Here is a 44,140-nt window from a genome sequence, read left to right on the forward strand (position 1 = left end):
CGTCGGATAGTGAGTGTGTGACGTTCGCTAGGCTAATGAAAGAAAATATCCATGTTAACCTTCAAAAGAAGCATTTAAAAATTGCTCAGGTTCCGCATCATGGCGCATTTGTTAATTACCATGCGCCCTTCTGGGATTTTGTGACACGTTCGGATAAGCCACAGGCTGCAATCTCGGCCGGATTGCATGAAACTTATAAACATCCCCACCTTCCTGTATTAAAAGCTTTTAATAACCAAGGTTATGATATTCATTGCACGAACATTGTGTACGGTATGATTGAATTTGCAGACTACCTGAATGAGCTGGCAGAATTGACAAACAAACTGGATACCTTCACGGAAGTCGTAGCAAGTAACACCGGCGGTGATAAATTTTTCGACCTTATTTGATACAATTAATTGATAGTATGAATTGTTATTCAATTGATATTGAAAAACATGCTATCAACAAGTTAATCGATTATATCAGTAGGATTTATGATTTAGAAGTTATTTGCTGGACAGTAAAGCCGGAAACTGCTGTGACAGAATTTGTACTTCTGAAAAATGTCGATATCGTTTTTACAGGTATTAATTTACCCGAAATCTCCGAATTAAATCTTATTAAACAATTGCCGAAACCAGGATAAGGTCATAGTAAGCAATAAAAATTGTTGCCGCGTGTATTACACGTTTTTGCGAATGCTGCGCGTGATTTCGCTGGTAGTGGATAATTCCCAAAATGCTTCTTGTTTTCCTAATATTAGCTGACAGGTGAAAATACGGGGCGTTATTTGGTAGAACCTGAAACTTGAAAAGACTATCGATCCTCCGCTAAAAATGCCATATGGACAACCTGATCGATCGCATTTAAAATATCCTGCCGACCGCGATCACTAGCCAGGTTAACGTCTGAAAACATACCGCCATTATACCGCATATGTAGCGTCATATAATAGATCCCGCCGACCAGTAACGCTGCGATAGCCCTGAAATTTACCCCTTTCTTTTCCAGATAGGGGTCACTCATTTCCAGGAATTGCTTACCCATGGTTTCCCGTGTGTTATGAATACTTTTCATAAGATCACTTTTGGCGGACAGCTCCCAAAGAATAAGCTGCTGCATTTCCTTGTCTTCCTGAAAATATAAAAATTGATTTTGCAGGACCTGGCTCAGCAATCGCTGCATGTCCGGTGCATTTTCCGGTATCTTCAGCTCCCGCATATGATCGGCAAACCGCATCCAATAATCCGTTTCCACGACATAAGCTTCGATCAACCGTTCGAAACTGCCGAAATAACGGTAGATCAGTTTTTTGTTGACCTCAGCCTGCCGCGCCACTTTGTTCACCCCAAGCCCGGCATAACCTTCATTTTTAAAAATAAAGGCGACCGCGTTGATCAGTTTACGCATCGTTTCCTCTTTATTTTTCATGTTTGTAATTCAGTTTCCCGGGGAATAGTCATACCATAAGTGTTATTCATATTATTTCCGCTATTTGCAGATTTTACTCAATTTTCCCCAAGACGCTGTAAGGAACCGGCAGCCATTTATAATGATTACCCTCAGCAATTATTCTCCCTATTCCCGGAAAAGATACATGAGCCGCGGCAATGATATATCCTTTCCTCGCAAATTCCGCATAGGTAGCGTTTCGCTGTGTAGCACCCTTTTGCTTATCAAAATCATATTCATCAGGGATTGATGAATCGTAAAACTGTACCTGCTCTATGTGAACTAAATCTCCAAAGAAGATCATTTTTTGTTTGCCGGATCCGATAGCATATACAGTATGACCTGGGGTATGTCCGGGTTTCTCAATTGCGGCTATTCCGGGAATGATTTCTGATGCGCTGCTGAACGCCTTTATCCTATTAGCCGTCAGATAAGGTTTAAGATTTAAGTAGGCTGGTCTGTTGAGCGTGATGCCTTTCGCTTCACCGGTTTGCAAAGTTTCGTGGACTTTCCAGAAATCGAGTTCTTTCTGACTTAAATGGATGGTGGCATTTGGAAAAACTAATTTTCCATCCTGACTTAAGCCACCACTATGATCAACATGGACATGAGTAATAAGTATATCGCTGATATCCTCCGGTCGGTATCCTGCTGTCATTATACTTGTTACGAGTCGCCCTCCAAAGGGTTTGAAAAGATCTCCCGAGCCTGCATCTACAAGTATAAGTCTGGACCCGCTTTTAATAAGATAGGCATTTATTGATATCTCAACAGTACTTGCCAAACCAGCTTTTTTTAGTTGTTGCGCTAAGACACCGGGGTCTTTAGGAAGTAAAATGGTCTTTGCTTCAACAGGAACTGTTCCGTCAGACAGTGCCACAATTTGGAAACTGCCGAAATTAGCACGATAATATCCCGCCTGTGATAACTGTTCCTGTGCACTTGCATGTTGCCATGTTAGAAAGGTCAGAATGGCTAGCACCCATGTTTTGATTGGTTTCATGGTTTTATAATTAATTAAGTTTCCGTATGGTTTCCTCTTTATTTTTTATGTTTAAGTTGGCATTGATTTAATGATTGACCTTTTCCTTCAGCATTCGGGATGCTTGTGTATATCCGCCGCCGGAGCCATCCACAAAATGGATATGACCATCCTTTTGATCCGGCACATAACAGGACATGACCGAAGCCTGGCTCACGTGGATACCGTAAAGGATCTCGCCACTGTTCTCCATATCCGCTAAAGCGGCGAGCAAGCGTTCCCGTTGTTTCCCGTTACCGGTTATGACCGTGTTTATTCTTCCGTCCAGTACGAGTGTATCCGACATTTCAACCAGCGTAGTCAGATAGGTTTTCCCACTGCGCGTCCGGAAATAGACATAACCGTAAACGACCGAAAGCCATTCCTTGAGCACTGTATACCATTTTTGCGTGCCGACCCTGACCAGCATAGCCTGACCTACGTCGCTAATGGTGGAATTAATCCGCAACTTCGTCTCAGAGATCGGCTGCCGTTTCTGAGGAATTCCATATATATTATCCAGTTCGGTCAATACCTTACTGAAGGCGCTTCCCTGGTCGTTCATTTGAACAGCGGAAACAAGCAGCGTGACGACCTCATTATCATCGCAGGGTGGGGAGATCTGATCCCAACGGCACTGCAAGCCGCTTAAATTCACCTCAAACCGGCCAGAGTTCTTTATAAACGGTAATGTATCTGTACCCTTTATCTGTTGTTCTGCGTAAGTCAGCCCGTTTCCAATAATCACAGGTATCGTAAATTTTGGTGAATTACTATACTTAGCGATCTTAAGTTTTTGGCCGGCGGCATAAACTTCTGCTACGGATGTGTGGCCTACTCTTAATGTCAATCCAAAATTATTCTCGATCTGTTCACGGTAAATCAGCAAAGTTTCCACAACTTCTTCGACCAGCACTCCTGGGATGAGGAAAGTCGCGCCATCACCACCAAAAAAGAATGGGATCATTATATGATGTTCATGCGCGATATTCAAAACACATACAATGCTTCCCGTGGCGATCAGGTTAACGGTCCTGTGCATTCCGTAGGCGACAGCAGCTGATGAGCTGCGTATATCCGTAAGGACGATCTCCCAGTTTTCCGGAACCGTACTAAAGAGATCGTCCTGGTTAATGATCGTACCAATAGCTCCCTGACGAACTGTTAAAGATTCGTAAAATTTAGGTTCCATGGTTTGAAGCAGCGTTTGTGAACCGATTACTTCTGCTTTTTGACGAAGTCAATAACGTCGGCCTTATATTTATAATCCGCTACCAGTCCCAGGCGGGTATTCTCATTTTCCGGGTTTCCATCTCCATAACCTTTCGCTGCCTGTATAACCGGATAGAATTGATAAAACACATCGCCGTCTACAGCGGTAGTATTATGACAGCTGGAACACTTAACCCCCAATGGCATGGAGGTCTCATTAAGCTTGTTCTTTTTAAAATCTGCATAGCCAAAATAGTTCCAGCCGTTATGCATTTTAGGGAAACGCTTGCTGTCCTTTACCTGCGCAGCTACCTCGAAATGTGCACCCTGGAAATGACCACGACCAACAGATGAATTAGTATCACCTGCACGAAGCAATTCCTTTACGATAATGGTTCCTTCTCGCCACTCACCGTGTTTTTTCCAATAAGCAAAACTTACGGGGTCTATGTATACATTTTGAAAGTCAGGAAAAATGACGTTAGGATCTTCTGACTTCGGTGTACTGGAGGTGCCCATAAAGATCCACGATCTATAGTCTTTGGGACGAATGAGGTTGTCGTTAGCGTCAAATACGGCATACTGCTTTTCCTGCGGAGTGTTTGCAGCAGCAGATTCACTTTTCTTGTTTTCTTCCGAGCAGGATACTATGCCTGCTGTAACCAGTGTGATCGCTAACAAAGTTTTAATTGCTTTCATCTTACTTTTTTTAATGTTTAAGGATTGATTTTTATGTTATGAGTTCTATCGTTGATAATAGGCGATGATTAGCGCCCCGACGACAATAAGGGATGCGCTCACTTTCTGGCGGTTCGTAAGCCGTTCCGACAGCACTAATGCTGCGAGGACTGTTGTTACCACCGGTGCCAGGGAACCAAGGACGCTGACGATCCCGAGTACACCGTCACGAAACGCATAAGCGACCAGGATGTCTCCGGCCATATTTAGTAACATGATCACCAACAATGCCTTAATAATAGATACATTCCGCAATGACTTCTTCCAGGGCACTTCGGCAGAAAGCATGGAAAGTATCGTAACAGGCAGTGTGCCGAGTTGAAATCCCCAGATCATCCAGTTTATACTTTTACCTGCAACATTAACACCGTGGTCGGCAATGGTAAATGCGGCACCAAAGCAGATCGCAGCACCTATCGCCAACAGCAGGCAGGTAGCAGGTCGGAAAACCATTCGCGGATGGTTCCAAAGTACCAGCATGACCACGCCACGGCACATCGGTATTGTTTCATCACTTTCGGCTCGTGGTGCGTAGGTCGTACCAATGATTCCCAATAATATAATGATCAGACCCGCTAATACAAATACATTCGGGATAGTTCCGCTCGCGATCGAGATTATTACAGGTATTGCTGAGGCCGATGCAACCAAAGGTGCAACTACGCCCGCCTTGCCCATTGTTAATGCCCGGTAATACAACATATAGGCAGTTCCGTTAGCAACACCTCCAACGATTCCCCAAACCAACGCGGCCAGCATGAACGGTTGTGCGCTTACCAGTGCTAGTGTTAAAATAAGGACCGCCTGTGTTCCCTGCGTAAGTAATACGATCAGCGCAGAGGGCAATGTGCGGGCGGTGCGGCCGGCGATAAAGTCTCCCGTTCCATAACTTAAACTGGCAGTAAATGAAAAAATAAATGATAACATAAACTATGATCAGGTTAGTTAAAAGGACGCAGTTAGTTTATTCGGCAGGTTTAATTGATATTAACAGCAGTAGGTTATTTTGCGGGCTGTGCCAGCGGTTGCCCCTTGACAACGATGTAGGTTACGACCACCTTGAACGGTACGCTCCCGCTCGGTTTGGCACGGTGGATCTTGCCGGCCGGGATCGCGAAACTGTCTCCAGCTTTGATCGTACGCGATGGCTCTCCCTCAACTTCGAGAAGTGACTCACCCGCGAGAACGTAACCAATCTCGTTTTCCGCGTGACTATGCCGCTCTGCCGGTGCGCTCGGCTGGATCACCGCGACGCCAATGCTTTCTTCCTTCGAGGGATCAGCTGCAAGGGGCAACTTCTGGAGCTCTTTCCAAACGATGCCTTTAATGTCCGTACTGCTGGTCTGTGCAGACGCGCCTTTGTTTTCAGCAGTAGTATCACCAGAAGTCGCTTCTGCTGAAGAGGGGGCGGATGTAGCCGCCGAATCGGCCATAGTCGCCGTAGTGTCTGAAGTGCCTGTTGAACTTCCTGAATTGTTTCCGCATGACTGCACGGCTATTGATGCAGAGATGGCTAATAGATAGATTAACTTTTTCATAATTGTTTGTTTAAGTAGTTTGTAATTCGATTTTTTTTCGCCCGATCCGGAAATACCCGTTTCTGACAGTTTACTTTTTTTCCAGCTTTTCATTAATTCGTTTTTGAAGCCCTTCTTTAAAACCCTCTTCTAATTTGACTTCATGTCGCTCTGGCAGGATCAGATTTTTGACAAATCTGTTGATCAGCGCACTTTGTTTCTGGAAGATGTTGCATACCTCGCAACCTTTCAGATGCAATTCCAGTTGGAATTTTTCCTTAAGTGTAATCGTTCCTGATTGCTATTTTTCAATTAGAAAAGTAGCTTTTTTACAGTTGTACGCTATCTTCTTTATCTCTTGCTCGTTTAGCTTTTTCATAATCTTTCATCACATCCAATTCTTTTGTAGACAAGACCTCAGGTGCACCTTTGACCGGTGAATAATGACCCAATAATTAGATGATGTCAAACAGAGTCCTGTACAGATCGTCTCGCTTGATTCATCATCCATGTGCTTCATCGTAAAAACCGATGCCCATAACGGCGGAAGCTTTTTCATACATGATTGCAACACGCCCTGGAACTCTTTATTTTGAAGCGCATCCGGCTGCTCTATCGCAAACGAGGCAGGACAATGCTCTTCTTTCCAATGCCCGTCCTCCTGGTCAAAGAACTCGTCGCTATCCGGCGCAGTTGCGGTTAAAAGGGGTTGCCTTTTCAGCCCTGATGCCTTTTTCCGGTAAACGTCGAAGATCTTGTTCTTCAGTATGGCAGTGAGCCAGGTTTTTTCAAGGCATTGCCTGTCAAATTTCTCCAAGCGTTCCAGCGCCCCTAAAAACGTATCCTGTACCAGGTCTCTTGCCAGCTCACTATCGTCTATTCTTAGGCAGGCATAAGCAAACAGGTAATCTGCATACTGATCGACCCAAAGGTGCGGTGCCACATCGTTAGGTGCCGATGTTTGAACTTTATCTTTTGTCCTCATAGTTCTTTTATTTATGGTAAGTGTTGATGTTTCGTATTCAGCATTTAATCATGTTGCCAAACAAGCCTTTATGTTTGCAGATCATCATTGCTTTTTAGTTTAACCCTCTCTTACCAGTCCATAAAACCTCCAAGTTCCTCAGTATAAAGCACCTCACCGATTTAGTTAGCTCCGCTGCAGGGTGATCAGTAATAATTTAAATACCTGATCCGTTTTATTACTTAATCGGCGACAATTGTTAAACCTTACAACTTTTTAATTTTTTATCTGGTAGCAATAGAATTTAGATTTTTGCAAGCACTGACAGCCCAAATGTCTTTATAATGGTAATTTGAAATGTGATCGAAACTGGTTTATTTGTAGCCAAATCAGGTTTGCTATCTTTTTTATAACCGGTTCAATTTTTCAGATGTTATTTCATTTTTTTACTTTCCCTGATGACCGCTTGATTTACCTCTTTGATCCTTTCGACTTCCATTTTCTCATAGGCACGGTCATAAGTCAATAAGCCGTTAACTTCATGTTCAACATCAGTGGTTTGCGTATAAACGGCTACGCTCAACCCCTTGTATTTCATGAGTTGCTCTACCTGATCCATTAAAAGTATATAACGATCAGTCAGCGCTGACTTCGTTGGCTCGTATCCATAAGCATTATTCTCTACAGGCCACATATGTCCCCTGACGAACAGGCCGATCCCACCATATTCTCCTAATGAAGCAGCCCGCTTTGCATCCGGCCGTGAAGCATTTTCAGGTCCAATGTAAATGTGCGTATCCAAGAAGTCCCCATTGCCGGGGTCTCCGGCTGCCTTTTGATACTCCGGATTATTATTAAAGCCTGAATTGCCATTGACCAAACGTGACGGGTCATATTTTTTAACCCAATCCGTAATTTGCTTGACGTCAAATGCACCCCAGTTTTCGTTAAAAGGTACCCAGGTGATGATAGAAGGGGAATTATAGTTGTCGTCGATAATTGCCTTAAGCTCTTTACGAAAGGCGGTTCTGGTTGCAACCGTATCTTCGTGCTGATACCAGATCGCAGGCATATCCTGCCAAACCAGTAAACCTAATTTGTCTGCCCAGTAGTAAAACCGCTTGGGTTCGGTTTTCATGTGTTTTCGGATGAGATTAAATCCGGCTCTTTTGGTGAATTCCAGATCGTATTTTAGCGCTTCATCGGTGGGTGCGGTTAATATTCCGTCCGGCCAGTAACCCTGATCCAGCAAACCGACCTGCATCACAAATTGATTGTTTATTAAAGGCCTGACAACACCGCCCACTTTCCCAAGTTTAACGTCGCGCATGCCAAAATAACTGATTACCTGATCGGTGACAATACCGTTTTTGTCCTGTAACGTAAGTTTCAGATCGTATAAAAATGGTGTGTCAGGCGACCATGTCTTAACATTTGGAATCGGAATATAAAATGAAGTGCCGGCCACTCCCTGAATTTCTGAAACAACCCTTTTACCATCGAGGGCAATAGCTGAAACCTGTCCGGATTCGGCTTTAATCAATACCTTTAATCGACTGTTGGCCAAGTCAGGCAACAACTTAACATCTTTAATGTAGTTTTTACTTACCGGTTCAAGCCATACCGTCTGCCATATGCCTGATGTAAATGTATAATCTCCGCGCGGTCCGTTCTTACCGGAAGGTGTACGCCCGTCATTCGGGTCGTGAGCGGCTACAATCAGACTGTTCGTTCCTTTCTTAAGGAAGGAAGTAATGTCTAAGCTGAATGCGTCATAACCACCTGCATGTGTCCCGGCTTTTTTTCCATTAATAAAAATGCTGGCATCGTGATCAACAGCATCAAAATGAATAATGACCTGCTTGTTTTTCCAGCCGGAAGGGATCTCAAAACTCCTTCGATACCACATGTTGATTTCTTGCTTTCGCTCAATTCCGGAAAGGACAGACTCGGGACAGTAGGGAACCAGTATATGATCAATTTTACCGTCAAAGTTTATGGGTTTAGGTGGATTAAGTGCGTTGGCGGCGGATGCCCCACCCACATAATCCCATTTTCCGTTCAGACACAGCCAGTCACTACGTTGCAATTGAGGCCTTGGATACTCTGGTAATGGCAGACTGGACGCCATCGAAGCCTTCGTCCATTTGGTGGGTAACTTGGCCACCTGTGCATAAGATCTTTCACGAGGGTTGACTGTCAGTAAGGTGACCAACAAAAACAGCGGACATAGTGTTCGTAGATTTGTTTTCATTAATAGGTTGATATTAATTGCGTTTACAACAGTGTACAACAGATCACTATGCTGTCATAACTGTCATCATTTACGAATTAAGGAAAATCTATTAATGAGAAATTAACAGGCCATTAATATTTGGGCGCTAAACACTTGCTTTGAAGTGGATGGAAGTAAAACACACTGTTAATCAGTGCTTTGACTTTAAATTATTTGATTAAAATTTTTATTAAAATCTTCATTGTAAATCGATCGATAATCTTTAATAAAGACGTCAAACGCTTTTTTAGCTAATGAATGTTTACCCAGACTTGATAAGGCTTTACATTTGATGATCATTGCTTCTTCACTGACCGGGTCAAAATAGAAAATATAGCTGGCTATCTGGATTAAAAACTCCGGATTGTATGGTTTGGCCGAATTGGCATAACTCAATAAAACATCAATTACTTCATTTGAAATTTCAGATTTGAATTTATCAAGCCATTCGTAATTGTGATTGGATAGAAAGTTACCGCGCCGGGTGAGTTCAAAAAGCAATTTAATCTTTTCCTCATCAAGTTTCTTTTTATCTTCGATTAGGTTTAAATAATTGTGATAATCAATATACCAAAAGTCATAATCCAACTCGATTTTCCAGTAATCAGCATCTTTTAAAAGCTGACAATGCTCAATCCTTTCAAGAATTGATTTTAATTTAACAATATTTACGGATCGGTTATTCCTGACACTTTTCTCAGTTCTTCCAAACCAAAGAATCTCATCAAGTTTTTCGGCGTGTAGACCTCTTCCGTTTTTAACTGAATTTACGAGCAATAGCAGAAACAATTCTTTCAGAAGTGGCGTGAAAAGCTTAGTTATATCTGTTCCATTTCGATCAAAAACTTGAAGGTCCCCAAAGAGAAAAATTGCATTTTTGGCAGAAACGTTCGGTTTTGCACTTGGTTCTAGGGGCTTGATCTGATCACCTGTGGAAGTGTGACGTTTCTTGTTGCGTAAATAAAGTATTAAACCACCGCCTAGTAACGCGAAAAATAATGTTAAGCCAATGAATAATCGGGAAGGATGATATTTTGGGGTTAAATTGCTTTTCACAAAATCCAAAGGCGGTCCCTGCAATGTATAAATACTCACCTTTGTCTGGTCATTTTTAGACCTTAATAAGGTAACAGCTATAAATTTCTTGCTTTCCGGACAATAAAAAAGATCAGCGAAGGAACGGATATCATGGAAGCTATAAGGAATAGCGCTTCCAACATGTTTATAACTACTGTTGTTTAACGACCCGACAATAAGACGCAGACTCGAATTGTATTTACGTTGAGGAAACGCAAGTCCGTAGTAGGTTTTTGAGCTATTATCTATAACCAGCGAACTCGCAAATGCAAAATCTTCAGAGTGATTTTTCAGGTCGTACAGCTTTTTAAACGTCTGGTCTTTCGTTGTAAAACGCATCATATTGTAAATATTGCTGGAATTGACCATTTGTGAACCGCTTGAACTGCCGTAACCTCCCAGCACATAAACTGTATCACCTTGCGGATTGGATCCCAAACCTGCTAAATACCTTGGCGTGAAAAAATCCCCCTTAGGTTTTATTTGTTCCCACTGCTCGGTTTTCAACGAAAAGCGCTGAACAGTATTTTTATATCTGAAGTGACCGTACCCGGCAAAGACATACATGGAACTATCTCTCGGGGATATTAATTTGTTCGCTTGCCAATAATCAGGTTCTTGCCAATACGGAAGTTTTTTATTCCATTTTTGATTGATCACACTATACCTTGCAACCATTTTTTGACCAGGAAGAAAGTTGTAAATATTGTTGTTAATGGGGCTGAAAACGGATTGACTCCCATGGCTCATTTTAAATTTGTCCAGATTAGACTTGGAACTAAGACTCGAATTAGGCAAAGAAAAAGTAAATAACGAATCTTCCCCAATAACAAATAAGGATTCTTCTTTACGGTCAAAAGCCGTGCTGGCGGCCCCGTTTACAACGAAATCACCGACTTTTTCCCATTTCTGGTGCATTGAGGCCATCCAAAATGGATATTTAATGCTACCGTTATTGCCATTTATCAATTCGTGCGCAACTTCTCCCTCATGTTCATCCAAAGGCCAGTAATATTTTGTTATGCCATTTTTTAGAATCCGGATGTTACGCAATTTCACCGAGAGCGCTTCAGTTGTTTTGAACTTCTTATCACCGTTTGCACCGAAAAATAGCTTGTAGCACCCCTTTTTCTTCAGATGCAAGTTTCCTTCGACGTATGTTTTGTGTCCATCAGAAACAATAAGCCTATCCTTATCTGCATCAAACTTGATACTTATTTTATTCCAATTTTTTAGAAAGTTCTCAGGTGCGATATTTAATCTGATTTTGGTGCGGTAGTCGCCCACTACTATACCAAAAAGATTTTCAGGATTCTCAGAATTGTATATTAAGTCAAAATTACGTTCATTATTCTCAATTATCCTGACAATATATCCATATAAAAGTCCTGAATACAGTGATGATGCCTCAAAAGAAATCTCAAAGTTTCCGTCTAAACATAAAGGGCTGCCGGGCGACAAATCGAGCGCTGTATTGTTTTCTTTGGATTCATCAGTTGTTGCAATTGCTAAGCCATAATTTTGGCCGAACGAATTGTGGGTTAGGACAAATAAAAATAGGATGATAAGAAGAATTTTGAAGCTGGCAGGAAGATTCATTCTATTAATTATATACTAAATAACACAAATTTATATGATTCGTAAGGTTGCGATTTTTTATGCCTTATCGCCTTGATTTTAGACATGCTGTACTGCATTTACAAAAATAACAGGATAGGTACAATCATCTTTTCTTATAGCCACTTTTTTCTCTTAAACCATATAAATATTAACCCATTAATTATGGCAATCAATAGCAATACCCCGGGATAACCCAGTTTCCATTTTAACTCGGGCATAAATTGAAAATTCATCCCATATAGGCCTACTATGAAGGTCATAGGCATAAAGAACACGGAAAATATGGTCAATACTCTTATAGTATCATTAGTTCTTTGGGAAGATACGGAAAAGTAAATGTCCAATAATTGATGAAGATTTTCAGACTGGGAAATTAGCATGCTTTGAAGTTTGATAAACTGATCTCTCGTATCTCGTGTCTCCACATTCCCTTCGTCTTTTGAATCTAATTTGTCGATAATATCGTAGGAAAGAAGAAGCATTTGTTTAAGGAGGTCGATCTTCCTTTTCAGGTAATATATCCCTTTCAATATTGGTTCATCTTTTGGTCTAAGAAAGACCATTTTCTCATAATAATCTACAGACTTCGAAAGCTCTTTTAATGGTTCTTCATAAGTATTGAGACAATATACGATCAAGATATTAAACAATTCCCTACTGCTTGAAGACATCTTCTCCTCCATAGATTCAATTACTTGTTTAAATAGCGACTGCTTTTTCAGATGAATGGTCAAAATAAATTCCTCGCAAAAAAATATGGCAATTGTACTGGTAAGGTCCTGTATGTTGTCAGCCTCAAGCAGGTCACTTTCTGTGTATATTCTGAATATTATAAAAGAATAGTGCTGCATTCTCTCAAACTTTGGCAAGTGGTCCGGCTGCAAGCAATCGTTGACTAATGCGGGGTGAAGATTATATTTATTCGCTACTTTTGCGAAATCCTCTTCGGTAGGCTCAGTCATGTCAAGCCACTCAAATCCATTTTCTTTACTGTCTGCAATTTTGTTGATCATGAGATTTTACTTGATTACTGAGATATGACCTGTTAAAAAAACGGATGCCTTATTGCAGAGCACCCGTTACCGATGATGTATTTCTTATTTAAATTCAATAATGAATTCTGATTTTGGCTGACGTATTTTTTTTAAGTTTACTAACCAGTCGCCTTTTTCATCACGATAGCCTAATGGCATAATTGCAACGCTTTTTAAACCTTTTCCATTCAATCCTAAAATTTTATCGTATTCGACATTGTCAAATCCTTCCATAGGTGTTGCGTCTACTTTTTGGATTGCTGCTTCCGCTAATGCCATTCCAAAACCAATGTAAGCCTGACGAGCAGCGTGATTAAAATTAACTTCTTCAGTTCTTGGTACATAACTACCAATTAACATTTTTTGATAATCTGTTGTACTTTCTGGTGGAGTTCCACGCTCTTTATGTATATGTGTAAAAACACCATTTATTCTATCTTCAGTGTAAGTATCCCAAGCGGCAAAAACCAAAAGATGAGAAGAATCTATAATCTGAGATTGGTTAAATGAATGTGCTAAAAGTGTTTGTTTTAAATCTTGATTCGTAATTACAATCACCCTATACGGCTGTAGACCTGAAGAAGTTGGCGCTAAGCGAGCGGCTTCTAAAATTAAATCAACCTTTTCTTGCGGAACAGCTTTGCCGTTCATTTTCTTAGTGGCATAGCGCCAGTTTAGGGCTTCAATTAAACTCATTATTTTTTATTAGTATTAAAATTTAGTTCTTTTGTTTATAGATCGAAATCGGACCTAACATAAAGCATTAGTTGATTTCAACAGCTGTCAACTGCAATATTTTATTTAACAACCGTAGCTTCTAACTCTACTTTTAAAGTTTCGAACAGGCTTTTCACTTCTAAAAGAGTTAATGCCTGTTTGACGTTGTTTTTGGCAGCCCAGTCCTGAAAAATCTTAAAGTTTGGCCAAAGTTCGGCTGTTGATGTCGTATAAATATTCAATCGTACAATTCCTTCAGGCTTGTATCCTGCTTTGCTAATTACAGTTTCTAAATTCTGCAGGGCCTTTACCAGTTGGGTTTTCATATCCTCGTTGCTTGATGTTCCATCATCGCTTATGGCAGTTTGTCCGGAAATATATAGTGTGCTCTCCACATGTTTTACCTCTACCGCCTGCACATAACTGCGCTTATCCTGCCACTGCCACGGATTAATAATTCTTTTTTCCATTTTTTGTTCTTTTTGAGTTTGGGCCCATAAGGGCATCGTAATTAATATTGATAGAGCTGTTAATTTTGCTGTCTTGTTCATAATTGTATTAAAAATTAATAATACAAAAGTGAGCATAGCAATTAAGAGAAGGCCGTGATATACCTCACGTTTATAAAGTGAGGTATATCACTTAAGAATTTAATCTGCTCAAAGTTTCCCGGGATACGCCCAGATATGCAGCAAGTTGGCTTTTAGGCACACGCTGAATCAGCGACGGATATTGTTTAAGAAGCTGTTCATACCGTTCTTTTGCACTAGAGGTTAACCAGGAAATGATACGCCGCTGCGCCCCAAGAAATCCGAAATTTGCCTTTTCAAGAAAGAACTTTTCCATCTTTTGTAATCCGTCACAAAGATTCCTGTAATTTTCAAGTGTCAGGCAGAGTACTTCAGTATCTTCCAGACATATCAAAGACATGGTAGCTTCCGTTTGGGTATAATACGCATGAAAGTCACTTTCCCACCAGTCTTCCATAGCAAATGATACAATGTGCTGTTTTGTGGTATCATCGGTATAAACCAGCTTTAAAAGTCCGGATAATATAAAGAAATGATGTTTTACGGCGTCTCCGTCCTGAATTAGAAACTGATGTTTTTTGAAGTTTTTTGTGGTAAAATGGCTTAACACAAATGCATACTCAGTATCACTAAGCGGTACAATCTTCTCTATATGTTTTCTAAGTTTATCCAGCATATACGTTTTTATTGACAATAGTAAGGGCTATTTATTTGAAATAGTTTCCTGTAAATCTAAGAACTGTTAGAACCTCGTTCCCAATGTGATATGACAACATCCTACAGGTAAACGGTATCGGGAGCGAATTTTAGCATTCTTTTCTTTTCCAATTCGACGGCTTTATGAGCATTGGTTAAACTTGATACACGCGGATCGCTTTTTTTCTAAAACAGGAGTTGCTTTTAACTTTTCTCCTGTTAATGCCTGGCATATAATGTTCTGATTTTCATTTTTCTCTTTTATATTTTGCTTCATGTTCAGAAGCGTTTTAATTTAATTATTACAGATAAGTATGGGTTGATCAAGGCTATCAGTATAAGCACAATCATAAACCAGTACGATCTATATAGTTCGGTTAGTGCCAATAGCTGCCTGACTAACTGGTAAAGATTTGTAAAATTGGTTTTCCATAGTTTGAAAGCAGCGTTTTTGACGGATTCGTTTACTTTGTTTTACCTTTTCATTCAACTTGCGATCGTGGTGCCGTTTTTTTAAAATGGTACGGAGGTCGGTTTAACGCGTTGTTAGCAGGATCGTTTTAAGTCTTAATCGGATCCGGGTCGGAAACCTTACAAGTTTTTTAACAATTTACAATATGTGCAGATGGTGGCAGAAGGTCCCATCCCAAAGACTAAATGATATCGAAAAAAAAGGCCTTGATATCCTTTGCCAGCAGCACGGGCTGTTCGGCAGCTGCAAAATGCCCTCCTTTGGGCATCTCTGTCCATCGCTGGACATTGAAACCCTTTTCTATGTAGGACCTTGGGGGCGTAGGCAATTCATGTGGGAACCTGGCAAAAGCGACGGGCACCTTTATAGACTCGCCCTTTGCAAAGACGATTGGCTTTTTGCTGTTCTCTTTGTACATGCCCATCGAAGAAGAAATGGTCTGGGTGATCCAGTAAAGTGTTACGTTGGCCAGCAGTTCGTCTTTTGTGAACACATTTTCAACATTTCCACCATTATCACTCCAGCCGTTGAATTTCTCGATGATCCAGGCGCACAGCCCCACCGGGGAATCATTAAGTCCGTAGGCTGCCGTCAGGGGCTTTGTAGCATGGATGTAGGCATATGCACCTTCTTTTGCAGACCATTCGGCCCCCGCTTTTTGAAATACCAGGACCTCATCGGAGAGTTTTTCTCCTTCGGGCAGATAGGGCTTATAGGAACCGGAAATATAGTTGAGATGCAGTCCTATAATATTTTCCGGGTAACGCAGAGCGAGCCATGTACTTATCCCCGAACCAATGTCCCCGCCCTGAGCACCATAGCGCTTATAGCCAAGTTCGCCCATGAGTTGGTGCCACAACTCAGCAACGAATGCGCTGTTGCAGCCCGCTGCCAGTGGCTTTGCCGAAAATCCGAAACCCGGTATAGAGGGGATTACGAGGTCGAAGGAATCTTCGGGATCCTCTGTAAGAAGTGGGACCAATTTCATCATTTCAAGAAATGATCCCGGCCAGCCATGGGTAATCAGCAGAGGTACTGACCGTTTGCCCTTCCCTTTGATATGAAGAAAGTGGATTTCATGCCCATTGATATTGGCTAAGAAATTGGGAAGGGCGTTGATCTCGCGCTCCACCTTGCGCCAATCGAACTGGTGCTGCCAGTAATCGGCCAGTTCTTTCATGTAGCCAAGGTCGGCGCCGTAGTTCCAGTCCCCGCCGGCAAAGGTGTCGGGCCATCGGGTGAGCATCAACCTGTTTTTTAGATCATCTAGGACCTGTTGGGGAACGTCTACGATAAATGGCTTGATCATATTTTTGGTTGTGGGGCTATTTAAGATGAATGCCTCAGATGCTGCCTCCAATGGGACAGCAAAGGCGGCAACGGCAATGCCTGCTTTTTTGATTAGATTTCTCCTGGTTATTGTGTCCATAGGCAGTCCCGGAGATTTAAAAACTGGCAAACTGCATAGTCATTGGCCCCTACATGTAAAAATATTCAATCAAGCGATGTTTAAAAATGCTAATTTGGTATAGACTAATGAATTTAACGCATCAATGGACATACAACAGATCAGGAATTTTATAGCACTTTCAAAGGAACTCCACTTCTGGCGCACCGCGTCAATGATGAACATTACCCAGTCCGCTCTGAGCAGACAAATCCAGGCGATGGAAGAGGAACTGGGCGTTTCTCTTTTTGAAAGGAATAAAAGGAACGTCAGTCTGACCCCCTCGGGAATATTCCTCAAAGAAAAGTGGAGTGTTATCCTCGAAGACCTTGACCATGTCCACACTTGCGCCAGCAAGATCAGCAAAGGGGAAACGGGCCATATCAGGATTGCCCATCCGGATTCCATATCATCTTCGATCATACCACACTTCATGGGCACACTTGGGGAAAGGCATCCCGAAATCACCGTCGAACTGGTACAGCTGCTCTATAAGAATATTGAAGAATCCCTACAGGACCACAAATTGGACATGGCTTTTACCCGGCAGCTGAGCAAGTTGCCCGGTATTTGTTCGCACATGATCAGCCGCCAGCCCGTTGCTCTTTTTGTTCCTGAAAGTTCCGACCTTTCCCGTCCCGAAGATATCACTGGCGCGGCCCTTAAAGAACAGACGTTCATACTTCCCGTGGCCGAACGCCAGAGCCGCTTTTACTTCTTTGTTCAGGAAATCATGGAATCCTATGGGGTGGTCCCCAGGGCCTGTTATTTTTCGGATTTCGGATCGAGCCTGCTCGGACTGGTTTCAAGGGGCCTTGGCATGGCCATACTGCCAGGGGGATTTGTGCACCATGGGTTTCCGGGCGTGCGGGCAATAGAAATGCCTTTCCATAGCGAACTTTACATTTGTTGGCGAGCTGATGAAAAGAGCCCGTCGATAATGAACGCAACCAAGGTCCTCTCAGAATTATTTCCGGTAACGGACGCACATTAGGTTATCATAGCAAAGCGCCTTACAAATGAACTGCCATACCAGGGCAGGAAGTACCAATGGTCTGCGGTAAGCTAATATCTCCAGGCCGAGCGGAATATTTTTGATAGCCCAAGGGGAAACATGATCCCCTATTGGATGCCATAGAAAACCGGGGCAGCCAGTTTATCGTTACCGCAGGTGAACCTCCGGCATGTCCGTAATAAAGGCGTCACCTGTTGCAGGCAGACCCAAATAACTCCAGCTGTTCAACCTATCACAAGCCGAACGGACTATAATTCTTGCTGTGCACCTTTTAGAGCTTCCCCTGCCGTCCATATCGAAACCCCAAGAAAGATCAGGTCTTTCATAATGAAGCCACCGTCAGTAGGGACAGGTAAGCCTTCCATTATTGTCCACATACCTGGTGTAGTTATCAAAAAGCTAAGGCTGGTTAAAAACATAAAAACACTTCCGATACTCCCTAATGCAGATACCTTTGGGAACCATGCCCGTAAGGAAATCATAACAGCCAAACCTATTTCGACGGTACCAATGATCCCCGATGTGCTTCTGAGATCAGTCACCTGGTAAAGCCACGACATTAACGGGCTATTCTGTACCAGCGGTTGTATACCCTTGGCTTCAAAATCGGTAAATTTATAGATACCAAAGATCAGCAGAAGCACTGCCAGGCCGTAACGGGATAAACCCATTCCAAATGCATTCAGTTTTTGGATCTTTGCAACATCCAGGCCTAATACTGTGTTTTGTTGGTGAGCATGATTTACTGGCAACTGGCTGCTGTCAGTTAGTGTAGTTGATTGATTTTTCATGATTTCTGTTTTTTAATTTAATAAATAAAACTTTATTTGTTACAATTGAACGCAATAAAAAATCCTGCTGTTTTATTACACGAGTCATTAACAAAACTTTGGTGACGTTTTCAACAGATCTTCTAGCTGCCCGTAAAGGTCTGAAACAGTAATTTTTTCGAGGCCGGGCTGCATTGCATTTTCGGCGGCCTGAAAAGGTAATTTAACCAATTGTCCCAAATTGCTGCTTACCGGGCATTCCTCATTCACTTTCGGCCTCTGGAACAATTCCCTGTCATTTACGGCCTGGTAAATGTCCCACAAATTGATCTTGCCCACCGGTCTCGTCAGGTAAAAGCCACCCTGATTACCGGCCACACTTCCTACAATGTTCTTTTTTCGGAGTTCAGCAAGTACCCGCCTGATCACAACCGGGTTAGTGCCCACGCTTGCTGCCATCTCCTGTGATGAGAGAAGCTTTTCCCCCCGGTATTGAAGGTAAAGGCAAATGTGGATCGCAGTTGAAAATTTGGCGTCAGCTTTCATAAAATCAAATAACGATGCAAACGTAACTAATAAAGTTACGTTTGACAAGCTTTTTCATTTAATTTTGTCGTTTTATTTCATAATTTATTGATTTTAAGTTAATTAATTAATCGCTGAATCTTGAATGGATGGGTTCGGAAGCGATTTTAATTTTCAGTTACGCAAAGTTCAAAATAATTGTAAGGAGTTAAGTAATGTTTCGATTAAGAGGTAAACAATACAATCAAATTAACAATCATAAAAAAAGAAGGATGAAAAATTACAGGAAAAACTTAAAATGGAATACGTACAGAAATATAGCCTTTGCAGCTATTTTCGCGACTTTAACGATTAATGCCTCGGCTCAGACGGTTTCTTTGCCACTTGCACAGCCGGGGTATTATCACATGGCTTTAGGTGACATTGACTTAATTGCCCTTTCCGATGGCAGTGTTTCTCAGGACATGGGTAAGCTTTTAACCAATGTTAAGCCGGGAGAAGTGAAATCCCTATTCAACCTTAGCTTTCAAGAGCCAGTTGTTGAGCTTTCTGTCAACGCATATTTATTCAAGCTGGACGGAAAACTTATACTCATAGATGCGGGTACATCTGAATTATTCGGCCCAACCCTAGGAAAACTACCGGAAAGTTTTGCTAAAGCGGGGTTTAAACCGGAAGATGTGGATGCCGTGCTAATCACCCACATTCATTCAGACCATACAGGCGGATTGATGTTGGGCGAAAAAATGGTTTTTCCAAATGCGACCATTTATGTAAGCCAGCAGGAATATGATTTTTGGCTAACTCCAAAAAATTATAAGGCGGCATCAGCTGAACTAAAACCATATTTTGACCAGGCGCTATTAAAAATGAGTCCATACGTTAAGGCAGGAAAAGTTAAAACATTTAACTATGGTAAGGAGTTGTTTCCTGGCGTCCTCCCTATAGCAAGCCCAGGTCATACACCAGGACATAGCTTCTATAAATTATCGAGCAAAAATGAAAGCATCGTATTCTGGGGAGATATTATGCACGCAGCACCTGTGCAATTTAGCCGACCCAATGTGACTATTGTGTATGATATAAATCCAAATCAGGCTGCCGCAGCCAGGAAAAAAGCTTTTGCGGATGCAGCAAAAAATAAGTATTGGATAGCCTCTGACCATCTTTCCTTTCCCGGTATAGGTCACATTCGTGCAGAGGGTACAGGATACAAATGGTATCCCGTAAATTATTCGACCACAGGCCATGGACAATAAACTGCCTTCCCATTTCAGTTGCAGGACATTCTTATGGTGTATTTACTGCATTTTTTTTACCGCCGATCTTTTTGCCCAGCAAGTACCCGCGAAAAGTGATTCGACATTGATCAAATCCTTTTTTGATCTGGCGCTAACCGGGAATAAGTTGAATGAGGATCTTTTATTTCTAACAAAAAAAATTGGTCCGCGTATATCAGGCTCCGCTAATGCCCAAAAATCTGTTGATTGGGCCAGAAAGATCATGATGGAAATTAACCCTGACTCGGTTTATCTTCAGCGAGTAATGGTACCTCATTGGGAAAGGGGAGCAAAAGAAATATCATTCTTCAAAACGGGCAATAAAAAAACAGAAATGACAGTCTGCGCTTTTGGTGGATCTGTTGCAACAGATGGTTTATTACATGCGAAAGTAATAGAGGTAAATAGTTGGACGGAATTAGCTGCCTTAAAGGAAAGTGAGGTTAAGGGTAGGTTTATTTTTTTTAACCGGGCTATGGATCTCAGGGAAGTAGAAACTTACAAGGCATACTTAGGTGCCGTTGACCAGCGTTCGAAAGGCGCTATCGAAGCAGCAAAAAAAGGCGCAATTGGCGTGCTGGTACGTTCTTTAACTTTAAAGACAGATGATATCCCACATACCGGCGCGGTAGGATATGATATCACTATCAAGAAGATACCAGCCGCTGCCATTGGCATCCAAAGTGCGGAAATACTGAGCGTTGCGTTAAGGAAGAACGCTAACTTAACTTTCTCCCTACACATGCAATGCAAGCAACTTCCTGAAGAGGTAAGCTACAATTTAATAGGTGAATTAAGGGGAACAACATTTCCAAAGGATTTTATAACTGTCGGCGCACATCTTGATTCATGGGATTTGGGGGAGGGAGCTGCTGATGATGGAACAGGGGTTGTACAAACGCTCGAGGTATTACGGATACTTAAGAATATGGATAAAAGACCAGAGCGATCATTCAGGGCTATTTTGTACATGAATGAAGAATCCGGAGCACATGGTGCAATACAATATGCAAAAGAAGCTAGAGAAAAGAATGAAAATCATATTGCTGTACTGGAGTCAGATGTTGGCGGATTTACCCCTCGCGGGTTTAGGGTTGATGGAAGCCGGACAGCGGTTAAACAAATTAAGACCTGGATGGAACTTTTTGTACCGTACGGAGTTGGCGAAATCTATCCCAACCAGAGGGGCATCGATTTGGTGCCAATGAAGGGACTATCAAAAGTATTGATCAGTCTGGAATGTGATGACCAGCGGTTCTTTGATATCCACCATAGCACTTCTGATACCTACGATAAATTAAACATCAGGGAAGTGAAGCTGGGAGCGGCATCAATGACCTCTCTAGCTTATTTAATATTGAAATATGGACTTTAAAAAAACAATCATGAAATTTATATTGCTAACACTACTTGCATTCTGCGGCGTGGCAGCAAATTGTCAAACAGCGCTACCCATCCAACCTGCCTATAGGGCTTTCGTTAAATCAAACGGATTGTTATTTGTTTCCGGACAAATAGCGCCGTCTGAAAACGATGTAAACGCTATACCGTTCTCAACTGAAGCGGAATCAGCCTTAAAAAAAATTGTAGAGATCTTAAAAGTTAACAATCTTTCTGCTTCGGAGGTTGTCTCCTGCACTGTTTACCTGACAGATATTAAATATTTTGGTGAATTCAATACTATTTACAGGAAGTATTTTAAATCCCCATATCCGTCGCGTACGTTGGTAGCTGTTCAGCAACTGGTTCGGCAAGCCAGAATCGAAATTAGTGTGATAGCCAGTTTGAAAAAAAATGAAAATTAAGCATGCTTTTCACTTTAGGATATCGGCAAATTATTAGCGGGAATCGACCTTAAAGTTCTTATTCCGTCATAATAAGGAACACCGTTAAGCATCCACCCTGGGACTCGGACCCATATCTTTATTCGCTGTTCTATTGCGATATAAATGGAAAATAATTCCATTGGCTTACTTCTGAGTAAAGTTAGGTCTGGTGCTTGTTCGTATGATTTTTCGCCAAATAATAATTAACAAATTGATTGACAGATATTAAAATTTCATGTGCATTCTATCTGATGAAAGTAGAATAGTTGTAAGGGTCAAATCATATTTGCGATTAAGTTATAAAGTGTCAGAAATTTTAAATATTCATCTAAAATAAAGGTCATGAAGGAGAATAGTAAAATCGAAAAATTGGGTTACAACTTGAGCGTGATCGGAGCTGCCTCCTTGCTCATACTTTTTGGGATCCAAAAATTTACGTTTTCAGGAACTGCTGGAATAAAGTCTATGACAGAAGGCCATTTTGTCTTTTCAACATTGTACACATTTCTTACAGCAAGAACCGTATCAATACTTCTTGGTATTCCTCAAATAGCTCTTGGCCTGTTAATGATTGCTTCGCTCAGAATGGCTGGCCTGGGGAAAGCCGCGGGCATAGGAGGAATTGTAATTTTTGCGAGTTCGCTCTTATTTTTGATCAGCTACCCGGATGCGTGGATGCTTGGTGCAGGTTTTTCACAAACCGTTCTGTTTATCGTAAGGGACCTTCCAAACCTGGCGTTGTCGCTGCGCATTTGGGGAGATAGCCGACATCGTTATGTTTCCCCTCAGCCACAAATTACAAGGAAAAAGATTAACAGTCCCAGACGGATCAGCCCGGTGTCATGCCTTCCAATCAAGGATGCATCAAAGAAGGTTATCTGTATCCCCATTAACATTTACAGTAATTAACTACAAGAATTGAAACCATGAGAAAGATTAATAATAACACGGAATTTGAACAGATCATCGCCGGCAACAAGCCCGTCCTTTTAAAGTTTTATGCCGACTGGTGCAGCGATTGCAAAGCAGTTCAGCCCGTCCTTCAAGCGCTGTCTAATGACTATGAAGGACGAATTGATTTTGTTGAGATCGACGTCGAAATGCATCAGGATATCGCAAAGGACTACAACGTCAGGGGCATCCCTGCTATCTTCTTTTTGAAAAACGGCAAGATCATCGATCAGGCAAGGGGCATTCAACTTAAAGCTGCGATCGAGATAAAGTTAAACCAATTACTTGCTTAACAAATCATGGAGAAAGTTACCGCAGAAATGTACCAGCAAAATCCCCAGCGGTATACACTGGTGGATGGAAGTACCGAAGGTGCACCCACATGTGCCTATGGAAATGTAAAGGAATGGGTGGGTTATGATAAAGTTGAAAGGACTTTTGTGCGCTTTACGAAGTCCGTTTACAAAAAGCTGGTCAGCCAAATTGATCCGGCTGATAGTGTAGACAGCGTTACAAGTAACTCCGGCAGTCACGGAAATATTGAATTAAAACCAAATAACATGAAAATAGAAAATGAATTTGAGGAAAGCGGAGGAGAAGTGATTTATTTTGCAGGCGGATGCTTTTGGGGCACTGAGCATTTTTTTAAATTGATCAAGGGCGTAATCATCACAGAGGTGGGCTTTGCCAACGGAAAAACTAAAGATCCGAATTACAAAGAAGTTGTAAATGGTGGTACCGGTTTTGCAGAGACTGTTAAAGTAACTTATGACCCGGAAAAGGTACGGCTCAGCCAATTACTTGATCTATTTTTCAAAACCATCGATCCTACCAGCGTTAACAGGCAGGGAAATGATATCGGAACCCAGTATCGTTCGGGAATTTATTATACGGCTGAGCATCAGGTTCCGGTTATAACCGAAGTGTTGAGCGAAATTGCCAGCCAGTATAATAAGCCGTTAGCAGTTGAAGTTAAACCACTGCTGAACTTTTATACGGCAGAAGCCTATCACCAGAACTATCTTGAAGAAAATCCCGGCGGGTATTGCCACATCGGCCCCGAATTATTTGATTTGGCCAGAGAGACGAATAGATAATCAGAAAAAGTACGCTATTGAAAAAAGGTCAACATTCATCGAAAAGAAATTATTGACGAACGGCGGTTGATTTTAAACCGTCAGTGACATTCATATACAAATCAAATTGTATCTTGGCATTAGTTGCAAAACAAGTATTTTAACTATTATGCCGGCAAAAATCTTCCTATGTCACAGTTGCTCCGAACACATATAGAAGCGGTTTGCCCGCTATCCGATGAAGAGTTTGCGCATATCTTATCACATTTCAAGTTAAGGAAGCTGAAAAAACATGCTTTTTTGATACAGGAAGGCGAATATGTAAGGCAGGAGTACTTTGTTTTAAAAGGCTGTTTAAAAGCCTATATAGCCGATCCTGAAACAGGTAACGAATTTATTTATCAGTTCGGCGCAGAAGACTGGTGGATGACCGATCGGGAAGCTTTCTTTAAGGAAACCAAGGCAAGTATAAATATTGATTGCCTTGAAGATTGTGAAGTGCTTGGTATAACACTGGAGGACCGCAACAAATTAGGTGCAGCTATTTGGAAATATGAGCATTTTCTGCAGGTCAAGGCGAACCTGGGTTATATTTCACTTCAGAAACGGCTGCAGTTGATGATCATGGGCAGTGCAAAGGACCGCTACGAACATTTTATTCGTCAATATCCTCAGCTATTTAGCCGGATTCCTAAGACCCACATTGCTTCATATCTTGGGGTAACGCGTGAAACCTTAAGTCGCCTATACCGCCGTTAACGTGATATTTGTCACAAAATCAAAGTGACGTTTATCCTGTGTGCTGCGTTGAAAATCCTGGAATTTTGTTTCATTAAATAATTAAATATGAAACATACATTTTTTGCTGCTAAAGCACTATTAAAACTTACCGCTGCCGGGATCTTTTCGATCGGCGTCCTGATGAATACTTCCGCCACATTTGCCCAAACAGCAAATCAGGTACAATCTCCTCAACCAGGTTATTATCGTTTGCCAGTGGGAGATTTCGAGGTGATTGCCCTTTCTGATGGTACCGTACCCCAAAACTTTCATCAACTGCTCACCAATGTAAAACCTGGTGAGATTGATCGTTTGCTGAAGCTGAATTACCAGTCAGATCCTGTAGAACTTTCTGTTAACGGTTACCTCATCAAAAAAGGCAACGACCTGATACTCGTCGATGCGGGAACAGCTGAGGCTTACGGACCTACACTTGGACATTTAACAGAAAGCCTAAGACGCGCAGGCTATCAGCCCGAGCAAATCAGCGCCGTTCTGATCACCCATATTCACATCGATCATACCGGTGGATTAATCGATAAGGGAAAATTGGCGTTTCCTAATGCTACCATTTACATCAGTAAGCCTGAAGTGGATTTCTGGCTGACAGCGGAGAGTAAGCGCAAAGCGCCCGAGAGTTTAAAGAACTATTTTGCACAAGCCGAAGCTACCGTGGGACCTTACCTGAAAGCCGGTAAGGTAAAAACATTTGAATATGGTAAAGAGGTACTGCCCGGTATATTGCCACTGGCCAGCCCTGGTCATACTCCCGGACACACCTTTTTCTCCCTGGAAAGCAAAGGCGAAAAGCTATTATTCTGGGGCGATATCATGCATGCGGCAGCAGTACAGTTTGTAGACCCGGCTGTTACTATTGTTTATGATGTAGATCCGTCCGCTGCAGCAGCACAACGAAAAAAAGCTTTTCGTGAAGCAGCGCAAAAAGGTTATTTAGTTGCCGGCGACCATCTTTCCTATCCAGGAATTGGCCGGATCCGTGCGGAAGGTAACAGCTACGTTTGGGTACCCGCTAATTACAGTACCTACACAGCAATACATTAACTAAAGACATCAAAAACTACGGCATTCAATGACGATGCCGTAGTTTTAATTTTATACAGCGGAAATCTACCATCAAGCGATCTTAGCACCATTGTCTAAGTAAGTGCACCATTTGAAATGGCAAAGATCTTCATGGTCTTAATGCGGCCCTTCAACAGGTTTTCTCCGACAGATCTCATTTCGTATTTGTCCGGAAGCTGAAGTATTTTTGCCAGATCTTCTGATACCAGCAAATCAGCATGGTAATGATTGCAAAGTCCCTGAATCCTTGCGGAGGTATTAAGGACATCCCCGGTGAAAATAATTTCCTTTTTCAGTGACCCGATCTCCCCGGCAGTGACCATACCATAATGCAAACCCGCTTTAAACCCCGGTAATAACCCAAACTGGCCGTTATATTTCTCAGCCTGGAGGTCCAGCGCGCGTTTCATAGCAAAAAAACACTCGATACTATTGCTGTTCTTTAGTCCGTCTTTTAATTTCCAACTGATGATCATCTCATCACCCGCGTATTGATAGATGCTACCTGCATAGTCAATGACAGCGACCGAAAGATCGAAGAAATACGCTCTTAACATCTGAAAATACCTGACATGGCCCAAATTTTCAGCGATCGTCGTAGAAGACTTCATATCCAGAAACATAAATATCCTTTCTTCTTCTACCGGATGATGATACGTCCCCAGGAAAAAATCACTCAATGTACCGACACCAATGCTTTGGCTAAATTCAGCGTATAATTGTGTAATCACAATTATGGAGGCAATATATACCATAATACCGATCACGGCGTAGTCGGTAAAAAACGCCCAGGCCGGCAATGCCAAACTCTTAATAGAATATACGTTATCGGTATATAGGGTATTGATAAAGGTTATAATGACCAGGAACACGATAACGATGACCAAATAAATAAGGGATTTGAAGATGATCTTTTTAGTGAAACTGTTTTTAATAAACCATTTGCTGAAATAACCGATTTCCAGAATCCTTGTCAATAGTCCCATCATCAGGCCTGATAATGGGACTAAAAAAATATTTCTTGCAAAATTGTAATCAACGCCCGTAGAGGGATAATGATCCAGGTTTCCGATAATTCCTTTCTCCAGCATCACATAGATGAGGCTGAAAATAAACCATAATACTCCGAAAGGAATAACACGGTTAATATTTCTACTGGTTTTTGGTAGCAGCATAATTTGTAAATTACGAAATGGCCATCTGATTTTAGAAGTTCGATGTATAATCTTATTCCTGGAAAATCAGCGCATCTGAACCAACTTGTTAGTTTTGGTACAGTACAAATCTGCCGAATTATTTATGGTGCTATTAAAAAACTAAGTTTACCAGCAAATCTATTCAAGATCTTCTAATAGGTTGACAGGTTGAATATCAACAGCTACGTGCATATCATTCTTGTCCGTACTCCCGTTGTAGGCCAACCCTTTCGGTGGCAAGGTCAAAGATTCTGCCTTTGTAGCGTTGCGTATAACGCCTTCCTCAAACCCTCCGGGACTATACATATTCAAAGCTTTGCAAGGCTCTTTGCTGGTGATCTTGAAATAATGAGTCATTCCTTTCGGAACTCTTGCATAAGAGCCTTTTCCCATTTTAAGGATTTGTCCATCGAGCCATAGGGTCAGCTCGCCTTCCAGTATATAGAACATTTCATCCATGTCTTTATGATAGTGGGGAGGTGGGCCTGATGCGTAGGGCATCGTTTGCTCTATCATGCTAAAAGCATTATCTGTATCTGCAGCATAAGCTTTTATTACCCATAGGATGTCTAACATCCAGTATGCGGAGGAAAGATCTTGATCAATTGACTGATTCATAGCTATATAATTTGTTTTACTTTAATTAATTGATTGGTCTAAGATTACAGCCTTAGAGATTTCAATTATAGATTAAAGCTACACCAGCAGGTCCGCATAATTTTTAACCTATGGTAAAAAGCAACTTAATTATTTTTGAGTCCTTATTCTGCTCAGTGATTGTTGGGTAATGCCCAGGAATTTCGCTACATCGCCAAGGGAGATCCGATGGACAATGTGTTTGTTTTCTTCTATAAAATTCTGGTAGCGCCAGGCTGAATCTTCTCCGAGCATTTCCTGAATTCTTTTTGTCTTACGGACAGAGGTGTCCGAGATGATTTTTCTGAAAATTTTTTCTATAGTGTGGTGTTTGCTGCTGAGCGTTTCCATTTCAGTATGACTGATCATGGTCACTAACGAATCTTCCAGGGCTATGATGGTAAAGTTGGAGGGTGTTTTCGTTAAGAAGCTATCGAACACCGCGAAGATCTGCGATTCGGAAAAGAACCGCATGATAAACTCTTTATCGTTTTTGAAGGAAAATATTTTAACCAGGCCTTTATTTACAAAATAAAGATGACGGCAGATAGTACCCTCCGGGAGAATAATTTCACCTTTTTTAAAATGCCGTGACCTTGCCACGGTACCCAGATCAAGCTTCGCTGCATCGTCAAGCTGCGAAAACTCCTGAAATTCATTTATAAAATCGTTCATAAGTAGCTATGGTTCTTCGTTTTGTATAGAACAACAGAATACTAATTTATGTAAATATTTATCGGCAATCCTAAAAAAGGCCTGCAAAAACGTGATTGTTTGAGTATTTCTTGATTCTGTCAAGCGGAGTATTGGATTATATGGATTACTGTGTTTCTAACAACCTCAACATGCAGATTTCGGCTACAACTTAACCTGTTTTAGTCACATGCTGCACCGGTTTTGTGAAGACCTTTACACCATAAAATAAATTAATTATGAAAAGAATCTTAGTCATTGGTGCATCAGGATTTATTGGCGGTTATTTAACCAACCAGTTATTATCCGAGGGTTATACAGTACGCTGTCTCGCACGTAGACCACATAAATTAGAAGAATTAGCTAAACGCGGCTGCGAGATTGTTAAAGGTGATTTCACAGATCCTACATCTGTACAGCATGCGATTGAATCAATGGATGCGGTTTACATTTCCATTCATACCCTTGCGCCTCAGCACAAAGACACATCGAAACTCGGGTTTATGGATATTGAAATGAATGCCCTCCAAAATATTGTCGCAGGTTGCAACCTGCATAATGTTCGCCGCCTTGTCTACGTTACCTCCCTCGGTATTTCAGCTGATGCTAAAAATACCTGGACCGGTGGCCGATGGAATACACAACAATATCTTTTAAACAGCGGTTTGGATGTGACCGTGATCCAGCCGGGCATGATCGTCGGTATTGGCGGGCAGGGTTTCAATATGGTGCTGGCAAACGCAAAGAAAAATACGGCTTTTGTAATAGGCAACGGCCTTAACAAATTTCGCAGTATTGCCATTGACGACCTGGTTTATAACCTGATAGGTGTATTGAATGAACCCGAAGCTTATGGAAAGTGCTATGAAGTGGGCAGTGATGACATACTAACGGGCGATCAGCTGATTGATGAAGCGGCAGACGTAGTTGGTCATGCTCATCCTAAAAAGATCCATGTTCCGTTAAGCATTTTACGATTTGCTGCGCCACTAATTGAACGCATAGCCAGATCACCGCAAGGAGCTATTAAAGGAGCGCTGGGTGGTTTAGGATCAGATCTTATTGGCGACCCTTCTGCTATCAGAAAACTATTGACGCGCAAACCGCTATCTTACAAACAAGCCGTAGCACAGGCCTTAAAAGTTCATCAAAAAAAATAATCAATTTGCATTATGAAAAAAAACCAGCCGTACCAGATTAAAACGATCAGTGATTTTCATAAATTAATAGGCGCTCCTGCGCCCGGGCATCCGCTGATCAGCGTGATAGACATAAAACCCTTTGAGCATATACCTGACGGCATACCGGGGAATGTGATGAATGGATTCTATAATATTTCTCTCAAAAGGGGATTTAAGTCGCCTGTAAAATTTAAATACGGACAGCAAACGTATGATTTTGACGAAGGCGTACTTAGCTTTATGTCGCCTGGTCAGATCAGCAGCTTCGATCCGCAGAAATACGCCAGCTCTGAACAATCGGGCTGGTTACTGCTTTTTCACCCGGATTTTTTATGGAATACTCCACTAGCCAAAAAGATCAGCCAATACGGGTTCTTCGGTTACGCTGTTAATGAAGCTTTGTTCCTTTCGGATAAGGAAGAAGCTACCCTTATGCAGATCCTGGATAACATCAGGCAAGAGTATCATAATAATATCGATAAGTTTAGTCATGATATTATTATAACACAGCTCGAATCCCTGCTTAACTATTCGGATCGTTTTTACCAGCGTCAGTTCCTGACGAGGAGAAAAACCAGTCATGAAATTTTAGATCGCCTTAACGAAAAGCTGGTAGACTATTTTAATGATGCAAATGCCTTGCGCAACGGATTGCCGACCGTTAGTTATCTTGCGGAACAACTGCGTGTATCGCCAGATTATTTAAGTGGCCTGCTGAAATCACTTACCGGGATGACGACGCAGCAACATATACATGAAAAACTAATTGAAAAAGCTAAACAGCAGCTGTCTGCGACAAATTTATCGGTAAGCGAGATTGCTTACCAACTTGGCTTTGAGCATTCACAATCTTTCAGCAAGTTGTTTAAAGCTAAAACCAACCTTTCGCCTTTAGTGTTCAGAGGGTCATTTAATTGAGGAGCAGAGAGATTAAGGATTTTTGTCCTGTTAATGCTCGTTCGATTTTTTTTTGATCCCTGGTGAACCCCTTTCTCTTGGTATTTGTTGCCAAGAGAGCTTAGGGGCAGCAAATCTGCAAACCAAGGTCCGTTTTCAACTTCGCGACTGGGAACCCTCATCGTGAGAAGATCACAGAAAGTATACGCAAGTCATGGCAGCGTTGCAACTCATGTATGGTTCACTATAAACAGCCTGGAACATTTTGTTTTGCTTTTGGTTGTTAGCTTCAGATGCGAACAGATAAGTTTCCTTTAGCTGTGGAAGGATGCAGAATGTAATGCCTGGTTAGGTTTAACACCCGGTTTAGAGATGTGCCTTAATTACCCTGGTTCATCATGGCAGGGCTAAATCAATCCGGAGAAAAAGTCAAGGATATCTTTTGCCAGGAGTTCAGGCTGTTCTGCGGCGGCAAAGTGGCCACCTGCGGGCATCTCCGTCCAGCGCTGGATATTAAAGGCCTTCTCGATGTAGGACCGGGGCGGTGTAGGTAGCTCTTTAGGAAAGCTGGCGAAGGCCACAGGTACCTTTACAGATTCATCCTGGGCAAACACACTGGGATTTCTGCTGTTCTCCTTGTACATTCTCATGGAAGAGAAGATGGTCTGTGTAATCCAGTAGAGCGTAACATTGGCGAGCAGTTCGTCTTTGGTAAAAATGTTCCCGATGTTTCCTTTTTTATCGCTCCAGCCATTGAACTTTTCGATGATCCATGCACACAACCCTGCCGGCGAGTCGTTCAGGCCATAAGCCGCGGTCAATGGTTTGGTGGCATGCATACTGGCATAGGCGCCTTCGGCGGCTGACCACAGGGCTGCAGTTTTTTGAAATTCGAGGACCTCCTGCGAGAGTTTCTCTCCATCAGGCAGATAGGGTTTGTAGGAGCCTGAGATATAGTTCAGGTGCAGCCCGATCATATTTTCCGGGTAACGGCGGCAGAGCCATATGCTGATGGAGGCGCCAATGTCTCCTCCCTGGGTGCCGTAACGTTCATAGCCGAGTTCTAACATGAGCTGGTGCCATAAATCTGCAACAACTGCACTGTTCAGTCCCTGCCGGGTAGGCTTTGTGGAAAACCCAAACCCTGGTATTGAGGGGATGACAAGGTCAAATGAATGCTGCGGATCTTCTGTGAGCAAAGGGATCAGTTTCATCATTTCCAGGAACGAGCCAGGCCATCCATGGGTAATCAGCAATGGAACAGACCTTTCTCCCTTTCCCCTGATGTGGAGAAAATGAATTTCGTACCCATTGACCTCAGCGATGAAATTTGGGTAGGAGTTGATCTCCCGTTCAACATTGCGCCAATCGAACTGATGTTGCCAGTAATCGACCAGTTTTTTCATAAAGGATAGATCTGCGCCATCCTCCCAGCCGGAGCCCTCCAGCGCATCGGGCCACCGGGTTAGTGCTAACCTTAGTTTGAGGTCATCTAAAACTTTTTGGGAAACGGTTACTGAAAATTCCTTTATCATTTTATGGGTCTGTTTTATGAAATCGATACCTTGGCAGCAGTCCGGGAGATGGGATTCTTTTGCCTCCGGGATATACGAGTAAAAGTTTTCAAGAAGCAAAAGACATTCAAAGCCGGCATTTGTTTTGGCTTGAGATACTAAGGTAAGTTGCTCGATGCAGGTTTTGTTGTTGAATTATCAACATTTCTTTGTCGCCACTTCTGTTGCCTTTCATAGAACCAGCAAGTTGCTGGTTCTATGGCTAGAGCCTATTTTCGGAAAAAAGTGATCACTGTTTACCAAAAGAATTAGGTCTCAATGAATATCAAACGAGGAGTGAACAAAGCTGGAACAAGCATATGGCCATGATCGTGCTCGCCCGTTATTCTTAAATGAAGAAAAAAGTTAGGATGAGCAGGATAAATTATGCATGATTACACAGGATGTTATTCAATCGCTTAAATCGACGCTCGGTTTTGTAAAAATGTGCCTGAACCAATTATTGAATTACATACTTACGAAAGACAACTACCAGACAAGCGTTTGGTAAAGAAATCAATGTATTTACGAATTTGACAAAATAGAATTGAAGTAATTAATTATTGATTTTTGCTTTCAGCATACGGGATGCTTGCGTATATCCACCGCCAGAGCCGTCGACAAAGTGTATGTGACCATCCATATGATCTGGTACATAACAGGACATGACCGACGCATTGCTAACATGAATGCCATACAATATTTCCCCGTTTTTTTCAAGATATGTTAAAGCTGAAAGCAGTTGTTTTCGTTTCTCCCGGTTCCCAGAAATGACAGTATTTATCCTGCCGTCGAGTACGAGTGTATCAGACATTTCGACAAGCGTCGTCAGATATGTTTTTCCGCTTCCCGTCTTGAAATAGAGATACTCATAAGCAACCGAAAACCACTCTTTGAGCACTGCATACCATTTTTTCGTGCCTACCCGTACAAGCATTGTCATGCCGACATCCCGAAGGGTTGAATTGATCCGCAGTTTCGATTCAGAGATAGGCTGACGTTTTTTGGGAACGCCATATATATTATCTAATTCGGCCAGTACCTTACTAAATGCTGGCCCCTGATCGTTCAATTTCACAGCAGATACCAGGAGGGTGATCACCTCATCGGTATCAACTGGCGGAGGAATCTGGTCCCACCTGCATTGTAGCCCACTCAGGTCAACTTCAAATTTCCCGGAATCTTCTACCAATCTTATGCTATTGGCTCCTTTGATCAATTGCTCAGCAAAATTAAGCCCGTTCCCAAGGATCATTGGTATAGTGAAGCTTGCTGAACTACTAAATTTGGCAATCTTAAGTGTTTGTCCTGACGCATAAACTTCTGCCACCGACACATTGCCAACTCTCAATGCCAACCCGAAATTACTGGCAGTCTGATTACGGTATATCCATACGGTCTCTAAAACTTCAGCCAGAAGTGACTTTGGTACAAGAAAAGTTGCCCCATCCCCGCCGAAAAAAAAGGGGATTGCTATTTTATGTTTGTGGGCGATATTCAGTACACAAACAATGCTGCCCGTTGCGATGAGGTTAACCGCTTTATGCATACCTTCCGCAACCGCAGCAGTGGATCCGCTTATATCCGTGAGAACAATTTCCCACCCTGGTGGAACTGCAGCGAATAGATGGTCCTTGTTGAAGATAGCGCCCACTGTTCCTTGATGAACTGGCAAAGATTCGTAAAAGTGTTCTTCCATAACAATCAAAAGCTGACTATTTTTGCGTTTTCATGTTTTTTATATATTCTTTTATCGCTTTGTAGTGTTGGTAGTCTTCCACTAAGCCCGGACGGGTGTTCTCATTTTCCGGGTTTCCATCTCCATAACCTTTAGCTGCCAGCATAACCGGGTAGTATTGATAAAATACATCGCCGTCTATGGCGTTATTATTATGACAGCCGGCACACTGAGCCCCCAGAGGTATGGAAGTTTCATTGAGCTTGAGCTTTTTAAAGTCTGCAAATCCAAAATAGTTCCACCCGTTATGCATTGTAGGAAAGCGCTTGCTATCCTTTACTGAGGCAGCTACCTCAAAATGTGCACCCTGGAAAAAACCATGACCAACAGATGAAACGGTATCACCTTGACGCAGCAGTTCTTTTACGATTATAGTTCCTTCTCTCCACTCTCCGTGTATTTTCCAATAGGTAAAGCTAACCGGGTCAACGTATACATTCTGAAAATCCGGGAAAATTACATTTGGATCCTGTGACTTCGGTGTACTGGCAGTGCCCATAAAGACCCATGATCTATAATCCTTGGGACGAACGAGATTATTGCTGTCGTCAAATACAGCATACAGTTTTTCCTGAGGCGAATTTGCAAGCGCAGATTCATTTTTTTTCTTTTCTCCCAGGCAAGACACGATAATGATGGTAACAAACGTAATCGCTAATAATACTTTAATGACTTTCATGTTGCTTTTTTTGAATGATTAATTGATAGATTGCTTTTGTTTTATTTTTGCCAATAGGCTATAATGAGAGCCCCGACGACAATGAGTGAGGCACTTATCTTCTGCCGATTATTCAGCTTTTCCGATAACACTAATGCAGCGAGAACTGTTGTTACCACCGGTGCCAGGGAACCGAGCACACTGACGATCCCTAGTATCCCGCCACGAAATGCATATGCCAGCATAATATCTCCTGCCATGTTAAGCAACATAATCACTAATAAAGCCTTCAGGATATATGCTTTTCGCAGTGACTTCTTCCATGGCACTTTACCAGTAAGGGTGGAAACTAATGTTATAGGGAGTGTGCCGAGTTGAAATCCCCAGATCATCCAGTTTATACTTTTTCCGGCAACAATAACACCGTGGTCGGCAATAGTAAAAGCTGCACCAAAGCAGATCGCAGCAGCAATTGCCAGCAGCAGGCAGGTAGCCGGCCTGAAAACCATACGCGGATGATTCCAGATTACCAACATTACCATACCACGGCACATGGGAATTGTTTCGTCTCCTTCCGACTTTGATGCATAGGTGGTACCTATTATTCCAAGTAATATAACTGTTAATCCTGCTAAGACAAATATATTCGGGATGGTTCCCGTAGCAAGCGAAACTATCACCGGTATCGCAGAGCTTGACGCTACAATGGGGGAGACTACGCCCGCAGGGCCCATGGTTAATGCCCGATAATATAACATATAGGCAGTTCCGTTCGCAATGCCCCCAATGATCCCCCATACCAATGCCGCCATCATGAATGGTTGTTTGCTAACCAGCGCGAGCGTTAATACAAAGATCGCCTGGGTTCCCTGAGTTAACAATACGATGAGTGCTGAGGGCAGTTTGCGGGCCGTGCGGCCTGCAACAAAGTCACCCGTTCCATAACTCAAACTAGCAACAAATGATAAAATCAATGATAGCATATAATGTAGGTTCGGGTTGATTAAAAAGACACTGCCATATTACTAACGCACCTTAATGTATGTCGTCAGCATTTACCTACTTAGCCGTTAGCTGCATAATAAGCCCTAACGAATTATAGAGAGTATGGACATGCAGTAATTTGCCGTTGTCGTCAAAAGTTGCAAATTCAGTAACCTCCAGGCGAATCTTTTTACCTGTAGGCTCTAGTATGCCGTTAGGTGTTGGAATTGGGCCGGTATGAGTGCCTTCCATATAAAAACGAACAGCAGCCTCGTTACCGGATTGTATCAGTTGTAAGTGAGTGATCTTGCCATCCGAAAACATTTTTTTGTCCCTCTTGAGGAAGGTAACAAATGCTTCCCGGCCTTTGAAAGTTTCACCGTTGGGCTGGTTGGCCGATCCTCCATTAATGTCAATAATTACGTTATCATCAACAAGCGCTCCGTTCTTTTCCACCTCACCATTAGAATAGTTAGTGTGGAATTGACGAATGATGGCGCCAGCGTCTATCTTTTTCGCATTTTGGGCATAGGTCATTTGTACGAACACCAGCATTAAAATAGCCAGAAGTGTGAGTTTTGCTTTCATCTCGTTTTTTAGTTTAAAAGTGTTTAAAATTGGTTTTGAAAGTCATTTAGGAAAGTCGGGCCTGATCACATTTATATTATTTGGCAGGCTGTGCCAGTGGCTGTCCTTTTGCAACGATATAGGTTACCACCACTTTGAACGGTACACTTCCGCTTGGCTTGGCGCGGTGCACTCTGCCCGCAGGTATTACGAAACTGTCACCAGCTTTTATAGTGCGTGATGGCTGTCCATCAATTTCGAGGATGGATTCGCCCTCGAGAACGTAGCCGATCTCATTTTCCGCATGACTATGCCGTTCTGCCGGTGCGCTGGGTTGAATCACCGCAACTCCGATGCTTTCTTCTTTAGAGGGATCGGACGCAAGCGGCAACTTTTCAAGTTCTGTCCAGACTATGCCCTTAATGTCTGTGCCGCCGTGCATACCGGATCCAGTGTCACTTACTGCTGTGGTGGCCGCTGAAAGCGCCACAGACGTTCCGGAATCGACAACTTTTGCTTTGCTGTCTGGATTGCCGGTCGAACTTTCAGAATTGCTATTGCATGATTGCACAGCCATAAATGCAGAGATTGCTAATAGATAAATTAACTTTTTCATACTTGGTTTATATAAGTGATTAATAATTCGATGTTCGCTTTGCCCGAATCCGGATATTTTGTTGCGGACAGTTTACTTTTTACACAGTTCTTCGGCAAGTTTTTAAAGCGTTTTTTTTAAATCATCTTTCAGGTTGAGTTCCCATTGCTCAGCCAGAATCAGGTTGTTGACAAACTGATTTATCAGCCCACTTTGTTTCAGGAAGAGGGTGCATATTACGCAGCCATTCACATATGACTTCAGCTGAAACTTGTGGCGATTGAACCCCAATCGATCATGCAAATAATTCAATAGATTTATGGTTTAGTCGGATACATTTGGATAACCTTACAACTTTTATTATTTTTTTTTCTGTAGATATAATAGTTTGGATATTATCCAGCGCTACCAAACTCCTCATGAATTTGCAATGTGGCCATAGCCGCTTAACTGTAGCCGAATCTGGTTCTCTACCTCTTTTGCAACCGGCTAAATGTATCAGCTGCTATTTCCAAAACGTAAGCAATTACATTATATAGGGCAGCCAATTAAATAGTTTTTGATTCTGATCATAAAAGTTGCCTGCTGATTTGTCAAGTGCTGCCGCAAACCTGGCTGAATATTATCATTTATTTATCTGCCATTGAGGAGGTGTCCTCAGACATTCGATTCCTGCTTACACGAAACTCAAAACAATTGTAAGGATTTAAGGAAAGTAACGACTAACCGATTAACAATGTAACGGGATTAAACAATCATCTAAAACAATCAATATGGAAAAACGCGTTATCAATCCTTGGGATTATCAGGACAATTTCGGCTACGTTCAGGCGGTTGAAGTTAAAAATGAACAAGGAACACTTTATTGTTCAGGGCAGGCAGCATTAAGTGCAGAAGGTCAACCCGGCTCCGGGGACATGCCAAGCCAATTAACACAGGCACTCGAAAACTTGGAAACGGTCATTACTGAATCGGGATATCGGTGTCAGGATATTGTCCGGTTGAATATTTTCACTACATCAGTCCAAGAAATACTTGCTTGCTTTGAGGTCTTCACCGGGTGGGCGGCTAAGCACCAGGTGCGGCAGGCAAGCACGCTGCTCGAAGTAAAAGGGCTATTCATTGAATCACTGAAAGTAGAAGTGGAAGCTACTGTTGTTAAGTGACCTTATAAACAGACCAAACCTTGCTAATTACTTGATTTATGGTATAGCCTCGCAGATGCCAGTCACAGTGTTGGTGTCTTGGAATCTACGTACCACGTATTCTTTTAGTTCCGTTTTCTTAAAATGTAACCACAAAATTTAAATAAAAACGCTTCTGAACTTGAAGCAAAATATAAAAAGAACAATGAAAAATTATAGCAAAATCTCAAAATGGCACACATTCAGAAATGTAGCTATTGCGGCAATATTTACGACCTTGACGATTAACGCCTCTGCTCAGAAGGATTCTATGCCACTCGCTCAACCAGGATATTATCATATGGCTTTAGGTGACATTGATCTGATTGCCCTTTCCGATGGCAGCATCGTTCAGGATATGGATAAATTATTGATCAATGTTAAGCCGGGAGAAGTAAAAACCTTATCTAACCTTAACTTTCAAGAGCCTATTGTTGAACTTTCCGTCAATGCATATTTATTCAGATTAGATGGAAAATTAATACTGATAGATGCAGGTACTTCTGAGTTATTTGGTCCTACCCTGGGTTACTTGCCGGAAAGTTTCGCCAGAGCCGGGTTTAAACCTGAAGATGTGGATGCGGTATTAATTACGCATATTCATTCAGACCATACCGGTGGATTGATGCTGGGCGAAAAAATGGTATTTCCAAATGCAACTATTTATGTAAGCCAGCAGGAATACGATTTTTGGCTGACTCCAAAAAATTCTAAAGAAGCCTCAGCTGCCATGAAACCATTTTTTGACCAGGCTTTATTAAAGATGGGGCCGTACGTAAAGGCAGGAAAAGTCAAAACATTCAATTATGACAAGGAACTGTTTCCTGGAGTTCTCCCGATAGCGAGCCACGGTCATACTCCCGGGCATAGTTTCTATAAGGTAACAAGCAAAAATGAAAGCATCGTATTTTGGGGAGATATTATGCACTCTTCCATTGTGCAATTTCCCCGTCCTGAAGTTACGATTGTCTATGACATAGATCCGGTAAAAGCGGCCGAAGCCAGGAAAAAAGCGTTTGCAGACGCGGCGAAGAACAAATATTGGATCGCCGTTGACCATATCTCCTTTCCAGGTATAGGCCGCATTCGTGCCGATGGTACCGGATACAAATGGATCCCCATAAATTATTCAACTACTGGTAATGGACAATAAGCGGCAAATCTGTTTGGGCTTCAAGGCATTTCTGATCTGGGTCTATTGCAGCTTTTCTATCCCTGAGCTCTTTGGGCAGCAAATACCCGCGGCAATGGATTCAATCGAGATCAGGAAAATCTTTGAGCAGGCCTTAACAGGAGAAGGCTTGGATAACGATCTCCTGTATCTTACAAAAAAGATTGGGGCCCGTATATCCGGGTCTGTCAACGCACAGAGAGCTGTTAACTGGGCCAGGAAAAGAATGCTGGAAATAGCCCCTGATACCGTCTACCTCCAGGAAGTTGCCGTACCACATTGGGAAAGGGGTGCAAAAGAAAAATCTTTTATAAGAACTTCTGGTCAACAAATAGCAATGAACGTATGCGCCCTGGGCGGATCTATTGCAACGCATGGACTACTGCACGCAAAAGTAATAGAGGTAAAAAACTGGGCACAGCTGGCATCTTTAAGTGACCGTGAACTAAAAGGTAAGATTGTCTTTTTCAACAGGGCTATGGACCCCAGAGAAATAGAAACTTACCAGGCCTACCTGGGCGCAGTTGATCAGCGTTCAAAAGGTGCTATTGAGGCTGGCAAAAGGGGCGCTATCGGTGTGTTGGTCCGGTCTTTAACATTAAAGGAGGACGATGTTCCACACACCGGGGCTGTGACTTATGACATCAATACCAAAAAGATACCGGCGGCTGCGATCGGCATTAAAAGTGCCAACTTGCTCAGTGCCGCACTGGCAAAGGATCCTAACCTGATCTACTCGCTGAAGATGGAATGTAAGCAGCTTCCGGATGAAAAAAGTTACAACGTGATTGGTGAATTAAGGGGCACAACGTTTCCAAACGAATATGTAACGGTCGGTGCTCACCTGGATTCATGGGATCTGGGAGAAGGGGCGGCTGATGATGGAACTGGTGTGGTGCAGGTATTGGAGGTATTGCAAACCCTTACAAATATGGAGAAAAGACCCGAGCGATCATTTCGGGCAATTTTATATATGAATGAAGAATCCGGTGCTCATGGTGCCGTCCAATATGCGAAAGAAGCAAGAGAAAAAAATGAAATGCATTTGGCAGTATTAGAATCTGATGCCGGAGGATTTACGCCCCGCGGATTCAGGGTAGACGGAAGTTTGGCAGTAGTCAGACAAATCAAGAAATGGATGGAATTTCTCGTCCCATACAAGACCGGCGAGATCTTTCCAAATCAAAGGGGTATCGATTTGCTGCCAATGAAAGAACTATCTAAAGCGCTCATTAGCCTGGAATGTGATGACCAGCGTTTCTTTGATATCCACCATAGCCTTGCGGATACTTACGATAAATTAAACATCAGAGAAGTAAAGTTGGGAGCGGCATCGATGACTTCCCTGTCTTATTTAATACTAAAATATGGACTTTAAAAAAATATAGATATCATGAGCAAACTGGTTAAAATAATACCGATTTTATTCTTCACACTCTCGTGTTTTTGCGGATTTGGACAAGCCGTCAAGCCTGGTCAACCTACTTTTAGTAATTCTGTCAAATCTAATGGATTCTTATTTGTTTCCGGACAGATAGGGGCAGACTTGAGTCTTGTGCCCCCTGTATCATTTTCTGATGAAACGGAATCAGCGATAAAAAAAATTGTAGAAATCCTCCGGATGAATAAGCTTTCGACTTTGAATGTGGTCAGCTGCACCGTGTACCTGACAGATATTAATAACTTTGAGGAATTCAATAATGTCTACAGGAAATCTTTTAGTCCTCCTTTTCCATCTCGCACCTGTGTAGTTGTGCTTCAGCTGGTGCAGAAAGCGCGGATAGAAATTTCTGTAATAGCCAGTTTGAAATAGGCTAGGAGGACATAAAGACTGCTGAGTAAATCTTTCGTTCATTTTTCAACGCTGATTTACTACCACTCAACCCAAAAGTGAACTTCAATAAATGAAAAACTTCGGTATTTGATTTTGAGAATATAGGACTACATATGTTATTGTTATAATTTTTCATGTGGTAGATAATCGTTTTGATCGTGAGTGAAAGCGCAGCATGATTACAAAATCCGGAGCCGGATATATAGAAATTCTACAAGCTGTCCGCTTCTAACTATCCATGACGCTAACTACTACTACTACTGATCTCCGCCCCTCGCGTATTAATTGCGTACCTACTATGGGCCTTTCGGTATTCACGGGGTGAATGCCCGACATTCTTCTTGAAAAAACTTGTAAAATGGGCAGCCTCGCGGAACAAGAGTAAATTCGATATTTCTTTGATTGAAAGCTCCGACGTCAGAAGTGTCTTTGCGACGCCTAGTATGTAGAGTCGGATTTCCTGCTGAACGGTGTGTCCTGTAACCTTCTTGACGATTTGGTTAAGGTAGTTAGGATGGAGATGGAGTTGTTGAGCGATGGATTTGACCGAACGGTCTAACACATTTCGATCGTTCACATTTAGGACCTGCTGTTCTAATAACGCACGAAACCGTGCAAAAGAAAACTTGTTTGTCAGCGAGGCCTGAGATTCCCTTAGCTTATCGCCGAAGTGGTTCTCGTATCTTCTGATGAATAACAGGAGGAGATGGAGATAGCAATTAAGAAAATGGCTATCAGGACATTCACTCTTGGATTCACATAGCAACATCTTAACAACAATACTTATTTCCTCGCTTTGAGTATTGGAGAGTTGAACACCGCTTCCATCACGCTCAAATTGCAAAGATTTCCTGGCGACCAACTCAGAAAGGCCCGCCGACAGTAACAAATAGCTTTCTGAAAAAGTAATGATATAGTTAATTGCCCCGTCCATTACTTTAAATGTTTCGGGAAGAAATTCGAACGGCGGGTAAACAAAAAATCCACAAATACAAAGATTGCCTGCCAACGGGGAACCAGTTGAAGAACATTCCAGCCGGATAACATAGCAGGACAGTGCCCGTGGCCACAAAAAATCGCCGGAAGTTTCCACATCAATCGTATAAATATTAAGAGCTTCGGTAGCCGCTTTTATATGTTGCACATCTTTATATTTTACAGTGATCTTTTGAGCCAGACAAAAACAGCCATCTAAAAAACTCAAATCTCAAACGGTGTTCGTCTGCAATACTATTGGAGGTTCACCATGTGACCTGTTGAAGAGTTCACAGAATGAGGTCATCCCTTCAAGATGTTTGTATAGGCTGTTAGCTATGCTCAGGGATTAACCATCGCTTACAACCACGGGATGATTCGTTTCTGCATTGGTTTCCCGGTAGTTCGACCTGAGATTGTCGTCTATTGTATGTTTGAGTGAATTAAAATTGATAACAGTTCTGCTGGAGAAATATGTACAAAATCATATTTGCTCTTTACTTTGTTAGTCGCCAGTTTTCAGAAAACCTTACAAACAAAAACATGCGTAATCCGAGAATCTTTACGTTGTTGGAGGAAATCGAAAGCTACAATAAGCAAATTGAAGAATGACTTGCTGAAAAAGACTGCAGTCGGTAGTTTGGCCAAACTGACCCACTTTGTGAAACGAAGGAAGTAGGATAAACTATATGATTACTTCTCGAACAGCAGGTATTCAAGCGCATCTTTGTCCTGACTGTTCATTAAGTAGAAGGCATGACCGGAGATTAGCTTTTGCGATGCGGGATGACCCTGATGTAAGTCGGGGTTATTCGGAGGCTGTAGCTTATTGTCTTGGTTGAGTCTTCATCAACTTTTTTTCGATGTAAATACATATAGCCATCGTGATGGAAATTTATGTAGGTATTTCTTTAAAGAATCTCGGAACTCCTTGTTGATAGTTGATTGCAAAAGGGTTTTAACCGGATTCAAGATATGTTTGTACATGAGTTCAGCCGACCCCGGGTCTTTAGAGAGTTGAGGGTTTATGAGCCCTCAGCTCGATTTCTATAAGGAGTCCTGGTAGTGCCAAACCCTTCACTTCTAACCATGAGCCTGAAGGGTATTTAGTTCCATAAATATTTTTCCTGTATGCAGCGTGCTTCACGAACCCGGGCATGTCTGTAGTAAAAATATTCTCAACCACTACATTCTCAAATGTGCATCCATAATGCTTCAATATTTTATCAAGATCTGCATATACATTTTTCATCTGTTGCAAAAGATCTCCCTTTGCAACAAGCACACCCTTATCGTCAATACTTACGGCCCCTGAGATCATGATATCGTTTCCCGTCCTCACAGCATGTGAATACATGAAATTGCTTTCAACTTCAGGTCGAAGATGAAAATATTCAGTTTGTTCAGTTGTCAGAGACTTACCTGCAGAAGGGTTGGGTATATCTGATGGTTTCTCCCGTTTCTCAGTAGGCTGGCAACCAAGCAGCGAAGCCACCGCTAAAGCTACGCAACTAATAAATTTAAGACGGGTAATTATTTGCATTGACGGCATGTTAATTGATTTTGAAGGCAACATAATAAAAATATTTTATGCACGCCGGCAAGCCTTACGGTTAACGGTCCAAATCTTTGAAATGTGTAAGTAATTCTTTGATTCAGCGATATTAAACTCCAAAGACCATGTTAATAAGCGATATCTTATCAATCTTGAATTTTATGACCCATAAAATTGTGGACATTAAAGAAAATGCATCTTCATGCTTATTAACCATTCCCTAAAGTAGGTTCAACACAGGAGAGGGATGCGATTTTTTAGCGATAATAAAAGAGGCCAAATCAGTAAGAAAATGATTTGGCCCCAGTCGATATCCTTCAGATCATTCTTTATAATTGCCTTTCAATTAGTCGCAATAAAAGTTCATGGTCTTTTCAAAAAAGCCATTATTAGGAGTAACAAGAAGTTCTGGAACTCCAAATGGACTTGGCACATACCGCCTGGTAACGTTATCAAACGTGCCTTTCTGTACAGTCGGGAATCCATCAGTGTCATATTCGTAAGAATAATCAATGTTGGTGGTGTCGCTGGTATTATAACGATGGGCTACAATTGAAATGTTTTTGAGCATATTTTTTTCAGCCGAAGTTTCCCGGGCATAAAACAATTGGTGATTGGCTTCATCAGGAAGATATTGTAAGGATGTTTTATTTGCCAGGC

General features: G+C 42.0%; 45 protein-coding genes (1 of these 45 only partly in view). 16 read left to right on the forward strand and 29 right to left on the reverse strand.

The features are described 5' to 3' along the window. Positions 1 to 392, forward strand: the 3' end of a protein-coding gene (locus ABIX36_RS17175; protein WP_348083397.1) for a hypothetical protein. The gene continues 598 nt to the left of window position 1, outside the view; 392 of the gene's 990 nt are visible here — the last part of the coding sequence; its start codon lies off the left edge, out of view; its stop codon occupies positions 390 to 392. Between the two features lie 409 nt (positions 393 to 801). Here ABIX36_RS17175 and ABIX36_RS17180 read toward each other — a convergent pair whose 3' ends face one another. The 15 genes from ABIX36_RS17180 to ABIX36_RS17250 form a co-directional block, all read right to left on the reverse strand. Beyond that, entirely contained in the window at positions 802 to 1,416 is a 615-nt protein-coding gene (locus ABIX36_RS17180; protein WP_348083398.1) for a TetR/AcrR family transcriptional regulator, read from the reverse strand. 73 nt (positions 1,417 to 1,489) lie between these two features. After that, positions 1,490 to 2,440: an MBL fold metallo-hydrolase gene (locus ABIX36_RS17185; protein WP_348083399.1), complete on the reverse strand. Its 951-nt coding sequence runs from the start codon at positions 2,438 to 2,440 to the stop codon at positions 1,490 to 1,492. 67 nt (positions 2,441 to 2,507) lie between these two features. Further along, entirely contained in the window at positions 2,508 to 3,650 is a 1,143-nt protein-coding gene (locus tag ABIX36_RS17190) for a DUF3095 family protein (RefSeq protein WP_348083400.1), read from the reverse strand. 26 nt (positions 3,651 to 3,676) lie between these two features. Next, entirely contained in the window at positions 3,677 to 4,351 is a 675-nt protein-coding gene (locus tag ABIX36_RS17195; protein ID WP_348083401.1) for a cytochrome P460 family protein, read from the reverse strand. 63 nt (positions 4,352 to 4,414) lie between these two features. Continuing rightward, positions 4,415 to 5,335 carry a DMT family transporter gene (locus tag ABIX36_RS17200; protein ID WP_348083402.1) on the reverse strand — a complete coding sequence of 307 codons (921 nt, stop codon included), beginning with the start codon at positions 5,333 to 5,335 and terminating at the stop codon, positions 4,415 to 4,417. 74 nt (positions 5,336 to 5,409) lie between these two features. Then, positions 5,410 to 6,039 (reverse strand): cupin domain-containing protein, encoded by a 630-nt coding sequence (locus ABIX36_RS17205; protein WP_348083403.1) that lies wholly within the window; start codon positions 6,037 to 6,039, stop codon positions 5,410 to 5,412. A 274-nt stretch (positions 6,040 to 6,313) separates the two neighbouring features. Then, positions 6,314 to 6,910 (reverse strand): sigma-70 family RNA polymerase sigma factor, encoded by a 597-nt coding sequence (locus ABIX36_RS17210; protein WP_348083404.1) that lies wholly within the window; start codon positions 6,908 to 6,910, stop codon positions 6,314 to 6,316. 412 nt (positions 6,911 to 7,322) lie between these two features. Further along, on the reverse strand, positions 7,323 to 9,143 hold the full coding sequence (locus ABIX36_RS17215) for a sugar-binding domain-containing protein (RefSeq protein WP_348083405.1): 1,821 nt from the start codon (positions 9,141 to 9,143) through the stop codon (positions 7,323 to 7,325). A gap of 186 nt (positions 9,144 to 9,329) precedes the next feature. Further along, positions 9,330 to 11,840 (reverse strand): kelch repeat-containing protein, encoded by a 2,511-nt coding sequence (locus tag ABIX36_RS17220; RefSeq protein ID WP_348083406.1) that lies wholly within the window; start codon positions 11,838 to 11,840, stop codon positions 9,330 to 9,332. Between the two features lie 134 nt (positions 11,841 to 11,974). After that, the gene (locus ABIX36_RS17225) at positions 11,975 to 12,874 is read right to left on the reverse strand and encodes a CorA family divalent cation transporter (RefSeq protein WP_348083407.1); all 900 of its coding nucleotides are present in this window, start codon (positions 12,872 to 12,874) and stop codon (positions 11,975 to 11,977) included. An 84-nt stretch (positions 12,875 to 12,958) separates the two neighbouring features. Continuing rightward, positions 12,959 to 13,591 carry an NAD(P)H-dependent oxidoreductase gene (locus ABIX36_RS17230; protein WP_348083408.1) on the reverse strand — a complete coding sequence of 211 codons (633 nt, stop codon included), beginning with the start codon at positions 13,589 to 13,591 and terminating at the stop codon, positions 12,959 to 12,961. Positions 13,592 to 13,692: 101 nt separating this feature from the next. After that, complete coding sequence (locus tag ABIX36_RS17235; protein ID WP_348083409.1) at positions 13,693 to 14,163, reverse strand: RidA family protein; 471 nt, start codon at positions 14,161 to 14,163, stop codon at positions 13,693 to 13,695. A 91-nt stretch (positions 14,164 to 14,254) separates the two neighbouring features. After that, positions 14,255 to 14,818, reverse strand: a complete 564-nt coding sequence (locus ABIX36_RS17240; RefSeq protein ID WP_348083410.1) for a Crp/Fnr family transcriptional regulator — start codon at positions 14,816 to 14,818, stop codon at positions 14,255 to 14,257. 162 nt (positions 14,819 to 14,980) lie between these two features. Next, positions 14,981 to 15,115 (reverse strand): hypothetical protein, encoded by a 135-nt coding sequence (locus ABIX36_RS17245; RefSeq protein ID WP_348083411.1) that lies wholly within the window; start codon positions 15,113 to 15,115, stop codon positions 14,981 to 14,983. Between the two features lie 376 nt (positions 15,116 to 15,491). Next, positions 15,492 to 16,739, reverse strand: a complete 1,248-nt coding sequence (locus ABIX36_RS17250; protein WP_348083412.1) for an epoxide hydrolase family protein — start codon at positions 16,737 to 16,739, stop codon at positions 15,492 to 15,494. Positions 16,740 to 16,863: 124 nt separating this feature from the next. Here ABIX36_RS17250 and ABIX36_RS17255 point away from each other — a divergent pair, with 124 nt between their 5' ends. Then, positions 16,864 to 17,751: a LysR family transcriptional regulator gene (locus ABIX36_RS17255; protein WP_348083413.1), complete on the forward strand. Its 888-nt coding sequence runs from the start codon at positions 16,864 to 16,866 to the stop codon at positions 17,749 to 17,751. 269 nt (positions 17,752 to 18,020) lie between these two features. Here ABIX36_RS17255 and ABIX36_RS17260 read toward each other — a convergent pair whose 3' ends face one another. Together ABIX36_RS17260 and ABIX36_RS17265 are read right to left on the reverse strand one after the other, a co-directional pair. Beyond that, on the reverse strand, positions 18,021 to 18,563 hold the full coding sequence (locus ABIX36_RS17260) for a DUF417 family protein (RefSeq protein WP_348083414.1): 543 nt from the start codon (positions 18,561 to 18,563) through the stop codon (positions 18,021 to 18,023). A gap of 87 nt (positions 18,564 to 18,650) precedes the next feature. Continuing rightward, complete coding sequence (locus ABIX36_RS17265; RefSeq protein ID WP_348083415.1) at positions 18,651 to 19,136, reverse strand: Rrf2 family transcriptional regulator; 486 nt, start codon at positions 19,134 to 19,136, stop codon at positions 18,651 to 18,653. A gap of 203 nt (positions 19,137 to 19,339) precedes the next feature. Here ABIX36_RS17265 and ABIX36_RS17270 point away from each other — a divergent pair, with 203 nt between their 5' ends. From ABIX36_RS17270 to ABIX36_RS17305, 8 genes are all read left to right on the forward strand, one after another. Continuing rightward, positions 19,340 to 20,326: an MBL fold metallo-hydrolase gene (locus tag ABIX36_RS17270; protein WP_348083416.1), complete on the forward strand. Its 987-nt coding sequence runs from the start codon at positions 19,340 to 19,342 to the stop codon at positions 20,324 to 20,326. After that, on the forward strand, positions 20,316 to 21,722 hold the full coding sequence (locus ABIX36_RS17275) for a M20/M25/M40 family metallo-hydrolase (protein ID WP_348083417.1): 1,407 nt from the start codon (positions 20,316 to 20,318) through the stop codon (positions 21,720 to 21,722). Before ABIX36_RS17270 ends, ABIX36_RS17275 begins: the two co-directional genes overlap by 11 nt. A gap of 10 nt (positions 21,723 to 21,732) precedes the next feature. After that, complete coding sequence (locus tag ABIX36_RS17280) at positions 21,733 to 22,152, forward strand: Rid family hydrolase (RefSeq protein WP_348083418.1); 420 nt, start codon at positions 21,733 to 21,735, stop codon at positions 22,150 to 22,152. A 363-nt stretch (positions 22,153 to 22,515) separates the two neighbouring features. Further along, positions 22,516 to 23,082, forward strand: coding sequence for a DUF417 family protein (locus ABIX36_RS17285; RefSeq protein WP_348083419.1), 567 nt, complete (start codon positions 22,516 to 22,518; stop codon positions 23,080 to 23,082). A 17-nt stretch (positions 23,083 to 23,099) separates the two neighbouring features. Beyond that, complete coding sequence (locus tag ABIX36_RS17290; protein WP_348083420.1) at positions 23,100 to 23,417, forward strand: thioredoxin family protein; 318 nt, start codon at positions 23,100 to 23,102, stop codon at positions 23,415 to 23,417. A gap of 6 nt (positions 23,418 to 23,423) precedes the next feature. Further along, positions 23,424 to 24,221 carry a peptide-methionine (S)-S-oxide reductase MsrA gene (msrA, locus tag ABIX36_RS17295; RefSeq protein ID WP_348083421.1) on the forward strand — a complete coding sequence of 266 codons (798 nt, stop codon included), beginning with the start codon at positions 23,424 to 23,426 and terminating at the stop codon, positions 24,219 to 24,221. Positions 24,222 to 24,389: 168 nt separating this feature from the next. Further along, on the forward strand, positions 24,390 to 24,959 hold the full coding sequence (locus tag ABIX36_RS17300) for a Crp/Fnr family transcriptional regulator (RefSeq protein ID WP_348083422.1): 570 nt from the start codon (positions 24,390 to 24,392) through the stop codon (positions 24,957 to 24,959). 87 nt (positions 24,960 to 25,046) lie between these two features. Further along, positions 25,047 to 26,042, forward strand: a complete 996-nt coding sequence (locus ABIX36_RS17305) for an MBL fold metallo-hydrolase (RefSeq protein WP_348083423.1) — start codon at positions 25,047 to 25,049, stop codon at positions 26,040 to 26,042. Positions 26,043 to 26,137: 95 nt separating this feature from the next. On the opposite strand, the gene ABIX36_RS17310 is transcribed toward ABIX36_RS17305, so the two are convergent. From ABIX36_RS17310 to ABIX36_RS17320, 3 genes are all read right to left on the reverse strand, one after another. Further along, positions 26,138 to 27,238, reverse strand: coding sequence for an adenylate/guanylate cyclase domain-containing protein (locus ABIX36_RS17310; protein ID WP_348083424.1), 1,101 nt, complete (start codon positions 27,236 to 27,238; stop codon positions 26,138 to 26,140). Positions 27,239 to 27,397: 159 nt separating this feature from the next. Beyond that, positions 27,398 to 27,877, reverse strand: coding sequence for a cupin domain-containing protein (locus ABIX36_RS17315; RefSeq protein ID WP_348083425.1), 480 nt, complete (start codon positions 27,875 to 27,877; stop codon positions 27,398 to 27,400). 129 nt (positions 27,878 to 28,006) lie between these two features. Beyond that, a complete protein-coding gene (locus tag ABIX36_RS17320; protein WP_348083426.1) occupies positions 28,007 to 28,570 on the reverse strand; it encodes a Crp/Fnr family transcriptional regulator in 564 nt (187 codons plus the stop codon). 257 nt (positions 28,571 to 28,827) lie between these two features. Between ABIX36_RS17320 and ABIX36_RS17325 the strand changes: the two genes are divergently transcribed. Both ABIX36_RS17325 and ABIX36_RS17330 read left to right on the forward strand, forming a co-directional pair. Further along, entirely contained in the window at positions 28,828 to 29,748 is a 921-nt protein-coding gene (locus tag ABIX36_RS17325) for an NAD(P)H-binding protein (protein WP_348083427.1), read from the forward strand. A 12-nt stretch (positions 29,749 to 29,760) separates the two neighbouring features. Further along, positions 29,761 to 30,687, forward strand: coding sequence for a helix-turn-helix transcriptional regulator (locus ABIX36_RS17330; protein WP_348083428.1), 927 nt, complete (start codon positions 29,761 to 29,763; stop codon positions 30,685 to 30,687). A 386-nt stretch (positions 30,688 to 31,073) separates the two neighbouring features. Here ABIX36_RS17330 and ABIX36_RS17335 read toward each other — a convergent pair whose 3' ends face one another. From ABIX36_RS17335 to ABIX36_RS17360, 6 genes are all read right to left on the reverse strand, one after another. Continuing rightward, on the reverse strand, positions 31,074 to 32,201 hold the full coding sequence (locus ABIX36_RS17335; protein ID WP_348083429.1) for an epoxide hydrolase family protein: 1,128 nt from the start codon (positions 32,199 to 32,201) through the stop codon (positions 31,074 to 31,076). A 574-nt stretch (positions 32,202 to 32,775) separates the two neighbouring features. Then, a complete protein-coding gene (locus ABIX36_RS17340; protein ID WP_348083430.1) occupies positions 32,776 to 33,918 on the reverse strand; it encodes a DUF3095 family protein in 1,143 nt (380 codons plus the stop codon). Between the two features lie 16 nt (positions 33,919 to 33,934). Next, entirely contained in the window at positions 33,935 to 34,636 is a 702-nt protein-coding gene (locus ABIX36_RS17345) for a cytochrome P460 family protein (protein ID WP_348083431.1), read from the reverse strand. Between the two features lie 41 nt (positions 34,637 to 34,677). Next, the gene (locus tag ABIX36_RS17350) at positions 34,678 to 35,598 is read right to left on the reverse strand and encodes a DMT family transporter (protein ID WP_348083432.1); all 921 of its coding nucleotides are present in this window, start codon (positions 35,596 to 35,598) and stop codon (positions 34,678 to 34,680) included. Between the two features lie 76 nt (positions 35,599 to 35,674). After that, on the reverse strand, positions 35,675 to 36,187 hold the full coding sequence (locus ABIX36_RS17355; RefSeq protein WP_348083433.1) for an ester cyclase: 513 nt from the start codon (positions 36,185 to 36,187) through the stop codon (positions 35,675 to 35,677). Between the two features lie 76 nt (positions 36,188 to 36,263). After that, positions 36,264 to 36,782, reverse strand: coding sequence for a cupin domain-containing protein (locus tag ABIX36_RS17360; protein WP_348083434.1), 519 nt, complete (start codon positions 36,780 to 36,782; stop codon positions 36,264 to 36,266). A gap of 752 nt (positions 36,783 to 37,534) precedes the next feature. On the opposite strand from ABIX36_RS17360, the gene ABIX36_RS17365 reads away from it, so the two are divergent. The 4 genes from ABIX36_RS17365 to ABIX36_RS17380 all read left to right on the forward strand — a co-directional run bounded on the left by ABIX36_RS17365 (position 37,535) and on the right by ABIX36_RS17380 (position 40,929). Continuing rightward, on the forward strand, positions 37,535 to 37,927 hold the full coding sequence (locus ABIX36_RS17365; RefSeq protein ID WP_348083435.1) for a RidA family protein: 393 nt from the start codon (positions 37,535 to 37,537) through the stop codon (positions 37,925 to 37,927). 160 nt (positions 37,928 to 38,087) lie between these two features. Further along, the gene (locus ABIX36_RS17370) at positions 38,088 to 39,098 is read left to right on the forward strand and encodes an MBL fold metallo-hydrolase (protein WP_348083436.1); all 1,011 of its coding nucleotides are present in this window, start codon (positions 38,088 to 38,090) and stop codon (positions 39,096 to 39,098) included. A 94-nt stretch (positions 39,099 to 39,192) separates the two neighbouring features. Then, positions 39,193 to 40,494 carry a M28 family peptidase gene (locus tag ABIX36_RS17375; RefSeq protein WP_348083437.1) on the forward strand — a complete coding sequence of 434 codons (1,302 nt, stop codon included), beginning with the start codon at positions 39,193 to 39,195 and terminating at the stop codon, positions 40,492 to 40,494. 15 nt (positions 40,495 to 40,509) lie between these two features. After that, positions 40,510 to 40,929 carry a RidA family protein gene (locus ABIX36_RS17380; protein WP_348083438.1) on the forward strand — a complete coding sequence of 140 codons (420 nt, stop codon included), beginning with the start codon at positions 40,510 to 40,512 and terminating at the stop codon, positions 40,927 to 40,929. 265 nt (positions 40,930 to 41,194) lie between these two features. On the opposite strand, the gene ABIX36_RS17385 is transcribed toward ABIX36_RS17380, so the two are convergent. From ABIX36_RS17385 to ABIX36_RS17395, 3 genes are all read right to left on the reverse strand, one after another. Further along, on the reverse strand, positions 41,195 to 42,154 hold the full coding sequence (locus ABIX36_RS17385; RefSeq protein ID WP_348083439.1) for a helix-turn-helix domain-containing protein: 960 nt from the start codon (positions 42,152 to 42,154) through the stop codon (positions 41,195 to 41,197). Between the two features lie 780 nt (positions 42,155 to 42,934). Continuing rightward, a complete protein-coding gene (locus ABIX36_RS17390) occupies positions 42,935 to 43,468 on the reverse strand; it encodes a RidA family protein (RefSeq protein WP_348083440.1) in 534 nt (177 codons plus the stop codon). Positions 43,469 to 43,826: 358 nt separating this feature from the next. Next, positions 43,827 to 44,140: hypothetical protein (locus ABIX36_RS17395; RefSeq protein ID WP_348083441.1), on the reverse strand; the 314-nt coding region annotated here is incomplete at its 5' end.

The organism is Mucilaginibacter sp., from assembly GCF_039925265.1.
GTDB lineage: Bacteria > Bacteroidota > Bacteroidia > Sphingobacteriales > Sphingobacteriaceae > Mucilaginibacter.

Coding starts and splice junctions, on each gene's coding strand:
- ABIX36_RS17180 (WP_348083398.1), bottom strand. CDS start 1,416: ATGAAAAATAAAGAGGAAACGATGCGTAAACTGATCAACGCGGTCGCC.
- ABIX36_RS17185 (WP_348083399.1), bottom strand. CDS start 2,440: ATGAAACCAATCAAAACATGGGTGCTAGCCATTCTGACCTTTCTAACA.
- ABIX36_RS17190 (WP_348083400.1), bottom strand. CDS start 3,650: ATGGAACCTAAATTTTACGAATCTTTAACAGTTCGTCAGGGAGCTATT.
- ABIX36_RS17200 (WP_348083402.1), bottom strand. CDS start 5,335: ATGTTATCATTTATTTTTTCATTTACTGCCAGTTTAAGTTATGGAACG.
- ABIX36_RS17205 (WP_348083403.1), bottom strand. CDS start 6,039: ATGAAAAGCTGGAAAAAAAGTAAACTGTCAGAAACGGGTATTTCCGGA.
- ABIX36_RS17210 (WP_348083404.1), bottom strand. CDS start 6,910: ATGAGGACAAAAGATAAAGTTCAAACATCGGCACCTAACGATGTGGCA.
- ABIX36_RS17215 (WP_348083405.1), bottom strand. CDS start 9,143: ATGAAAACAAATCTACGAACACTATGTCCGCTGTTTTTGTTGGTCACC.
- ABIX36_RS17220 (WP_348083406.1), bottom strand. CDS start 11,840: ATGAATCTTCCTGCCAGCTTCAAAATTCTTCTTATCATCCTATTTTTA.
- ABIX36_RS17225 (WP_348083407.1), bottom strand. CDS start 12,874: ATGATCAACAAAATTGCAGACAGTAAAGAAAATGGATTTGAGTGGCTT.
- ABIX36_RS17230 (WP_348083408.1), bottom strand. CDS start 13,591: ATGAGTTTAATTGAAGCCCTAAACTGGCGCTATGCCACTAAGAAAATG.
- ABIX36_RS17235 (WP_348083409.1), bottom strand. CDS start 14,163: ATGAACAAGACAGCAAAATTAACAGCTCTATCAATATTAATTACGATG.
- ABIX36_RS17240 (WP_348083410.1), bottom strand. CDS start 14,818: ATGCTGGATAAACTTAGAAAACATATAGAGAAGATTGTACCGCTTAGT.
- ABIX36_RS17245 (WP_348083411.1), bottom strand. CDS start 15,115: ATGAAGCAAAATATAAAAGAGAAAAATGAAAATCAGAACATTATATGC.
- ABIX36_RS17250 (WP_348083412.1), bottom strand. CDS start 16,739: ATGGACACAATAACCAGGAGAAATCTAATCAAAAAAGCAGGCATTGCC.
- ABIX36_RS17255 (WP_348083413.1), top strand. CDS start 16,864: ATGGACATACAACAGATCAGGAATTTTATAGCACTTTCAAAGGAACTC.
- ABIX36_RS17260 (WP_348083414.1), bottom strand. CDS start 18,563: ATGAAAAATCAATCAACTACACTAACTGACAGCAGCCAGTTGCCAGTA.
- ABIX36_RS17270 (WP_348083416.1), top strand. CDS start 19,340: ATGAAAAATTACAGGAAAAACTTAAAATGGAATACGTACAGAAATATA.
- ABIX36_RS17275 (WP_348083417.1), top strand. CDS start 20,316: ATGGACAATAAACTGCCTTCCCATTTCAGTTGCAGGACATTCTTATGG.
- ABIX36_RS17280 (WP_348083418.1), top strand. CDS start 21,733: ATGAAATTTATATTGCTAACACTACTTGCATTCTGCGGCGTGGCAGCA.
- ABIX36_RS17285 (WP_348083419.1), top strand. CDS start 22,516: ATGAAGGAGAATAGTAAAATCGAAAAATTGGGTTACAACTTGAGCGTG.
- ABIX36_RS17290 (WP_348083420.1), top strand. CDS start 23,100: ATGAGAAAGATTAATAATAACACGGAATTTGAACAGATCATCGCCGGC.
- msrA (WP_348083421.1), top strand. CDS start 23,424: ATGGAGAAAGTTACCGCAGAAATGTACCAGCAAAATCCCCAGCGGTAT.
- ABIX36_RS17300 (WP_348083422.1), top strand. CDS start 24,390: ATGTCACAGTTGCTCCGAACACATATAGAAGCGGTTTGCCCGCTATCC.
- ABIX36_RS17305 (WP_348083423.1), top strand. CDS start 25,047: ATGAAACATACATTTTTTGCTGCTAAAGCACTATTAAAACTTACCGCT.
- ABIX36_RS17310 (WP_348083424.1), bottom strand. CDS start 27,238: ATGCTGCTACCAAAAACCAGTAGAAATATTAACCGTGTTATTCCTTTC.
- ABIX36_RS17315 (WP_348083425.1), bottom strand. CDS start 27,877: ATGAATCAGTCAATTGATCAAGATCTTTCCTCCGCATACTGGATGTTA.
- ABIX36_RS17320 (WP_348083426.1), bottom strand. CDS start 28,570: ATGAACGATTTTATAAATGAATTTCAGGAGTTTTCGCAGCTTGACGAT.
- ABIX36_RS17325 (WP_348083427.1), top strand. CDS start 28,828: ATGAAAAGAATCTTAGTCATTGGTGCATCAGGATTTATTGGCGGTTAT.
- ABIX36_RS17330 (WP_348083428.1), top strand. CDS start 29,761: ATGAAAAAAAACCAGCCGTACCAGATTAAAACGATCAGTGATTTTCAT.
- ABIX36_RS17335 (WP_348083429.1), bottom strand. CDS start 32,201: ATGATAAAGGAATTTTCAGTAACCGTTTCCCAAAAAGTTTTAGATGAC.
- ABIX36_RS17340 (WP_348083430.1), bottom strand. CDS start 33,918: ATGGAAGAACACTTTTACGAATCTTTGCCAGTTCATCAAGGAACAGTG.
- ABIX36_RS17345 (WP_348083431.1), bottom strand. CDS start 34,636: ATGAAAGTCATTAAAGTATTATTAGCGATTACGTTTGTTACCATCATT.
- ABIX36_RS17350 (WP_348083432.1), bottom strand. CDS start 35,598: ATGCTATCATTGATTTTATCATTTGTTGCTAGTTTGAGTTATGGAACG.
- ABIX36_RS17355 (WP_348083433.1), bottom strand. CDS start 36,187: ATGAAAGCAAAACTCACACTTCTGGCTATTTTAATGCTGGTGTTCGTA.
- ABIX36_RS17360 (WP_348083434.1), bottom strand. CDS start 36,782: ATGAAAAAGTTAATTTATCTATTAGCAATCTCTGCATTTATGGCTGTG.
- ABIX36_RS17365 (WP_348083435.1), top strand. CDS start 37,535: ATGGAAAAACGCGTTATCAATCCTTGGGATTATCAGGACAATTTCGGC.
- ABIX36_RS17375 (WP_348083437.1), top strand. CDS start 39,193: ATGGATTCAATCGAGATCAGGAAAATCTTTGAGCAGGCCTTAACAGGA.
- ABIX36_RS17380 (WP_348083438.1), top strand. CDS start 40,510: ATGAGCAAACTGGTTAAAATAATACCGATTTTATTCTTCACACTCTCG.
- ABIX36_RS17390 (WP_348083440.1), bottom strand. CDS start 43,468: ATGCAAATAATTACCCGTCTTAAATTTATTAGTTGCGTAGCTTTAGCG.